The 56863-nt window shown below is 67.1% G+C and carries 48 protein-coding genes (2 of these 48 only partly in view); 20 read left to right on the plus strand and 28 right to left on the minus strand.

The window, feature by feature from the left end:
* From N4264_RS03115 to bioD, 5 genes are all read right to left on the minus strand, one after another.
* Positions 1 to 496, minus strand: the 5' portion of a protein-coding gene (locus tag N4264_RS03115) for an amidohydrolase family protein (RefSeq protein WP_261695616.1). Its footprint begins 2777 nt before the window's first position; 496 of the gene's 3273 nt are visible here — the first part of the coding sequence; the start codon lies at positions 494 to 496; its stop codon lies beyond the left edge, outside the window.
* A 158-nt stretch (positions 497 to 654) separates the two neighbouring features.
* Positions 655 to 1008 carry a hypothetical protein gene (locus N4264_RS03120; protein ID WP_261695617.1) on the minus strand — a complete coding sequence of 118 codons (354 nt, stop codon included), beginning with the start codon at positions 1006 to 1008 and terminating at the stop codon, positions 655 to 657.
* A gap of 191 nt (positions 1009 to 1199) precedes the next feature.
* Positions 1200 to 4310 (minus strand): efflux RND transporter permease subunit, encoded by a 3111-nt coding sequence (locus N4264_RS03125; protein ID WP_261695618.1) that lies wholly within the window; start codon positions 4308 to 4310, stop codon positions 1200 to 1202.
* Between the two features lie 9 nt (positions 4311 to 4319).
* Positions 4320 to 5489: an efflux RND transporter periplasmic adaptor subunit gene (locus N4264_RS03130; protein WP_261695619.1), complete on the minus strand. Its 1170-nt coding sequence runs from the start codon at positions 5487 to 5489 to the stop codon at positions 4320 to 4322.
* Between the two features lie 220 nt (positions 5490 to 5709).
* Positions 5710 to 6435, minus strand: coding sequence for a dethiobiotin synthase (gene bioD / locus N4264_RS03135; protein WP_261695620.1), 726 nt, complete (start codon positions 6433 to 6435; stop codon positions 5710 to 5712).
* 220 nt (positions 6436 to 6655) lie between these two features.
* Here bioD and N4264_RS03140 point away from each other — a divergent pair, with 220 nt between their 5' ends.
* Together N4264_RS03140 and N4264_RS03145 are read left to right on the plus strand one after the other, a co-directional pair.
* On the plus strand, positions 6656 to 7147 hold the full coding sequence (locus N4264_RS03140) for a free L-methionine (R)-S-oxide reductase MsrC (RefSeq protein ID WP_261695621.1): 492 nt from the start codon (positions 6656 to 6658) through the stop codon (positions 7145 to 7147).
* 37 nt (positions 7148 to 7184) lie between these two features.
* Complete coding sequence (locus N4264_RS03145; protein WP_261695622.1) at positions 7185 to 7613, plus strand: TfoX/Sxy family protein; 429 nt, start codon at positions 7185 to 7187, stop codon at positions 7611 to 7613.
* 71 nt (positions 7614 to 7684) lie between these two features.
* On the opposite strand, the gene N4264_RS03150 is transcribed toward N4264_RS03145, so the two are convergent.
* Both N4264_RS03150 and N4264_RS03155 read right to left on the minus strand, forming a co-directional pair.
* Positions 7685 to 9100, minus strand: coding sequence for a nicotinate phosphoribosyltransferase (locus tag N4264_RS03150; RefSeq protein WP_261695623.1), 1416 nt, complete (start codon positions 9098 to 9100; stop codon positions 7685 to 7687).
* An 81-nt stretch (positions 9101 to 9181) separates the two neighbouring features.
* Positions 9182 to 10216: a bifunctional nicotinamide-nucleotide adenylyltransferase/Nudix hydroxylase gene (locus N4264_RS03155; protein WP_425508306.1), complete on the minus strand. Its 1035-nt coding sequence runs from the start codon at positions 10214 to 10216 to the stop codon at positions 9182 to 9184.
* An 11-nt stretch (positions 10217 to 10227) separates the two neighbouring features.
* On the opposite strand from N4264_RS03155, the gene recC reads away from it, so the two are divergent.
* The 3 genes from recC to recD are packed head-to-tail and all read left to right on the plus strand — an operon-like array spanning position 10228 to position 19515.
* Positions 10228 to 13920 carry an exodeoxyribonuclease V subunit gamma gene (recC, locus tag N4264_RS03160; RefSeq protein WP_261695625.1) on the plus strand — a complete coding sequence of 1231 codons (3693 nt, stop codon included), beginning with the start codon at positions 10228 to 10230 and terminating at the stop codon, positions 13918 to 13920.
* Complete coding sequence (gene recB / locus N4264_RS03165; RefSeq protein ID WP_261695626.1) at positions 13917 to 17579, plus strand: exodeoxyribonuclease V subunit beta; 3663 nt, start codon at positions 13917 to 13919, stop codon at positions 17577 to 17579. Before recC ends, recB begins: the two co-directional genes overlap by 4 nt.
* Positions 17572 to 19515 (plus strand): exodeoxyribonuclease V subunit alpha, encoded by a 1944-nt coding sequence (gene recD / locus N4264_RS03170; protein WP_261695627.1) that lies wholly within the window; start codon positions 17572 to 17574, stop codon positions 19513 to 19515. Before recB ends, recD begins: the two co-directional genes overlap by 8 nt.
* Here recD and N4264_RS03175 read toward each other — a convergent pair whose 3' ends face one another.
* The 4 genes from N4264_RS03175 to N4264_RS03190 are packed head-to-tail and all read right to left on the minus strand — an operon-like array spanning position 19516 to position 24119.
* The gene (locus N4264_RS03175) at positions 19516 to 19698 is read right to left on the minus strand and encodes an XdhC family protein (protein ID WP_261695628.1); all 183 of its coding nucleotides are present in this window, start codon (positions 19696 to 19698) and stop codon (positions 19516 to 19518) included.
* Entirely contained in the window at positions 19695 to 20396 is a 702-nt protein-coding gene (locus N4264_RS03180) for an XdhC family protein (RefSeq protein WP_261695629.1), read from the minus strand. The genes N4264_RS03175 and N4264_RS03180 overlap by 4 nt, the downstream gene beginning before the upstream one ends.
* A gap of 13 nt (positions 20397 to 20409) precedes the next feature.
* Positions 20410 to 22758 (minus strand): xanthine dehydrogenase molybdopterin binding subunit, encoded by a 2349-nt coding sequence (xdhB, locus tag N4264_RS03185; RefSeq protein WP_261695630.1) that lies wholly within the window; start codon positions 22756 to 22758, stop codon positions 20410 to 20412.
* Positions 22755 to 24119, minus strand: a complete 1365-nt coding sequence (locus N4264_RS03190) for a xanthine dehydrogenase small subunit (protein ID WP_261695631.1) — start codon at positions 24117 to 24119, stop codon at positions 22755 to 22757. Before N4264_RS03190 ends, xdhB begins: the two co-directional genes overlap by 4 nt.
* Positions 24120 to 24268: 149 nt before the next feature.
* On the opposite strand from N4264_RS03190, the gene N4264_RS03195 reads away from it, so the two are divergent.
* The 4 genes from N4264_RS03195 to N4264_RS03210 all read left to right on the plus strand — a co-directional run bounded on the left by N4264_RS03195 (position 24269) and on the right by N4264_RS03210 (position 27455).
* On the plus strand, positions 24269 to 25330 hold the full coding sequence (locus tag N4264_RS03195; protein ID WP_261695632.1) for an adenosine deaminase: 1062 nt from the start codon (positions 24269 to 24271) through the stop codon (positions 25328 to 25330).
* Positions 25331 to 25413: 83 nt separating this feature from the next.
* On the plus strand, positions 25414 to 25767 hold the full coding sequence (gene uraH, locus N4264_RS03200; protein WP_261695633.1) for a hydroxyisourate hydrolase: 354 nt from the start codon (positions 25414 to 25416) through the stop codon (positions 25765 to 25767).
* 9 nt (positions 25768 to 25776) lie between these two features.
* Positions 25777 to 26997: a urate hydroxylase PuuD gene (locus N4264_RS03205; RefSeq protein WP_261695634.1), complete on the plus strand. Its 1221-nt coding sequence runs from the start codon at positions 25777 to 25779 to the stop codon at positions 26995 to 26997.
* Positions 26998 to 27131: 134 nt separating this feature from the next.
* Positions 27132 to 27455: an alpha-ketoglutarate-dependent dioxygenase AlkB gene (locus N4264_RS03210; RefSeq protein WP_261695635.1), complete on the plus strand. Its 324-nt coding sequence runs from the start codon at positions 27132 to 27134 to the stop codon at positions 27453 to 27455.
* A gap of 282 nt (positions 27456 to 27737) precedes the next feature.
* Here N4264_RS03210 and N4264_RS25760 read toward each other — a convergent pair whose 3' ends face one another.
* The 6 genes from N4264_RS25760 to N4264_RS03235 all read right to left on the minus strand — a co-directional run bounded on the left by N4264_RS25760 (position 27738) and on the right by N4264_RS03235 (position 33011).
* Positions 27738 to 27923, minus strand: a complete 186-nt coding sequence (locus tag N4264_RS25760) for a helix-turn-helix domain-containing protein (protein ID WP_425508307.1) — start codon at positions 27921 to 27923, stop codon at positions 27738 to 27740.
* A 46-nt stretch (positions 27924 to 27969) separates the two neighbouring features.
* On the minus strand, positions 27970 to 28500 hold the full coding sequence (locus N4264_RS03215) for an ureidoglycolate lyase (protein WP_261695636.1): 531 nt from the start codon (positions 28498 to 28500) through the stop codon (positions 27970 to 27972).
* Positions 28497 to 29510, minus strand: a complete 1014-nt coding sequence (gene alc, locus N4264_RS03220) for an allantoicase (RefSeq protein ID WP_261695637.1) — start codon at positions 29508 to 29510, stop codon at positions 28497 to 28499. The genes N4264_RS03215 and alc overlap by 4 nt, the downstream gene beginning before the upstream one ends.
* A gap of 17 nt (positions 29511 to 29527) precedes the next feature.
* A complete protein-coding gene (gene uraD / locus N4264_RS03225) occupies positions 29528 to 30034 on the minus strand; it encodes a 2-oxo-4-hydroxy-4-carboxy-5-ureidoimidazoline decarboxylase (protein ID WP_261695638.1) in 507 nt (168 codons plus the stop codon).
* Complete coding sequence (gene puuE, locus N4264_RS03230) at positions 30031 to 30972, minus strand: allantoinase PuuE (RefSeq protein WP_261695639.1); 942 nt, start codon at positions 30970 to 30972, stop codon at positions 30031 to 30033. Before puuE ends, uraD begins: the two co-directional genes overlap by 4 nt.
* 122 nt (positions 30973 to 31094) lie before the next feature.
* Positions 31095 to 33011 carry a vWA domain-containing protein gene (locus N4264_RS03235; protein WP_261695640.1) on the minus strand — a complete coding sequence of 639 codons (1917 nt, stop codon included), beginning with the start codon at positions 33009 to 33011 and terminating at the stop codon, positions 31095 to 31097.
* A 149-nt stretch (positions 33012 to 33160) separates the two neighbouring features.
* Between N4264_RS03235 and N4264_RS03240 the strand changes: the two genes are divergently transcribed.
* Complete coding sequence (locus N4264_RS03240) at positions 33161 to 33775, plus strand: DUF1579 domain-containing protein (protein ID WP_261695641.1); 615 nt, start codon at positions 33161 to 33163, stop codon at positions 33773 to 33775.
* Positions 33776 to 33849: 74 nt separating this feature from the next.
* On the opposite strand, the gene N4264_RS03245 is transcribed toward N4264_RS03240, so the two are convergent.
* The gene (locus tag N4264_RS03245; RefSeq protein ID WP_261695642.1) at positions 33850 to 34542 is read right to left on the minus strand and encodes an outer membrane beta-barrel protein; all 693 of its coding nucleotides are present in this window, start codon (positions 34540 to 34542) and stop codon (positions 33850 to 33852) included.
* A gap of 307 nt (positions 34543 to 34849) precedes the next feature.
* Here N4264_RS03245 and ygiD point away from each other — a divergent pair, with 307 nt between their 5' ends.
* Both ygiD and N4264_RS03255 read left to right on the plus strand, forming a co-directional pair.
* Entirely contained in the window at positions 34850 to 35626 is a 777-nt protein-coding gene (gene ygiD / locus N4264_RS03250) for a 4,5-DOPA-extradiol-dioxygenase (RefSeq protein ID WP_261697567.1), read from the plus strand.
* A gap of 54 nt (positions 35627 to 35680) precedes the next feature.
* Positions 35681 to 36901 carry a GNAT family N-acetyltransferase gene (locus N4264_RS03255; RefSeq protein ID WP_261695643.1) on the plus strand — a complete coding sequence of 407 codons (1221 nt, stop codon included), beginning with the start codon at positions 35681 to 35683 and terminating at the stop codon, positions 36899 to 36901.
* 110 nt (positions 36902 to 37011) lie between these two features.
* Here N4264_RS03255 and N4264_RS03260 read toward each other — a convergent pair whose 3' ends face one another.
* Positions 37012 to 38472: a DUF7452 domain-containing protein gene (locus tag N4264_RS03260; protein ID WP_261695644.1), complete on the minus strand. Its 1461-nt coding sequence runs from the start codon at positions 38470 to 38472 to the stop codon at positions 37012 to 37014.
* Positions 38469 to 38999, minus strand: a complete 531-nt coding sequence (locus tag N4264_RS03265; RefSeq protein WP_261695645.1) for a right-handed parallel beta-helix repeat-containing protein — start codon at positions 38997 to 38999, stop codon at positions 38469 to 38471. Before N4264_RS03265 ends, N4264_RS03260 begins: the two co-directional genes overlap by 4 nt.
* A gap of 198 nt (positions 39000 to 39197) precedes the next feature.
* Between N4264_RS03265 and N4264_RS03270 the strand changes: the two genes are divergently transcribed.
* A complete protein-coding gene (locus N4264_RS03270; protein WP_261695646.1) occupies positions 39198 to 39956 on the plus strand; it encodes a hypothetical protein in 759 nt (252 codons plus the stop codon).
* Positions 39957 to 39962: 6 nt separating this feature from the next.
* Here N4264_RS03270 and N4264_RS03275 read toward each other — a convergent pair whose 3' ends face one another.
* The 4 genes from N4264_RS03275 to N4264_RS03290 form a co-directional block, all read right to left on the minus strand.
* Positions 39963 to 42197 (minus strand): DNA helicase II, encoded by a 2235-nt coding sequence (locus tag N4264_RS03275; RefSeq protein ID WP_261695647.1) that lies wholly within the window; start codon positions 42195 to 42197, stop codon positions 39963 to 39965.
* A 53-nt stretch (positions 42198 to 42250) separates the two neighbouring features.
* Positions 42251 to 42835: a YqhA family protein gene (locus tag N4264_RS03280; protein WP_261695648.1), complete on the minus strand. Its 585-nt coding sequence runs from the start codon at positions 42833 to 42835 to the stop codon at positions 42251 to 42253.
* 111 nt (positions 42836 to 42946) lie between these two features.
* Positions 42947 to 43993 carry a saccharopine dehydrogenase family protein gene (locus tag N4264_RS03285; RefSeq protein WP_261695649.1) on the minus strand — a complete coding sequence of 349 codons (1047 nt, stop codon included), beginning with the start codon at positions 43991 to 43993 and terminating at the stop codon, positions 42947 to 42949.
* Entirely contained in the window at positions 43993 to 44799 is an 807-nt protein-coding gene (locus tag N4264_RS03290) for an SDR family NAD(P)-dependent oxidoreductase (protein WP_261695650.1), read from the minus strand. The genes N4264_RS03285 and N4264_RS03290 overlap by 1 nt, the downstream gene beginning before the upstream one ends.
* 139 nt (positions 44800 to 44938) lie before the next feature.
* Here N4264_RS03290 and N4264_RS03295 point away from each other — a divergent pair, with 139 nt between their 5' ends.
* Positions 44939 to 45700: a glucose 1-dehydrogenase gene (locus N4264_RS03295; protein WP_261695651.1), complete on the plus strand. Its 762-nt coding sequence runs from the start codon at positions 44939 to 44941 to the stop codon at positions 45698 to 45700.
* Between the two features lie 271 nt (positions 45701 to 45971).
* Here the strand turns inward: N4264_RS03295 and polA are convergent, their stop codons facing one another.
* Positions 45972 to 48713, minus strand: coding sequence for a DNA polymerase I (gene polA / locus N4264_RS03300; RefSeq protein ID WP_261695652.1), 2742 nt, complete (start codon positions 48711 to 48713; stop codon positions 45972 to 45974).
* A 219-nt stretch (positions 48714 to 48932) separates the two neighbouring features.
* On the opposite strand from polA, the gene N4264_RS03305 reads away from it, so the two are divergent.
* A complete protein-coding gene (locus N4264_RS03305) occupies positions 48933 to 49352 on the plus strand; it encodes a DUF2782 domain-containing protein (protein ID WP_261695653.1) in 420 nt (139 codons plus the stop codon).
* A 31-nt stretch (positions 49353 to 49383) separates the two neighbouring features.
* On the opposite strand, the gene hemF is transcribed toward N4264_RS03305, so the two are convergent.
* From hemF to N4264_RS03320, 3 genes are all read right to left on the minus strand, one after another.
* Positions 49384 to 50289 (minus strand): oxygen-dependent coproporphyrinogen oxidase, encoded by a 906-nt coding sequence (gene hemF, locus N4264_RS03310; RefSeq protein WP_261695654.1) that lies wholly within the window; start codon positions 50287 to 50289, stop codon positions 49384 to 49386.
* Positions 50290 to 50350: 61 nt separating this feature from the next.
* Positions 50351 to 50752, minus strand: a complete 402-nt coding sequence (locus tag N4264_RS03315) for an ApeA family protein (protein WP_261695655.1) — start codon at positions 50750 to 50752, stop codon at positions 50351 to 50353.
* Between the two features lie 102 nt (positions 50753 to 50854).
* The gene (locus N4264_RS03320; protein WP_261695656.1) at positions 50855 to 51565 is read right to left on the minus strand and encodes a YdcF family protein; all 711 of its coding nucleotides are present in this window, start codon (positions 51563 to 51565) and stop codon (positions 50855 to 50857) included.
* Positions 51566 to 51744: 179 nt separating this feature from the next.
* On the opposite strand from N4264_RS03320, the gene N4264_RS03325 reads away from it, so the two are divergent.
* The 5 genes from N4264_RS03325 to N4264_RS03345 form a co-directional block, all read left to right on the plus strand.
* Positions 51745 to 52947: a beta-ketoacyl-ACP synthase gene (locus N4264_RS03325; RefSeq protein ID WP_261695657.1), complete on the plus strand. Its 1203-nt coding sequence runs from the start codon at positions 51745 to 51747 to the stop codon at positions 52945 to 52947.
* Positions 52944 to 53747 carry a beta-ketoacyl synthase chain length factor gene (locus N4264_RS03330; RefSeq protein WP_261695658.1) on the plus strand — a complete coding sequence of 268 codons (804 nt, stop codon included), beginning with the start codon at positions 52944 to 52946 and terminating at the stop codon, positions 53745 to 53747. Before N4264_RS03325 ends, N4264_RS03330 begins: the two co-directional genes overlap by 4 nt.
* The gene (locus N4264_RS03335; RefSeq protein ID WP_261695659.1) at positions 53744 to 54490 is read left to right on the plus strand and encodes a glycosyltransferase family 2 protein; all 747 of its coding nucleotides are present in this window, start codon (positions 53744 to 53746) and stop codon (positions 54488 to 54490) included. The genes N4264_RS03330 and N4264_RS03335 overlap by 4 nt, the downstream gene beginning before the upstream one ends.
* A 107-nt stretch (positions 54491 to 54597) precedes the next feature.
* Positions 54598 to 55863 (plus strand): cation:proton antiporter, encoded by a 1266-nt coding sequence (locus N4264_RS03340; protein ID WP_261695660.1) that lies wholly within the window; start codon positions 54598 to 54600, stop codon positions 55861 to 55863.
* 32 nt (positions 55864 to 55895) lie between these two features.
* A protein-coding gene (locus tag N4264_RS03345) for an NAD(P)/FAD-dependent oxidoreductase (RefSeq protein ID WP_261695661.1) crosses the window boundary here: on the plus strand, positions 55896 to 56863 show its 5' portion. The gene runs 670 nt beyond the window's last position; the window shows 968 of its 1638 coding nt (coding positions 1-968); it begins with the start codon at positions 55896 to 55898; its stop codon lies beyond the right edge, outside the window.

Below are 56863 nucleotides of genomic sequence, written 5' to 3' on the forward strand. Positions count from 1 at the left end.
ACAGCTCACCGGCACCGAGCGAACGTTCGGAGCTGAAATGCTTGCGGCCGATCAGGTACTGGCCGTCGGGGGTCCAGACCGGATTGTTGAGGAGACGGAAGTTCTCCTTGGTCACCTGCTTGGCGTTGCTGCCGTCGGTGCGGATGCGCCACAGGTTGTTGCCGCCGGCGCGATCGGACGTGAAGGCGATCTCCTTGCCGTCGGGCGAGAAGCGCGGCTGCACATCCCAGGAGGCGCCGCTGGTGACGCGCTTGGCCGTGCCGCCTTCTATCGGCAGGAGATACAGGTCGCCCAGCAGCTGGAACACGATCTGGCGGCCGTCGGGACAGACGTCCAGATCCATCCAGGTACCTTCGTCGGTGGTGAACTTCACGGACTTGGTCGCGCCGTGCGGGGCGTTCACGTTCCACTCCGGCGCCTTCTTTTCCTTGTCGGCGGCCAGGGCGGGTACGGCGAGAATCAGGCCCAGCGCGAGGGCCAACGGACGGTGCGTCATGCGTGTCTCCCCATCGAAAATGCGGTCGATGCTAGGACACGGCGCGCGCCGCCGGCTTGGGCTGGAAGTCCCGGGTGGTTATGACTTTTCCGGCCGATTCCGCGGCGAGGGCCCGGCCACGGACGGTGGACGGGCGCCTGGCTGCGTCGGCGGCAGGATCAGGCGGGTTGCACGTCGTGCAGCTTCCACACCCGGCCGGCCAGGAGATTCATGCGGTGCTTCACCACGGCGTGGGGCAGGCTGGTCACCACTTCCATCTCGGTGTGGAGGTCAGACTGTTCTGCGCTGACATGGGCGGCGGGATCGCTGGCCCCCAGGGCCGGATCGACTGCATCCGGGTCGGGTTGCAAGGCCCGCCAGCGCTCCCAGAGCTGGGGTGCGCGCAGGGCGGCCTGCAGGGCGGCGGCGAAGCTATCGGGGCTGATGCCGTCGAAGGACAGCTCGGCGAACTCGCCGCGGGCCTGGGACAGATCGCCAATGCTCAGGAAGAAGCGTTGCGGGCGTGCAGCCATGGGAGACTCCGGTGTCCAGCCTGGCGATAGTCTAGCGCGCGCGAGTGGGGACGGCGTGACGACGGGCGGGTCGGACCTTGCTTCCCGCCCGGCGCGGCAGCGGCCAGCCGCGGCCCCGTCGACGGCCGTCGCCGTCGATGGGGTGGCATGCTATCAGGCAGATAGCGTCCGTCGCGCCGGTGGTGATGCCGTCACGCGTGTTGCGCCCCGATACCGGCGGCAGCGTCTTCTCCGGCGATGGCGCGGTGCGTACGCGCCAGCAGTGTGTACACCGCGGGCACGACGAACAGCGTCAGCAAGGTGCCGAAGCTCATGCCGCCGACGATGACCCAGCCGATCTGGTGGCGGGCTTCGGCACCCGCGCCCGAGGCAATTGCCAGGGGCAGCGCGCCGAGCACCATTGCACCGGTGGTCATCAGAATGGGGCGCAGGCGCAATCGGGCCGCCTCAAACGCCGCGTCTCGCTTGCTTCGTCCGTGCGCCTGCAACTGGTTGGCAAATTCCACAATCATGATGCCGTGCTTGGCGATCAGGCCGATCAGCGTGATCAGGCCGATCTGGGTGTAGATGTTCCACGATCCGGCCATGTCAGTGAGGCCCCACTTTGCAAACATGTTCACCAGGACCAGGCAGCACAATCCACCGAAGGCCGCCAGCGGCACCGAGATCAGGATGATGATGGGGTCGATCCAGCTTTCGAACTGGGCGGCAAGCACGAGGTAGATGAAGGCGAGCGCCAGCAGCAGCATCACCACGAAGGCGCTGGACGACTCGCGGAATTCGCGCGACTGGCCGGAGAAGTCGTACTGCGAATCCGGCGCCACGCGCTTGACGGCGTCGGCCAGCCAGTCCAGTGCTTCACCCATGCTGTAGCCGGGCGCCAGGCCCGCGCTGATGGTGGCCGAGCGCAGGCGGTTGAAGTGGTTGAGCTCCTTGGCGGCCACTGACTCCTGGGCCTGCACCAGGTTGGCCATCTGCACCATGCCGCCATTGGCGCCGCGCACGTAGATGGCGGAAAGCTGGTCGGGTACGCGGCGGCCTTCGTTGTCGACCTGGACGATCACGTCATATTGCTCCGAGCCGCGCTTGAAACGCGTCACCTGCCGGCCACCGAGCAGGCTTTCGAGCGTGCGGCCCACGTCCTCGACCTTCGCACCGACGGCGGCCACCTTGTCGCGGTCCATATCCACGCGCAGCTGTGGCTTGTTGAGCTTGAGGTCGGAATCAGCGTTGGTCAGGCTGGGATTCTTGCGGATCTCGGCCAGCAGTGAGTTACTGATCTTGTCGAGGTCCTCCCAGCTGCCAGTGGTCTGCACGACGAAGGACACGGGCTGGCCGAAGTCATCCGCACCCAGCGCCGGTGGCAGCACCGGAAACGCCATGATGCCGGTGATGCCCATGAACTGCGGGAACAGCATGCCCTGGAGCGCGGCTGCGTTCATGGGGCGCTGGGACCAGTCCACCAGGCCGACGAAGCCGATGGTCTGGGTCACCGAGGGGAAGCCGACGATCTGGAAGTAGCGGTCGACGCCGGGCGATTTGGCAAACGCCGCTTCCATCTGCTTGGCGTAGGAGTCGGTGTAATCGGGCGTGGCGCCCTCGGGCGCCATGCCGAAACCGATCACGAAGCCCTGGTCTTCCTGGGGCGACAGCTCGCTCGGCAGCGCCTTGAAGGCGAACAGGCTGACGAGACCTGCCAGCACGATGCCGGCGAAGCCATAGACCACCAGCCGATGGCGCATGCTCCAGCCCAGCGTGCGTTCGTAGCCACTCTGCACGCCGCGCAATACGCGCTCGCCCAGCTGAAACGCCTTGCCGTGGGACGTGGTGTGCCGCAGCAGGCGCGAACACATCATCGGCGACAGGGTAAGGGCGGTGAAGCCGGAGACGAGCACCGCGCCAGCCAGGGTGAGGGCGAACTCGATGAACAGGCGGCCGGTGCGGCCGGTGGAGAACGCCAATGGCACGTAGACGGCAGCGAGCGTCAGGGTCATGGCGACGATGGCGAAGCCGATCTCCTTGGAGCCGCGCAGGGCGGCTTCCATGGGCGGCATGCCTTCCTCGATATGCCGGTAGATGTTCTCCAGCATCACGATGGCGTCGTCCACGACCAGGCCGATGGCCAGCACGATCGCCAGCAGGGTGAGAGTGTTGATCGAGAACCCGAACGCATACATCAGCGCGAACGCGCCGACCAGCGAGACCGGAATCGTGACGATCGGGATCAGCGTCGCGCGGACCGAACGCAGGAACAGGAAGATCACCAGCACGACGAGCAGGATGGCCTCGCCGATCGTCCAGTAGACCTCGCTGATCGAGTGCTCGATGAAGATCGTCGAGTCGTGGGCGATCTCGACGGTGAGGCCTTCGGGCAGCGTGCGCTGGATCTCCGGCAGCAACTTGTGCAGGCCCGCGGAAATGGCGAGCGGATTGGCCGTGGCCTGCTTGACCACGCCCAGGGGCACCGCATTGCGACCGTTGAAACGGGCGCGGAAACGCGCCTGGTCCGCGCCCTGTTCGACCCGGGCGACATCACGGATGCGAACGGCGTAGCCATCGGCACCTGTGCGCAGCACGACCGCGCCGAATTCCTCGGGTGTCTTCAGGTCGGTTTCCGATAGCACGGTGAATTCACGCTGGGTGCTTTCGATGCGGCCGGCGGGAATCTCCACGTTTTGTGCGCGCAGCGCGTCTTCGACGTCGGCGGGTGTCAAGGAATAGGCGGCCAGGCGAGCCGGATCGAGCCACACGCGCATCGCGAACTTGTTGCCATAGACCTGGGCCTGTGCCACGCCGGCGATGTTCTGCACGCGGTCCTTGACGAGGCGCTCGGCGTAGTCGGCGATTTCCAGTTCCGAATGGCGATCGGACGAGAACGCCAGGTAGATGATCGGTTGGGCGTCCGCTTCCTGCTTCTGCACGACCGGCTCACGCACTTCGCGTGGCAGGAAGTCGCGAGCCAGGGCGACGCGGTCGCGCACGTCGGAAGCGGCGGCGTCGGGATCGCGGTCGAGGCGGAAGCGCACGGTGATCTGCGAGGATTCCTCGCGCGACACCGAGCGGATGTAGTCGATGCCTTCAATGCCCGACAACTGCTCTTCGATCGGCGTGGTCACCTGCGACTCGATCACCTGGGCGCTCGCGCCCGGGTAGGTCGTCGCGACGTTGACCACGGGCGTGTCGACCTTCGGGATCAGGCGCACGGCCAGGCGTTCGTAGCAGATCAGGCCGACCAGCAGGATCACCAGGTTCACCACCGTGGCGAAGACCGGGCGGCGGATGGAGATGTCGGAGAGAATCATGGGTTCTCCTCAACGCGCCGGCGTACCGGCACTGCCACCCGGCGACTGGGCGGCGGCCGCTGCCGGCGCGGTCTGCGCCTGGGCCTGTACCGGTGCGCCGGGATGGATCTTCATCTGACCGGCGCTGATCACCATGTCCTGGGCAGTCACGCCTTTGACGATCTCGACGAAACCCGGCTTGCGCAGGCCGGTCGTCACTTCGACCAGTTCTGCCTTGCCGTCCTTGATGATGTATACGAATTGCTTTCCGCCCTGCGGCCACAGGGACTGCTCGGGGACGAGCAGGGCATTCTGCCGATTGCCGACTTCCAGCGTGACGCGCCCGAACTGGCCCGGATGCAATGCGCCGTCGGTGTTCGCAACACGGGCGCGCAAGGTGACCGAGCGCGTGGCAAGGTCGACCTGGGGGGCGACCGCGTAGACCGTACCCTCGAAGCGGCGGGCGCCGCCCGCATCGACCTGGATAGTGATCTTCTGGCCCGGCTGAAACCGGCCCAGGTATACCTCGGGCAGGCTGAAATCGAGTTTGAGCGAATCGGTGGCAACCAGGTCCACCAGCGCGTCGCCGGCCTTGACGTACTCGCCCGGGCTGACCAGGCGCAGTCCGACCGTGCCGGAAAACGGCGCGCGGATCTCGGTCTTGTCCAGGCGGGTGCGGCTGGACGCGAGCTTCGCCTCATCCACCTTCGCCTGAGCCCGCTTGTTGTCGACATCGGCCGGCGCCATCAGCTTGCGCCCGGCCATTTCGGTCGCACGCTTGAGCTCGCGTTCGCTGTTGGAGGCCATGGCCTGTGCCTCGGCCATGTCGGCGCGAGCCAGACTACCGTCGAGACGGAACAGCGGCTGGCCCTTGCTGACCTTCTGGCCCTCGTCGAACAGGATCGATTCCACCAGTCCCGCCACCTCCGGCCGCAAGGTCACGGCCTCATCCGCACGCAGCGTACCGACGGCACTGAGCGACTCGGCGACCGACTCGACCTTGGGCGGCGCTGCCTCCACTGCCGTGGGCGGCATGCCACCCGGCGGGCCCTGGGTAAACGCGGGCAGCGATACCGCGATGCCGGCGGCAAGCAGTCCGGCTCGAAACAGGTGGGCGCGGGCGGGAGGGGGGTACGCGTCATAGGGGCTCCATCGGGCGTAGCTGGCGTGGCGGAGGTCGCGCGTCGACAGGCTGGCCAAGTTTTCCAGTAGTAACGGGGATTCTAGCGCCGCGGACGTGCCATTAGTCGTGCGCCGGCGGCACCGCCACGGCAGTGCACGATGGGTGTAAAAACAGCGACGTTGGTCGAATGGCGGCTTGCCGGCAGGCGTCATGTGCCGGTGGCATCGATAAGGATAGAAATCCCAGTCTGCGGTTTTTTTGTCAGTTGTCGGCGCTCGGGCGTGCCGATCCGGCAATTCAACGGCCGGCAATTTCCCGCGCCATCCAGTGACGCGCGATGGGGGCCAGGGCATCGGCAACGGATGCGGCCGGGCCGTGTCCAACCGTGCCCAGCAGCGGTGCGGGCAACCGTTGTTGCAGAGTATCCAAGTTCTCTTCTGCAAAAGGCATCGTCGCGTCGACGCGGTTGGCGATCCAGCCGACCAGCTCGCAGCCATCCGCGACGATGGCGCGCGCGGTCAGCAGGGCGTGGTTGAGGCAACCCAGGCGCAGGCCGACGACGAGCACGACCGGCAGGCCCAGCCGCAGGGGGATGTGCGCCTGCATGAGGCTGTCGGACAGCGGCACGCACCAGCCGCCCACGCCCTCCACGACGATGTGGTCGGCCTGGACCGACAACGCCCGGTACGCCGCTTCGATCGGATCGAGCGTCAGGGTGACCGCCGCCTGCCGTGCCGCCAGGTGCGGTGCAATCGCCTCGCGCAGGGCGAAGGGATTGACATGCTCATAGGCGGGCATGGGCCGGCTGGCCTGTCGCAGGGCCAGTGCGTCGTCGTTGACCAGCCGACCGGCGTCATCGGTGCAACCGCTGGCGACCGGCTTCATGCCAGCGGCGTGCGCACCGCAGGCCACAAGGGCGGCCACCAGTCCGGCGCTGACATGCGTCTTGCCGATGCCCGTGTCGGTACCGGTGACGAACAGGCCCTGGGCGGAAAGGCCGGTCGGAATGGGGCGGGCTGGCATGCGTTGGCGTGGGGATCCGGGCGGCAAGAGGCCGATTATGACGCGGACGGGTCTGCCCCGACATTCCACGGGGAACTGGCGCGCACGCCGGGCCAGCAGATGCCGCCTTCGGTCGGATTCCCGCAGCGGGGCCTGGCCTTCAAGGCACACAGCGACACATACACCCGGAGTTCGTAGCCCGCTGTCGTTTACACTAGCTGTTCGTCCGAGGGAAACCACCATGTTTGACGCTGCGCCGATCACGGCGACCACCAAGGCGGAGCTCTACCTCGCCCTGGCCGAACAGATGCAGGGCCTGCTCCACGGCGAACACGACCGTGTCGCCAATGCGGCCAACTTCTCAGCGCTCGTGTTCAACAGCCTGCCCGGCCTGAACTGGAGCGGTTTTTACTTCTTCGATGGCCAGGAACTGGTCGTCGGCCCGTTCCAGGGCAAGCCTGCCTGCGTCCGCATCCCCCTGGGCAAGGGTGTCTGCGGTACGGCCGCGGCAACGCGGCAGACCCAGGTGGTACCCGATGTGCATGCCTTTCCGGGGCATATCGCCTGCGATGCGGCATCACGCTCGGAAATTGTCGTCCCGCTGTATCGCGGCGAGCGTCTGGTCGGCGTGTGGGACGTCGACAGTCCCTTGCCGGAGCGTTTCGACGAAGAAGACCGCATCGGCATGGAACGGCTGTGCGACGTCTTCCTGGCATCCCTCGCGGACGCCTGAGCCGTCCTGTCTTTCGATAGCGATTTACCGGAGCACCATGGCCAGTACTGACAAGATCCGTAACGTTGGTCCGAAATCCGCCGCCTGGTTGCGCCAGGTCGGTGTGCGCACGCTCGAGGACCTGCGTCGTGTCGGCCCGATCGAAGCCTTCATGAAAGTGAAGCGCGCCGGTTTCCGTCCCAGTCTCAACCTGCTCTATGCCATGCAGGGTGCGCTGGATGATTGCCACTGGGCGGACTTGCCCGAAGCCACCAAGCAGGGCCTGGTGACGGCGGCCGAAGCCGCCGAGACGGCAAACCCGATCAAGAACCGCTGGGACAAGGCTGCCGCGCGTTCGGCGCAGCGCGACGGATCGGGCGTCGAGAGCGGCGGCGAAGACAGCCCGGCGCGCGAGGAAAGCGACGGTTTTGGTGACGGCGACAGCGGCGTGCGCGAGATCACCGGAACCTCCCGCGACTTTGATTGATCCGGACCGGTGCGGGTCGTGGTGACACGCACCGGTCCGTCCGGTCGCTCAGCCGGGGCGCCGGTGTGGTTTCAGGCGTTGCTGCGCTCGCGCACCTGCGCGAAGGTCCAGTCCTGTACGAGCGCGCCGTCCTCCCAGACGGTGACCATGGCGTGTTCCCAGCCCGGCTCGGGCAGGTAATCCTCCACGCGCGCCAGCGCGTCGGGCACCGCAACGGTGCGGTAGCTGCCAAATTCCCGGTGGTGCAGCAGCACCAGTCGGCCCCGCTTGGACAACTTGCCCGGATCGGTCACGGGCGCCTTGAACACATCCAGCCAGGCGCCGTCGATACGCGCGGCCGAACACTTCAGCGCGAACTTCTGCGTGTCGCGGTTGATGCCCTGGAGCAGGGCGCCGCCCATGCCGAAGGCGACGTTCTCGGCGCTGTAGCCGGCCTTGGTGATGCGCTCGAGGATCGCGCGGATGCTGTTGGGATTGATGCCGTCGCCCTGGATCAGCCGCACGTGCTGCAGTACGCGGTACCCCTTGGCGTTGACGGTATGGCCGAAGGCTTCATCCAGCAGCCCCAGGCACTGGTGAACGACATCGACCGGCTCGCCCGAATCGGGCCGCACCACCACGGTGGCGCCGCTGCGGATGACTTCCTCGCGCAGGGTGGTGCCCCAGTGTTCGCGGATCGCCTTGAAGATGTCGTAGCTGTCTGACACGACCGCCACCAGTCCGCCGGGCTTGGCGAACTGGCGCAGCATGTTGCGGTAGGCATCGACCTCGCGTTCCCGGCCCCAGCTGGTGATGGTCGAATGTTCGGCGGCCGGAATCGAATAGCCGGCCATGGCTTCGCCATAGTAGGCGCGCGCCGTCAGCACGCCCGATACCGTATCCGTACCCATGAAGTTGACCAGGTGCGCTGCGCCGCCAAGTCCCGCGGATTCGGCGCTGGATACGCCACGTGCGCCGAAATCGTGCAGCTTGAAGGCGATCTGGCCGGCCGGATCATCGCTGGAAAGATCCAGATACTGGCGGATCAGCTGCTTGAGGTGCCAGCTCTGCGTGGCCACCGTCACTGGGTACCACAAGCGTAGCAGCAGCGTTTCCAGGTAGCTGGGCAGCCAGCAGCACTGCGCGTCGGTCGACTCGATCGTCACCAGGGCGTGGTGGGTGGGGACGACGGTGCCTTCCGGCACTGCGCGAATGCGCAGCGGCAGGCGCCCGTTGAACCGATCGACGATGTGGCGCCAGCCGCTCTCGTTGAAGGGCTCGCCGTGGGCGGCGTAGAAATCGCGCGCCTCGTCGACCATTGCGTGGGTAATCGGGGTTGCCAGGTATTCCTTGAGGATGGCCTGCAGTCCGAAGAACACGGTGCGCTCGTACAGTCCGCCGCGCGATTCGACGTAAAAGTAGGTCGCGTCGGTGCCCGGCGGGTACTGCAGCCAGTGGCTGGCCTTGTAGCTGTCGGTGTTGAGGATGAGGTTCTGGAGGTGGCGCATACGGAAACTCCTTCCGCAGAGGGGGCAGAGCCGGTCTATCCGGATCCGGCGCGGCAATGCGGCCGCGCGTCGCGGGGTTCCTCAGGCGACGCCGAGGAAGTGTTGCACGATATGGTAGTGGTCTTCGAAGAACTGCTCTTCGAGCGCCAGTGCCTCGGCAATGGGCATCCATCCGGCCTTGTCCGCATCGTCGCTGCCGCGTACCGGCGGCAGGTCGCCCGAGGCGAACTCGAAGTGGAAGGCGTGGGTGATGGTGCGGCCGCGGGTGGAGCGATCCGGGTGATCGAACACGCGCTGCGCCTTGAGCGATCCCTTGAGCACCGGCGCCGGAATCTTCAGCCGCGTTTCCTCGCGCAGTTCGCGCAGCGCGGCGTCGATCAGGTGTTCGTCCTGGCCCAGGAAGCCGCCGGGCAAGGCCCACAGGCCCTTGCCGGGTTCGGCACCGCGGCGCACCAGCAGGAGATGGCCCGAATACACCACGACCGCGTCCACGGTGACGAAGGTCGGCGGATAGGGGGCCGAATCCCAGGCCTTGCGATAGTTCTTGAGGAAAGTGAACTCGCGCGACAACTGGGCATAGCCGGGTGTACGCCGGAAGGCCTCGAGCATGGCGGCGACCGGCGGCGGCACATTGGCCTTGATCAGCAGCTGCCCGCCCTCGTCGGCGCTGAAGAGATGGTCGCGGATCTCGGTGGCTGACAGAACCTCGCAATGCTGAACATTGCACAATTCCCATTGTGGGAACTCGCGCAGGTAATAGCTGGAGGCGTCTTTGTCGCGGCCGACCAGGCCGACACGGGCGTCGGCCGCACCGCCGTCGTCGGCGATGGCCGCGGCGACCTGGCGCTGCACGAGGCTGATCCAGGCGGTTTCGTTGTACAGGTGATCCGAGAGCGGGCGAATCAGCAGGCGGTCCGCCTCGGCGCCGACGGCGGCGCGGATCATGACTTCGCGTTCGTTGGCGTTCCAGGGATTGCGTGTGGAGCGTGGCTTGCCGGCGGATCCGACGAGGATGATGACCTTGGCGGCCAGCCCCAGGGCATGCCGGACGACCGCGTGATGGCCGTTGTGGAACGGCTCGAACCGGCCGATGAAAACCAGGTAGTCAAAGCGCATGAGCACCCCTCATGGCAGGAAGAAAGCGGCGGGTCTATCCCATCGCCGGACTTATGCTACGAATGAGCATAAGTCTTGGCAAGTGCGCACGTGCCGATTCGCCAGGGACGTCACGATTTCTTGCGATCGGGCCTTCTGGCCGATGCCGCGTGGGCCCGGCGCCAAAAGCCCTATCATTCGGCGCCGGCCGTTTCGGCCCCCGGAAGCTGTGCCGTCCAGGAGAGACGATGACCGAACCCAGCGACGCAATCCTGCCTGGCCTGATGGTGCTTCACGGCAACCGGCTGGAGGATCTGCGCGATGTGCTGTCGCTGTGGTTGCGGCGCGAACCGTTGCGTCCGCTGGAGAACGAAGTCGTGCTCGTGCAGAGCAATGGCATCGCGCAGTGGTTCAAGGCCGCGCTGGCGCGCGATGTCACCGACGGCGGCATGGGTATTGCCGCCGCCATTGACGTGCAGCTGCCGGGGCGCTTCGTGTGGAGCGCGTACCGTGCCGTGCTCGGTGCCGGTCTCCCGGAACACTCCGAATTCGACAAGGAACGGCTGGTCTGGCGCCTGCTGCGCCTGATCGGCGCCCACCTGCACAAGCCGGTGTACGAGACGCTGCGACGCTACCTGGCGGACGATACGGATCTGACCAAGCGCTACCAGCTGGCCGGGCGGATTGCCGACCTGTTCGACCAGTACCAGGTCTACCGGGCGGACTGGCTGGTCGACTGGGGGGCCGGCCACGACCTGCTGCGCGATGATCGCGGCCGCCCGCAGAAGATCCCGGAGCTGCAACGCTGGCAACCGGCGCTGTGGCGCAGCGTGCTGGCGGATGTCGGTGGCAAGGCGGCGACCCTGCACCGCGGGGCGCTGCACCAGCGTTTTGTCGACGCGGTACAGTCGCTGCCCGAACGCCCGGCTGCGCTGCCGCGGCGCGTGACCGTGTTCGGGATCTCGTCCCTGCCGCAGCAGGTGCTCGCGACGCTCGCGGCACTGGCGCGCTTCACCCAGGTGCTGGTCGTTGTCGCCAATCCGTGCCGCTACTACTGGGCCGACATCGTCGACCAGCGCGAATGGGTGGCCGGGGAACGCCGCCGGCAGGTGATCAAGCCGGGCAGGCCCGCAACGCTCGATCCGTCCCAGCTGCATCTCCACTCCCACAGCCTGCTGGCGGCGTGGGGCAAGCACGGCCGTGACTACCTGCGCCTGCTCGACCGCCTCGATACGCCGGAACACTACCGCGAGCGGTTCTCGGCCTGGGGGCAGAAAATCGATCTTTTCGGCGATACGCCGGGGCGCACCGTGCTGGAGCAGGTGCAGCAGGGGATCCTGGACCTGACGCCGTCGCCGACCGTTGCTACTGACAAGACAGCAATTCTCCGCGGCGACGATTCGATCACTTTCCACGTGGCCCACAGCGCGCAGCGCGAAGTGGAGATCCTCCACGATGCGCTGCTGGCGCGCATGCAGGCGGCGGCCGACGCCGGCACACCCCTGCATCCCCGCGACATCATGGTGATGGTGCCGGACATCGCCACCTACGCATCCGCCATTCGCGCGGTGTTTGGCCGTCATGCCGCATCGGATCCGCGCCATATTCCGTTTACCGTCGCGGACCAGCAGTCGCGCGGCAGCTCGCCAGCCCTGATCGCGCTGGAAAGGCTGCTGTCACTGCCGGATCTGCGCCTGGGGGCGACCGAACTGTGCGACCTGCTCGACGTGCCCGCCCTGCGCCGGCGGTTCGGGCTGGACGATGAAGCCCTGCCGACGTTGCGGCGCTGGATTCACGAAGCCGGCATCCGCTGGGGCCTGGACGCCACGCAGCGCGAGTCGCTCGGACTGCCGGCCCGCGGCGAAAACACCTGGCAGTTTGGTCTGCGCCGGATGCTGCTGGGCTATGCCGTGGGCGACGCGGACATCGGACTGGCGATCGATCCCTACGCGGAGATCGGCGGGCTCCAGGCCCCCCTCGTCGGCATCCTGGCCGACCTCGTCAACACCCTGCGCCACTACTGGCAGCTCCTGCGGCGCGAGGCGACGCCCGCCGAATGGGCGGTGAGCCTGCACGGCCTGCTCAGGGACTTTTTCGATCCCCGGGAGGATGAGGAACTGCTGGAACTGGAACGTCTGCAGGACAGCCTCGACGCCTGGCAGGAGGCCACGGCCGCGGCGGCGCTGGAGCAGGCCTTGCCGCTGGCGGTGGTGCGCGAAAGCTGGCTGTCGGCGCTGGATGAGCGCGGCCTTTCGCAGCGCTTCCTCGGCGGGGGCGTGGTTTTTGCCACCCTGATGCCGATGCGCGCGATCCCGTTCCGCGTGATCGCGCTCCTGGGCATGAACGACGGCGACTATCCGCGCCAGCGGCAGCCATCGGACTTCGACCTGATGGGCGATGCCCGCCTCTATCGTCCGGGCGACCGCTCCCGGCGCGAGGACGACCGCTATCTGTTTCTCGAAGCGCTGCTGTCCTCGCGCGAGGCGCTGCACCTGTCCTGGGTGGGGCGCAGCGTGCGCGACAACAGCGAGCGACCGCCCTCGGTGCTGGTCGGTCAGCTGCGCGATCACCTGGTATCGGGCTGGTACTGCGACGGCCACGCGCCGGACGCGTCTGACGCGGGCGCGCAGGTGCTGGCGGCACTGACCGTCGAACATCCGCTGCAGCCGTTCAGCGTGCGCTATTTCGACGGTAGCGACAGCCGCCTGTTCACCTATGCCGCCGAATGGCGCCAGGCGCACAGCGCCACCCAACACCCCGCCGGCGACCTTTTGCCCGAGTGGGTGCCGGAGGCATCGCTGACGCTGACGACGTTGGGCGCCTTCCTGCGCCGCCCGGTACGGCAGTTCTTCCAGCAGCGCCTGAAGGTGTACTTCGAAACCCCCGTCGATATTGCCGACGACAACGAGCCCTTCGCGCTCGATGCGCTGGACGACCACCGCCTTGCCGCGCATCTGGTCGGCGCGGCCCTGCAGGCGCCGGACGAAGCCAGCGGCGATGCCGCTATCCGGCGCGAGTCGGACCGCCTGCGCGCCAACGGCATCCTGCCGCTCGCGGCGTTCGGAGAGCTGGCGCTGGCGGTGCCGTTACAGCGTGCCGGCGGGGTGCACGCGCGTTTTCGCGCAGCCCTGGCGCGCTGGCCGGTGCCGCAGCCGCGCCGGGAACTCACGATTCCATGCGGCGACCTCCTGATCGAAGACTGGGTGTCCGACCTGCGTTCCGACGTGACGGGTGAAACGGTCCGCGTGGTCTGCCTGATAGCAGACCTGTGCGACCGCAGCCGGCAGCCGCGATATGCCAACCTGGCGCAGGCCTGGACGACCCACCTCGTGGCGCACGCTGCAGGCCTTGCCTTCACCTCGCAGCTGGTGGCGCCGGATCGTTCGGCGTGCCTGGAGCCGCTGCCGCAGGCCGTGGCGCAGGCGTTGCTGAATGATCTGCTGGCAGCGATGCGCCTTGGCATGCGCGCGCCCCTGCCGCTGGCCTGCAAGACGGCGTTCGCCTGGCTCGCCGCTGCGGCCAAGGGCGAGGGCGATGCCGCAGTAGCCGCCGCACTGCGCTACAACCGCAGCAGCTACGACGGATCACGCGGGGAATGCGAAGAAGACCCGTACCTGGCGCGCAGCTTTCCCGAGTTCGAGGCTCTGCTGCGGCAGGGGTTTGAAGCCTGGCTGGGGATCTACCGGCCCCTGTTTGAACGGCTGCAATGGGCGGAAGTCGCATGAGCGTGCCGCAACCGCTGGATCCGATGACGTTTCCCCTGCGCGGCGTCCGCCTTATCGAGGCCAGCGCGGGCACCGGCAAGACCTGGACCATCGCCGCGCTCTATCTGCGTCTGGTGCTTGGCCACGGCTGCGACGGGCCGCTGCTGCCGCCGCAGATCCTGGTTGTCACGTTCACCCGTGCGGCGACGGCGGAGTTGCGCGAGCGCATTCGCGCCCGCCTGGTGGAAGCGGCGGCCGTGTTCCGGAGCGGCGCGGCCGTCGAACCCTTCCTGCAGGCATTGCTGGCGACCCAGTCCGACGCCGCCGCCCGCGCGACGGCGGCCGCGCGGCTGGAACTGGCCGCGCAGTGGATGGACGAGGCGGCGATCTACACGATCGACGCCTGGAGCCAGCGCATGTTGTCGCAGTTTGCAATCGGCAGCGGCAGCCCGTTCGACTTCGATCTGGTCGAGGACGAGTCGGAACTGATTGTCGAGGCGACGCGCGACTACTGGCGCAGCGAGGCGTACGCGCTGGATACGCACCAGGCGGCCTGGCTGGTCGGCACGGTGGAAACGCCCGATGCGCTGGCGGGCTTGCTCCGGAACGCGCTGGGCCGCCGTACCGACAACGCGCAGCTGACCGGCATCGACCCTTCGATCCCGCTTGGGGGCTCCTTGCGCGAAGTGATGACGGCGATGGCCGGCTCGCTGCACCGCCACAAGCGCGAATGCGCCGCACAGGTCGAGGCGTTGCAGGCGTTCCTCGATGGGCTGGTGGCCGCCCAGCGGATCAATGGTGCGCGGCTCAAGCCCTCGCGCTACACCGAATGGCTGTCGCGGCTGCGGGCCTGGGCGGAGGACGCCGCGCCGGTAGCGCCTGCCTTGACCGAGTCGGCCTGGGAACGGCTCACGGTCGACGGTATCCGCAACGCGCTCAAGGACGACGGTCCCGTCGAATGGCCAGCGGCGCTGGCGGCGGTCGGGACGTTGCGCACGGCCGTGGCGCAATGCCTTGACCTTCAGGGCGTGCTGGTGGCGCATGCCGTCGATCGTGTCCGCGAACGCATCATCGCGGCCAAGCGGCGGCGGGCGACGCTGGGCTTTGACGACGTGAAACGCCGTCTGGAACTGGCGGTCAGCCGCGATATCACCGGGCGACTGGCGGTGGCCATTGCCGCGCAGTATCCGGTCGCGCTGGTCGATGAATTCCAGGATACCGATGCGGTGCAATGGCGCCTGTTCCATGGCATCTACGGCAACCATCCGTCGGCCGCGCTGCTGCTGATCGGTGATCCGAAGCAGGCGATCTACAGCTTCCGCGGCGCGGACATCCACACCTACCTGGCGGCCCGCGAAAGCGCCGAGCAACCGCGCTACACCTTGAGTACCAACTTCCGCTCGACGGCGCCCCTGGTCGGTGCGGTGAACCGCCTGTTCGAACACGGCATGCAGTGGCCGGACGGTCCGTTCGCCTTTGGCGCGGCCGGGCACGGCCTGCCATTTCATCCGGTTGACGCGGCCGGTCGCGCCAGCGCACTGGTGATCGACGGCAATCCGGTACCGGCCATGCACCTGTGGCTGCATGCGCCCGATGACGCGCCGGGGAAGGCACGTTACATGGACGTCATGGCCGCGGCGACGACGGCAGAGGTTGCCCGCCTGCTGTCCCTGGCGGCCGCCGGGCGCTGCGGTTTCGCAGCGCCCGCGGCATTCGCGCCGCTGCGGCCGGCGGATATCGCTATCCTGGTCCGCGACGTCGGCGAGGCACGCGTGATGCGTGCCGCCCTGGACCGGGCCGGCCTGCGCAGCGTCTACCTGTCCGATCGCGACAGCGTGTACGACACCGCGGAAGCGGCCGACGTGCTGACCTGGCTGGGTGCCTGCGCAGAGCCAGGCGAGGAGCGCCGGCTGCGTTCCGCGCTGGCCACCGCCACGCTGGACCTGCCCTGGTCGCAGCTGGATGCACTCAACCACGACGAAGCGGCCTGGGAACAGCAGCTGGAACGTTTTCGGCGCTACCAGCAGGTGTGGCGCAGCGCCGGCGTGCTCGCCATGTTGACCGCATTGCTGCATGAATTCGATGTCCCCGCGCGCTGCCTGGCGCGCGCCGGTGGCGAACGGGCGCTGACCAATGTGCTGCATCTGGCCGAACTGCTGCAGGAAGCCTCCGTCACGCTCGATGGCGAGGGGGCACTGGTTCGTCATCTGCGCGAGACCATCGCAGGTGATGTGGCCGGTGACGCCGCGCTGCTGCGGCTGGAAAGCGATGCGGGCCTGCTCAAGCTCGTCACCGTGCACAAGTCCAAGGGACTGGAATACCCCCTGGTGTTTCTGCCGTTCGCGTGCAATTTCCGCGAGGTCGGCGCGTCGGGCCCGCGCCGCACCGTGTGGTACGCCTGGCACGGAGCGGATGGGCGCTTGCACCTGGATGTGTCGCTGGACGAGGTGTCGCGGCGTCGTGCCGACCGTGAACGTCTCCAGGAAGAACTGCGCCTGCTCTACGTCGCTGTGACGCGCGCCAGTTTCGCCTGCTGGATCGGCGTTGCGGCGCTTCGCATGGGCAATGCCAAGGTCTCGCAACTGCACAAATCCGCCGTGGGATACCTGCTCAAGGGCGGTGAGGCGATTGCAGCTGGCGAGCTCGCCAGCCTGCTGGCGCGTCTTGCGGAAGGGCAGTCCGGCATGGTCGTCGGCGAGCCGCCGGGCAGTGATGGCACGCGGCCGCAGGTGCCGGCACCGGTCACGCTGGCGTTGGCCCGGCCGTACCGGGGAGCGCCGCCGCCGCGGTGGTGGATCGCCAGCTACAGCGCACTGCGCCTGGCCGGAAGCGACAGCGCGCACACGCCGGGCGAACCGGAAACCGCCGGCCAGGCCGTGCTGGCCGAGCGTGTGCACGACCTGGTACCGCTCGCTGAGGCCATTTCAGAGCAACTCGCGCCGCTTGCTGCGTTTCCGCGCGGGGCGGCGCCCGGTACTTTCCTGCATGGCCTGCTCGAGTGGTCGGCGCAACAGGGATTTGCCCAAAGCCTGTCGGACACCGCACTGCTGACCCAGACCATTGCGCGCCGCTGCCAGCGGCGTGGTCTGGCGCCCTGGATCGGTGCGCTGTCGCGGTGGATGCAGTACTTCCTGACCGTTCCACTGGCCTGCGCCGAGGGTACGGTCAGTCTGGCTGCATTGCCGATGACGCACTACCAGGCGGAACTGGAATTCTGGTTCGAGGCGGCGCAGGTGGACGTGGCCCGGTTGGACCGGCTGGTCACGCAGGCGACGCTGGACGCGCAGGCACGCCCGCCGCTCGAACCGGATCGCCTCAATGGCCTGCTCAAGGGTTTCATCGACTTGGTGTTCTGCCATGCCGGCCGATACTACGTCGTCGACTACAAGTCCAACTGGCTCGGCCCCGATGCGGCTGCCTACGACGCCGCGACGCTGCGCCAGGCGATCCTGGTCAATCGCTACGATATGCAGTACTGCCTCTACATCCTCGCACTGCATCGCCAGCTGCGGGCGCGCCTGCCGGACTACGACTACGACCGTCACGTGGGTGGTGCGATGTACCTGTTCCTGCGCGGTGTCGATACGGCCGGTCATGGCGTGCACCGGGAACGCCCCCCGCGGGCGTTGATCGAGCACATGGACCGGCTCTTCGCCGGCGCGGGAGCGGCTGATGCGTGAGACCCTGTGGCGCGCGATGGATACCGCCGTGGCGGAAGGGGCGCTGCGTCCCCTGGACCGCGCGTTCGCGCGTTTCGTCGTGGAAATCGACCCTGGCTGCGACGATGCGGTCGTCGCGGCGGCCGCGCTGTGCAGCCAGCGCCTGGGTGAGGGCCACACCTGTCTGTTCCTGCCTGCGCTCGAAGCACCGGCGACGCCGGACGACGCGCTGGCCTATGTACTGCCGGCGCTGCCCGCGGGAATGACGACGCGCCACTGGCAGGAACGCCTGCTCGCCTCCCCGGCAGTGGCGTCTGCGCAGGCCGACGGACGCGCCCTGCTGGTGCTCGATGGAGAACGGCTCTACCTGAAGCGCTACTGGGACCATGAATGCCAGGTGGCGGCCGCGATCGGCGTGCGCACCGGCCGCTGGTTGCCCATGCCACAGACCGCGCAGGATGAGTTGCAGCGCCTTTACCCGGCTGCCGCCATCGCAACGGTGAACTGGCAGAAGGTCGCCTGCGCCATCGCGGCGCAAAGCGCGTTCTGTGTCATCACCGGCGGCCCGGGTACCGGCAAGACGACCACCGTGGTGCGCCTGATCGCCCTGCTGCAGACGGCAGCACTGGCAGGCGCCGGGCAGCGCCTGCGAATCCGTCTGGCAGCACCGACTGGCAAGGCCGCCGCGCGGCTGAAAGAATCGATTGCAGCCCAGGTCGAGGTGTTGCCGATCTCACCGGAGGTCCGCCAGGCGATTCCGGCGGATGTCTCCACCGTACACCGCCTGCTGGGCAGCCGCCCCGACCAACGCCGGCCGCGGCACCACCGTGGCAATCCGCTGCATGTCGATGTGCTGATCGTCGACGAGGCGTCGATGGTCGACCTGGAAACCATGGCGGCCCTGCTCGATGCGCTGCCGCCGGACGCCCGGCTCATCCTGCTGGGTGACAAGGACCAGCTGGCATCCGTGGAAGCCGGCGCGGTGCTGGGTGATCTGTGCCGGAACGCGGCAGCCGGCCGCTACTGGCCCGATACGATCGCCGCGGTGGAACGGGTCGCGGGAGAACCCATCGACGCGTTCGCCGGTGCGGGAACCGCGTTGGACCAGCACGTGGTGATGCTGCGCGAAAGCCACCGTTTCGGCGAGCACAGCGAAATTGGCCGGCTCGCCGCCGCGGTCAATCGCGGCGACGCGGCCGCCGCAACGGAGGTACTGCGTGCGCCGGCAGCGGCCGCTGCCGTGCGCTGGCTCGCCGGGCGGGGCGATGCGGATGCCGCGATCATCCGCTACGCGGTCGATGGCGGTGCCGGTGACGATGGCTTTGGCCACTACCTGCGTGTTCTGCAGGAGCGCAGGCCCGGGGCGGATGCGGCGACCGCGGCCTATGCGCAGTGGGCCGAAGAGGTTCTGGCGGCGCGCAGCGCATTCCAGATTGTCTGTGCCGTGCGTCACGGCGAGGCTGGCGTTGCGGGCCTGAACGCGCGTATCGCGGCCGCACTGCAGGCGGCCGGGCATATTCCGGTTGATCGCGGCTGGTACGAGGGGCGCCCGGTGATGCTCACGCGCAATGATTACGCCCTGGGGCTCATGAACGGTGATCTGGGCGTCACGCTGCGGGTGACCGATCCGGCCGGTCGCGCGGCGCTGCGTGTGGCGTTCGCCACCACCAGCGCCGAGGGTGAACGGCGCATCCGTTTCGTGCCGCCCAGCCGCCTGGAGGCCGTGGAGACGGTGTACGCGATGACGGTACACAAGTCGCAAGGTTCGGAATTCCACCATGTGGCGCTGGTGCTTCCCGGGCAGCACAGCCCCGTGGTGACGCGTGAACTGGTCTATACGGCGGTAACGCGTGCGCGCCGCCGTTTCAGCCTGATTGCCGGTGAAGACGCGCTGGTCCAGGCGATCGGGCGACAGGTGGAACGCACGTCCGGGCTGGCCGGACGCTTCGGCGCCTGATCAGGTATCTGTCTCTTTCCGCCGACGTTCCGCCACCAGCTGCGCGAGGATGCTGACCGCGATCTCATGCGGCGTTTGCGCCTGGATAGGCAGGCCGACCGGTGCGTGGAGCTGTGCGAAAGCAGCAGCGCGTTCGCCGAGCGCCTCCAGCACGGCGCCGACCCGTTTGCGGCTGCCCATCATGCCAACGAATGCGGGGGCTTCGACGCAAGCACCTCCAGTGTTGCCACGTCGGTGGGAAAGTCGCGGTTGAGCAGCACCGCGTACACCGGGCGCGTCGTGTCGAGCGCCGTGGCCAGTTGCACGTAGTCGCCGCTCAACACGTGCGCGTCGCGGAAGTCGCCGTCGGCGAAGCACGCATCGCGCGGATCGAATATCCAGATGTCGAAGTCGAGGTGGCGCGCCATCTCGTACAGCGCGACACCGCAGTGCCCGCCGCCGGCGATGAGCAGGCGTTCGTCCGGCCGGGTGCGGCTGGTGGCGCCGGCGTGCCCGATGTCGGTCTCGCCGAGGGTGACTGTATTGCCGGCGCGCAATTGCCGGAAGATGGTTTCGGCACGCTCCCGATCGGTCGGCCCCGACCAGCGACGCAAGGCCAGCTGCATGCTGCCACCGCAGACGCCTGCGGCATCGGGGCGGCCGGAGAGATCGATCTCGACCGGCGCCCGGTCGCCGTTATCGGCCAGCAGTCGCCGGGCCGCTGCGATGACACGCGCTTCCGCCTCGCCGCCGCCGATGCTGAAGGACTGGCTCGCGGCCGTGACCAGCATGCGGCTGCCGCCTTTGCGGGGAGTTGCTCCGCGCGTCTGCAGCACTGTCGCCACGACGACGGGCCCGTGGGCCAGCCATTCACCGAGCCGGCCGAAAAGTCGTTCGTCCAATCCGTGCTCCCGCCTACGATCCGGATGCGGCGCCAGCCGGCACGGGCGCTTCCGGGGAGGAGTGGGCGGGGTCTGGCGTGCGCACCGCTGCGATCGCATCCGCCACTGCTTCGGGTGTCGCCGGCGAGGCCAGCGGCACGGCGCGTGCGTCGCCGAAGGCAGCGACTGCGTCGCGCAGCGCTTCGCGCACACTGATCGCCAGCATCAGCGGCGGTTCGCCGACGCCCTTGCTGCCGAAAATCACCTGGGTGGTCGGTGTGCGGGAGCGCTTGAACAGGGTGACGTGGAACTCCCGCGGCACCTCGCCGATCGTGGGGATCTTGTACGTGCTGGGCGCGTCGGTCAGCAGCTTTCCGGCCGCGCTCCAGCGCAGTTCCTCGCATGTCAGCCAACCCATGCCCTGGACGAAGCCGCCTTCAATCTGGCCGCGGTCGATCGTTTCCGCCAGCGAATCGCCGACATCGTGCAGCAGATCGACTTGCCGCAGCGTGTATACACCCGTAAAACCGCAGACTTCCACTTCGCTGACAGCGGCGCCGAAGGCGTAGTAGTAGAACGGATGGCCGTGGCCGCGCTTGGGGTCCCAGTGGATCACCGGGGTGCGGTAGTAGCCGGTGGCGGACAGGCTGACGCGCGCGGAGTAGGCGGCGCGCGTCACCTCGCTGAACGGTACCGCGACGCTGGCGTCCGACTGGCGGCGTGCGTGATCTTCGGAGAAGACGACGTCGTCGGGCGTTGTGCCAAGCATGGTCGCGGCGACAGGCGCCAGGCGTTCGAGCAGGGTTTCGCAGGCCGCCTTGACGGCCTGGCCGTTAAGGTCCGACCCGCTGCTGGCGGCCGTCGCGGAGGTGTTGGGCACCTTGTCCGTGCTGGTCACCATGATCTGGATCGTGTCGACGCGAACGCCCAGCGCGCGACTGGCGACGGCCAGCATCTTGGTGTGCAGGCCCTGACCCATCTCGGTGCCGCCGTGATTGAGCTGCACGCTGCCGTCGGCGTAAATGTGGACCAGCGCGCCGGCCTGGTTGTATTCGGTCTTGTTGAACGAGATGCCGAACTTGACCGGCGTGATCGCCAGGCCACGCCGGACATGCGCATGGCTGCGGTTGAATTCGTCGATCTGCCGGCGGCGCTGGTCGAAGTGGCTGTCGCGGCGCAACTGCGCCCACAGCTGCGGCAGGTGGTTGTCCACGACCGGCTGCCCGTAGGGCGTGTCATTGCGCGCGGGTGTTTCGTCCGGCCGGTAGAGATTGCGCTCGCGCACCGTTTCCGGCGGTAGCTGGCGGTAACGCGCCACACGGTCGAGGATCTCCTCGCCCACCAGCATGCCCTGGGGGCCGCCGAAGCCGCGGAACGCCGTGTTGGAGGCCAGGTGCGTCCGGGCGATCAGGCCGGTGATATGGACGTGCGGTGTGTAATAGGCATTATCCACATGTACCATGGCGCGCATCAGTACCGGCGGCGACAGGTCGGCGCTCCAGCCACCGTTGGCGTACAGGGTGACGATCAGCGCCTTGAGCAGCCCGTCGTCATCAAACCCCACCTCGTAGCGGGCCAGGAAGGGATGGCGCTTTCCGGTCAGCTGCATGTCGGCGCTGCGGCCGAGCTTGATGCGCACGGGTTTGCCCGTGCGGAACGCCGCAAGGGCCGCGACGGCCGCATAGGGATTGGCCTGGGTTTCCTTGCCGCCGAATCCGCCGCCCATGCGCAGGCTCTTGCACACCACGCGGTTTGACGGCAATCCCAGCACGCGCGCGACGATGATCTGTGTCTCGGTCGGATGCTGGGTGGAGGAGGTCACCTGCACCAGTCCCTCCGAGTCGACGTGGGCCCAGCTCGCCTGTGTTTCCAGGTAGAAATGGTCCTGCCCGCCGATGTGCAGCTCACCGCTCAGACGATGCGGTGCCAGGTCCATGGCCGCGGCGGCATCGCCGCGGGCGACCACGGCGGGTGGCAGGTGGAAGGACGACTGCGCGATGGCCGTCTCGATATCCAGGACGGGCGGGAGCGGCTCGTACTCCACTTTCACCGCCCGCGCTGCCTGTTGAGCGATGCGCTCACTGGTGGCCACCACCCAGGCCACGGCCTGGCCATGGAACAGCACCACATCGCGCGGAATCAGCGGCTCGTCATGGAGGATCGGGCCGGTGTCGTTCTCGCCGGGGATGTCCGCGGCGGTCAGCACGCGGATGACGCCCGGCAGGGCGAGTGCGGCGGTTGCGTCCATCGCGACAATTCGCGCATGGGCATGTGGCGCCTGCACGGGATACAGGCTCAGCAAGCCGGTCGGTTCGTGCTGTTCATCGGTGTACACCGCGCGGCCGGTCACGTGGCCCACGGCGCTTTCGTGGCGCAGGTTCATCGGCAGTGCTCCTGCACGAATTTCGCGAACAGGCTGCCGCACAGCCGACGACGGTACGCGGCGCTGGAACGATGATCATCCAGCGGGGTGAACACCGACTCCAGTCGGCGGCAGGCTTCGGCAACGGTGTCAGTGTCGAGCGTTCTGCCGAGCAGGAACTCCTCCACCGCGGTGGCGCGCATGGGAGTTGCCGCGACGCCGCCGTAAGCCAGCCGCGCGTGGGCGATGATGTCCTGGTCGAAATCCAGCGCGAATACAGCGGCGACGATGCTGATGTCGTCGGTCTGGCGCTTGGCCACCTTGTACGCGGCAGATAGTCCGCTGCGGCGCGGCAGGGTTACCGCGACGATCAATTCGCCATCGGCGCGGCGCGTCTTGCGGTAGCCGGTGAAGAAGTCGCTGACGGGAAGCGTGCGGGCGCCTTCCGGCCCGGCACAATGCACCTGGGCGTCGAGCGCGAGCAGCACCGGCAGCAGGTCGCCGATCGGTGATGCGGTACCGAGGTTGCCACCGAGCGTGGCGCGATTGCGCACCTGGCGCGCGGCAAACCAGTACAGCATCTGGTCGAGCGCGGGAAACAGGCCGGCCAGTTGTGTCTCGATCGTCGTCAGTGGCACGCCGGCGCCGATGAGAACATGGCCTGCCTGGATGTCGATATGGCGGAGCGCGGCAATGCGGTCGAGCGCGATGAAGGACGGCGCGACCGGTTGCCCGTGGCTGAGTGCCACGCCCAGGTCCGTGGCGCCGGCGATCCATGCAGCCTGCGGGTTGTCGCGCTTGAGCGCGATGGCCTGGTCGACCGAGACCGGCAGGTGGAACGCAGGGATCGGGTCGGATGCACCGCCGACGTCGGCGTGCAGTGCCCGGCAGAATGCGTCATCCGGCCGACTGTCGCCGGCCAGCTCGTCGGTCGCAGCGCGGATCGGCCGGTAGCCGGTGCAGCGGCACAGATTGCCTTCGGTGGTGATATCCGTCAGCTCGCCGTTGTAGTAGCCGGCGAACAGGCTCATCACGATGCCCGGCGTGCAATAGCCGCACTGGGAGCCGGCGCAGCGGACCATCGCCGCCTGCACCGGGTGCAAGGTGTCGCCGTCGGCCAGGGACTCCACGGTGACGACGCGGCGACCCGGTACCGAGCCCATCGGGAGGAGGCAACTGTTGACCGCCCGGTACGTGGCGCCGCCGTCCTCGGCGGATTCGACGATGGCGACCGTGCAGGCGCCGCAATCACCGTCCGCGCAGCCTTCCTTGGTTCCGGTGAGATGGGCCCGGCGCAGCCAGCGCAGCAGGGATTCGGTCGGATCGGTATCTGCCAGCGGAATGTCGCGGCCGTTGAGGTGGAAAAACGGGCGGTTTGTCATCGGCAAAGAGTAGCGCAGCGCCGCACCCGAAGACACCGGCGCGGATGTCTGTCGCGCCGCCGCCATGACGCACTGCGCCAAAACACCCGCCTAGGCGGCGGCCACGGCTTGGTGCAGACTCCGGCGAAGCCAACCGCCGTGCCGCGCCCATGTCCGAAGCCGTCCAACACACCGAGCTGATGCTGTCCGACCGTCTTGCCGATTTCCTGCGCGGCATGCCCAAGGCGGAGTTGCACATTCATATCGAGGGTTCGCTCGAGCCCGAGCTGATATTCCAGATGGCGCAGCGCAATGGCGTCAGCCTGCCCTATGCCAGTGTCGAGGCATTGCGCGCGGCGTACGCTTTTACCAATTTGCAGAGTTTTCTCGATATCTACTATGCCGGCGCCAGCGTGCTGCTGACGGAGGTCGACTTCTTCGACATGGCCTGGGCGTACTTTCTGCGCGCGCGCGCCGACAACGTCATTCACGCCGAATTGTTCTTCGACCCGCAGACGCACACGATGCGCGGTGTGCCGTTTGCCGTCGTGATCAATGGCCTGCACCGGGCCGTCGAGCGGGCGCGCCAGGAGCTGGGCATCCGTGCTTCATTGATCCTGTGCTTCCTGCGCCACCTGAGCGAGGACGAAGCCCTCGCCACGCTGGAGGAGGCCAAGCCCTATATTGGCCGCTTCATCGGCGTGGGGCTGGATTCGGGCGAACTGGGTAACCCGCCGGAGAAGTTCGCGCGCGTCTTCGCCGAGGCGCGCCGCCTGGGGCTGCGCATCGTGGCACACGCGGGCGAGGAGGGGCCGCCTGCCTACATCTGGGGCGCGCTGGACGTGCTCGGCGCGGAGCGGATCGACCATGGCGTGCAGGCGTTGAAAGACCCGGCGCTGGTCGAACGGCTCGTGCGCGAGCACATTCCACTGACGGTATGCCCGCTATCGAACATAAAGCTCTGCGTATTTCCGACGCTGGCCCAGCACAACCTGCGCGAGCTGCTCGACCGCGGACTCGTGGCCACGATCAACTCGGACGATCCGGCCTATTTCGGCGGCTATATCAACCAGAACTACCTGGAGACCTTCCAGGCCCTCCAGCTCAACCTGGGACATGCGCGGCGGCTCGCCGAGAACAGTTTCGTGGCCAGCTTCGCCAGTGCGGAGGAGAAATGCCGCGACCTGGAACGACTGGTCGCCTACTTCGACCAGACCTTCGCCCCGGCCTGAGCCGGCTGGCCCGGGCCGGGCAGGCGTGACAGCGGCGGCTGCAGGCGTCACTATCGGCATTCCCTTCATCGCGTCGCTGATTCATGGGCAGACTCACCACGCACGTGCTGGATACCGCGCAGGGCAAGCCTGGCGCAGGCATCCGGATTGATCTCTACCGCCTCGACGCCGGCCAGCGCCGGCCGCTGGCGCAGCGCACCACCAATGTCGACGGCCGCTGCGACGAACCGCTGCTGGCGGGCGCCGCGCTGCTGCCGGGTACCTATGAGCTCGATTTCCACCTGGGTGCGTATTTCAAAGGCGCAGGTATCGCGCTGGCCGATCCACCCTTCATCGACGTGGTGACGTTGCGCTTCGGAATGGCGGACGCCGACAGCCACTATCACGTGCCGCTCCTGGCGTCACCGTACAGCTACAGCACGTATCGGGGCAGCTGAGGTGCGGTCATGAGTGCCTATCTGGTCGAGGCCGTTGGCCTGTTGCTGCGCTGGCTGCACGTGGTGGCTGCGATCGCGTGGATTGGCGAATCGTTCTATTTCGTGGCGCTCGATCGCGGCCTCACGCCGCCGAAGGTCGGTGGCGGCGGCGTGTCGGGAGAGTCCTGGTCGGTTCATGGCGGTGGCTTCTACCACAAGCAGAAGTACCTGGTGGCGCCCGCGGTGATGCCGGAGGAACTGCACTGGTCAAAATGGAAATCCTATACGACGTGGATTTCGGGATTCTGCCTGTTTGCGATGCTGTACCTGGCATCGCCCGGCCTTTATCTGATCGATCCGGCCGTCGCCGCCTGGACCCCGGCGCAGGCCGTGATGCTGGCGATCGCCTTTCTGCCGGGATCATGGCTGGTCTACGACCTGCTGTGCCGTCTTGTCGGCTTCCGGGACGCATTGCTCGGCGCGCTCGTGGGCGTTTACGTAGTCGCGCTGACGTATGCCGCGACGCAGTGCTTTTCCGGCCGTGCGGCATTCTTGATCGTCGGCGCCAGCATGGCGACGATCATGTCGGCGAATGTGTTCTTCGTGATCATTCCGGGCCAGAAGCGCATGGTCGCGGCGCTGGCGCGCGGCGAGGCACCCGATCCGCTTCCCGGGCGACGCGGCAAGCAGCGTTCCGTGCACAACACGTATTTCACGCTACCGGTCGTGTTCGCGATGTTGAGCATCCACTATGCGACGGCCTATGCGCATCCGCAGAGCTGGCTGGTGCTGGTGCTGTTCATGGCGGCAGGTGCGGTCATTCGCCAGTTCTTCGTGGTGTGGCACAGCCGCGAACGTGCCTGGTGGCTGCTCGCGGTGGCGGCCGCCGTGCTGTTGGCCGTGTTCGGGATGATGGCGCCGCGTGAGCCGGCGGCGGCCAAAGCGCCTGCGGTTCCCGTGCCGGCAACGCCGGCGGTACCGGCGCCAGCTGCCACACCCGCGGTGGCGACGCCGGAAGCCGTGCAGGCGATCCTCGGCAAGCACTGCATCCAGTGTCACTCGGCCAAACCCTCGATGATTGCCAGCGCCCCCAAGGGCCTGCAGTTCGACCAGCCGGACGACCTGCGCAAGCATGCTGAGCTCATACGCCGACAGGTCGTGGCCTTGAAGGTGATGCCGCCCGGCAATTTCACGGGAATGACGGACCAGGAGCGGTCGGTCGTCGAGGCGTGGCTGGCGTCGCGGCCGTGATGCAGGACCCGTCGAGGGGCCGCCGGCTGTCGTCTTTGACCCGGCGTTCCATGCGGATCCTGCCGCGCTGATGGCCCGGGTCGAGCGCGCCGTGCACTGGGACGAGCGCATGCGCGCCCGCCGGACCGCCAGTCTTGGCGTCCCTTATAACTATTCACAGATGCACTATCCCGCCTGTCCGATTCCGGCGGAACTGGACACGCCATGCGCGCAGCTTCCATTCCGACGACGTGACCTTGCTGGTCGGTGCCAGCGGCATCAGCATCCTCTCGCTGGGCGGCGCCCGCCCGATCGTGTTCCGGCACAAGACAGACCGCTCGCGTGAGCACGTTTTCGTACTCACCGCCGGGTCATTGCTGCACATGTCGCAGGCGATTCAGGCCGAATGGCTCCACGCCATCCCGAAAGTTCCCGATGCGGCCCCGCGCATCAGCCTGACGTTGCGGGCGATGCGGTGATGAGCCCTTGCGAATACCCTCCGCTCACGTGAGAAACTTTTCAACCGCCGCCATTCCGATGTCTGCGGGGCGACGGAATGCGGTTCGGACGCGATTGCTCTCGCGGTCAGGAACGCCGAGTGATTCAAATGTCTCCCGCCACACGCGCGTGCAGCGAGCGATGCGGTCAATGATCTGCGCGGCTGCGGGAGGCATTAATCCGAACCGCCCTGCACCGGCAAGTGCATTGTCCAGGCGCGCTGCGCGTCCCTGAGGCTGAGAGGTGCAGCACTCTGTCTGACGTCATGCCCAAACCGCAGGTCGCGCAGGCTCGATTCGATGAGGTGTCGGCGTGCTCAACCGGGCGCCCTCAGCCAGCTCGGCTTGGGACCAGCCGCGCGCCAGCCGGGCCTGCCTGACGAGGGTGGCCAGGTGATTTGTCGCTGCCTTTACCGCCGGCGAGGCGAAGTCGGATTCTCTGCGCCGCATACATCATACTTTTTGATAGACGGCCTATCCTGTCATTCATGACGCATTACGCCGCTGGTGGCAAAAGCAGTTCTCCGGCACCCGGCAGCATCCAGCGGTGCCTCAACGCCACCTCTTCGCAGTTGTCCCCCGGCCCGCCACGGTCGATGACCAGGAAGTCCGAGACTTGCTCCAGCGCGATCAAGGGGTGGTGCCAGGTGCCGCGGTGGTAGTTGACGCCCTGGCCGTTCTGCGACAGGAAGGCCCTGGGGCGAGTGTGGGGATCGGCGGTCACGACGACGATGAACGGAGTACGGGACAGCGGCACGAAGGCCTGGCTGCCCAGGGGGTGGCGTTCGACGCATCGCAGTGGCATCGGCAGCGTGCGTGGCTCGGCGCGGAAGATACTGATCAGGGGGTGGCCGTCCCCGGTGCCGGTGTCGACGCGAGCCAGGTCATGAAAGCGCTGCGCGGTACCGTCGTTGACGGCGTACACCTGGCGCGCCGATGCCGGTTCGATCACATCGCCGAACGCGGCGAAGGCGGCGGCCGTGAGCGGTTCGAGCGCCAGGACATCATCGGGTCGGGGGTTGCTCACGGGGCCGGGATCCCGCGCAGGCGCAGGCGCGACACGCCGCCATCGGGGAAGATGTTGAAGCGCACGTGCGTCACGGCGTCGTGCGGGAGGATCTGGGAATCGTAGAAGTGCTGCCGATCCATCTCCAGCTTCTGTTCCGGTAGCAGCACCGGCCAGAACATGGACTGCGTCACCAGCGACTCCGGCGTGCCGCCGGGCACGCGCGTGGCCTGCAGGGAGCAGCGATCCGGGTAGTTGCCCTTGAAGTGGCAGGTGTCGACTTCGACGGCGCGGATCAATCCGGGTCGGGCCAGCGCGACGATGCACCAGTCGTTGCCGGGTTCGCGACGTCGTCGCGTCTCCCAGCCGTCGCCCATGTTCACGCCGCGGCCCGGCAGGAGCAGGCTGGTGGCCAGGCCGAAGTGCTGGTTGTTGGTGGCGACGATCGTGCCGCCGTTCAGGGCACTGGCAAGGTCGATGAGTCCGTCGGCATCGACGGCTGTCGCGTCGAACTGCGGCGTGCCGTAGAGGCGCAACCGCGCCAGCCCGCCGTCCGGAAACAGATTGACCCGGACATGCGTACAGACCGCATCGCCACCGAGCGGAAAATAGTGATGCCGATTACCGCCGAGGTTGACCGGGGGCAGGACGCTGAACCACGGCGTCTGTTCCGTCGGCTCGCCGCCAGGTACGCAGCAGCCCTCGATGCTGGCGGCGGGCGGAAAATTGCCGGTGAAATGGCTGGTGTCCAGATCCGCGCCGTGCAGTCGTCCCGGGCGGGCCAGGCGCACGATGCACCAGTCGTGGCCGCTGGTGCGCTTGCGGCGGCTCTCCCAGCCGTCCATCCACTTGCCGTTGGTGTCGTACTTGCCGGGAACAAAGATCGCCGGCTCGGGATTGAGCATGCGCTCCTTCGCGGCGAAGAAGTCGTCGCTGGCCACCAGCGCCTCGGCGCCCAGGCGGGCGTCAGCGAGGTTGACGTGGCGGCGGGTGAACTCGGGTGCTTCGGGATCGATAGCGGGAAGTGCCATTGGCGGTCGTCACACAGTCAGGGTTGTACAAGGTCGGCCAGACGCAGCTGGGCGATGCGGTCGATCTGTTCCAGTGCCTCGGTCAGCTCGTCCTCCGGCTCGCGCGCCAGCCGGCGCTGCATCTGTTCGATCACGCTCTGGCGGGTATGGCCACGGACGGCAAGGATGAAGGGAAAACCGAACTTCGCCTGGTAGGCGTCGTTGAGATGGGTGATCTGCGCGTACTCCTCTGGCGTGCACAGATCCAGGCCGGCGCCGCGTTGTTCGGCGCTGGAGGACGGGGTCAGCTCGCCGCGAATGGCGGCCTTGCCGGCCAACTGCGGATGCGCGCGGATCAGCGTCAGCCGGGCCGCGTCGCTGGCCAGCGCGACGCAGCGCGCCATGGCCTGCTGCAGGGCCTCGCACGAGGCGAACGGCCGCTGCAGGCTCACTTGCCGCGCGACCCAGGGCGAATGCTCGTAGACGCCGCCCAGGTAGACGGTGAATGTGTCGGCGTCGAGGCGGTTGATGTCGTCCAGTGTCATCGTGCGGTCTCCGGCGCGTAGGGATGCTGTGCCTTCCAGTGCCGCGCGATGTCGATGCGACGACAGATCCAGACCCGGTCATGGCGCGCAATGTGATCGAGAAAGCGTTGCAGGGCGATGAACCGGCCCGGGCGCCCGAGCAGGCGGCAGTGCATGCCCACCGACATCATCCGCGGCATCTCCGCCCCTTCCGCGTAGAGGACGTCAAAGGTGTCACGCAGGTAGTCGAAAAAGTGCTGCGCGGTGTTGAAGCCCTGCGGCGTGGCGAAGCGCATGTCGTTGGCATCGAGGGTATAGGGCACGACCAGGTGTGCCTTCGTGGTGCCGTCGGAAAGTGCCACGTCGGTCCAGAACGGCAGGTCATCGCCGTAGTAGTCGGCGTCGTACTCGAAGCCGCCGTGTTCCACCACCAGGCGTCGCGTCGCGGGACTGTCCCGCCCCGTGTACCAGCCCAGCGGGGCATCACCGGTCAATTCGCGATGGATGGCAACCGCGCGGCGCAGATGGTCGGCTTCCTCCTGCGGCGACAGGTTCTGATAGTGAATCCAGCGCCATCCGTGCGAAGCGATTTCGTGGCCGAGGGCCTGGCAGGCATGCACGACTTCCGGATGCCGCTGCATTGCCATCGCGACACCGAACACCGTGAGGGGCAGCCCGCGTTTCTCGAATTCGCGCAGGATGCGCCACACGCCCACGCGCGAGCCGTACTCGTAGATCGACTCCATGCTCATGTGGCGCGCCGGATAACTGGCGGCACCGACGATTTCCGAGAGGAACTGCTCGCTGCCGGCGTCGCCGTGCAACACGCAGTTCTCGCCGCCTTCCTCGTAGTTGAGGACGAACTGCACCGCAATGCGGGCGCGGCCGGGCCAGTTGGCCTGGGGCGGTATGCGGCCGTAGCCGACCAGGTCGCGGGGATATCGGGAGCTTGCTGCCATGCCGCGCTGTGTCCATGAGACCAGCGCCAAGTGTTGCGACGGAAACGCATTTTGCGCAAGCCGGGGACACCAACGAACGGGGCCCGCCGGAGCGGGCCCCATGGCGTTACCCGGCAAGCGGCCTAGCGGCTGATAGCAACGGCGGGACTGGCCTGGGTCGGCTGCAGCGACCGCGCCGCCTGGACCAGCTCGACGAATTCGGCGCGATAGCCAAAGCGGTCGGTGCCGCGCACGCTGTCGGCCAGGCGCGCAACGGCGTCGAGATTGAACTGACCCAGGTGCGTGCCGCCGCGCAGCGAATCGGCGAAGGCGGCCACGGCCGCCGCGAAACGCAGGCGCTCGCTCGCGTTCTCTGCCATATCCGATCGTTTCACCGCCCGGCTGATCAGCTGGCTGCTGTCGGCATCCGGCTGCTTGTAGCGCAGCTTGACGAAGGCGAGTTCGTCGGACTTCGAGCCCTCCGCCTTGGCATCCGGTGCGGCGTAGCGCAAGGCATCAATCTGCGTATCAGCGTCGCCGACCAGGGTCAGTTCGTACAGGGCCGTCACGTCGTGACCGGCGCCGATCTCGCCGGCGTCGATCTTGTCGTTGTTGAAATCCTCACGGCGCAGCTGGCGGTTTTCGTAGCCGATGAGGCGATACTCGGCCACCAGGCGCGGGTTGAATTCCACCTGGATCTTCACGTCCTTGGCGATGGTCATCAGCGTCGAACCCACTTCTTCCACGAGCACCTTGCGCGCCTCCATCAGATTGTCGATGTAGGCGTGGTTGCCGTTGCCGATGTCGGCCAGCTGCTCGGAGAGTTCGTCGTTATAGTTGCCGCGGCCAAAACCCAGCGTGGTCAGCGCCACGCCGGACTTGCGCTCGTTGGTCACGAGGGTCTTGAGCGCTTCCAGGTCCGTGGTGCCGACGTTGAAGTCTCCATCCGTCGCGAGCACGACGCGATTGATGCCATTCTTGATAAATACCTGCTTGGCGGTTGTATACGCCAGCTGGATACCTTGTCCGCCGTTGGTGGAACCGCCCGCCGACAGGCTGTCGAGCGCCGCGATGATGCGGGCATGCTGGTCGCCCCGCGTGGGCGGAAGCACCAGGCCCGCGCTGCCGGCATACACCACTATCGAGACGCGATCCTGCGCGCGCAGGTTCGGCACCATCTGCTTGAAGGCTTCGCGCAGGAGCGGCAGCTTGTCGGCATCGTTCATCGAACCGGAGGTATCGATGAGGAAGACGAGGTTGGACGCCGGCATCGACGCGGCCGGAAGCTCATAGCCTTTGATGCCCACCAGCATGAGCTTGCGGTTGGCGTTCCACGGCGCCGCGGCCAGCTCGGTGGTCACGCTGAAGGGCGTTTCGCGGGTGGCGGGTGGTGCGTAGGCATAGTCGAAATAGTTGATGAACTCCTCGGCGCGGACCGCGTCGGCCGGCGGCAACTGGCCGGCGCGCAGCATGCGGCGGACGTTCGTATAGCTGCCGGTATCCACATCGATGGAGAAGGTTGAAACTGGCGTCTCGGCGGTGCGCAGGACCGGATTGTCGGCGTGGTCCTGGTATTTCTCGGTGTTGGCAATCTGCGCGTCACGCGGGGCTTCGGACGTGGCGATGCGGCCGCCGGCCATGCCGGCAACGATGCCGGGAGCGGGGGCAATGGATGCGGGCTTGGCCAGCACGCGTTTTGGTTCGGCCGGCGGCGGGGGCGCGGCGGCCACGCTTTCTTCGGTGACGACCGGCGCGGGTACGGTCACCGCGGCCGCCGTGGACAAGGCATCGGCGTCATCCTTGGCGCGGCGCTGCGGTTCAGCCCGCTGCTCGCCGGCCGTGGCGCCGCGGGTGGCGTCGTTTGCGGCGATGTCGCCGCGCAATTCCTTGCCCACGATTTCCGCCTTCTTGAGCTTGGCCGCAGACTGCTTTTCATCGGCCAGTTCCCGGTCGGAAGCCCGGTTCTTGTCGGACGAGGCGTTGGTTCGCTGTTCGGCGCAACCGGCCAGGAATACGGTCATGGCAGTGGCGATGGCGAGGGATAGGGCGGTACTACGCATGGCCGTGAGCTCCGTGTCGGTCGAGGGTGGCGAATGCAACGCGGTAGCCGGGGCGGCGGGGTTTGAGCCGGTGTTATCGAATCCTTGACTTGCCCTGTTGCCGACAGGAGTAGCATTGCCCGGCCCCTGGAGGGCTCAAGGAGACGCCAATGACCAAGACGATCGTGCTCGCAGGAAGTCTGGTACTCACGCTGGCAGGAATGGCTATCGCGGCCGAGGAGAAAAAAGCGGCGGCCGCACCGCCGGAGATGTCGCCCGAGCAGAAGGCCATGATGGAGGCCTACGAGAAAATGGGCGCGGTGCGCGAAGAACACAAGCAACTGGCGTATTTCGCCGGCAACTGGGATGCAAAGGCGACTTTCTGGATGGATCCGAAAGCCGATCCCGTGACCGACAGCGCGAAGGCAACGGTGGAGCCGCGCTTTGACGGGCGCTACCTGCACATGGTGTACAAGGGTAATTATCAGGGACAGCCGTTCACCGGTGAAGGTCTCATCGGTTTCGACAACCTGAAGAACAAGCATTACGTGACCTGGATCGACTCGATGTCGACCGGTATCTGGGTGGGGTCGGGGACCTACGATGCGGCCAGGAAGACCTACACCTACCACGGTGAGATGCCCGATCCGATGAAGCCATCGACCGTGGTGAAAATGCGCCAGGTATCACGCATCGTCGACGACAAGCACTACGTGTTTGAATCGTACGAGACGCATGACGGCAAGGAAGCCAAGACCATGCAGATCGAGTACTCACGCCTCTGAACGCAGTGGACGGGATGCTGCGCGATCCCGTCCGGGGAACGTCTGGCCCTGGGCCAGACGTTCCTGCCGATCGTTTACTGGCCGAAGCGATAGGCCACGTTGAGCGACAGCACGTCGATCTGCTCGAAACGGCCATTGCCGGTCTCGGTCAGCTCGAACTGGTTGCCGATGTCCAGGTAGCGATCCCAGTCCAGACGCAGGTCCCATGACGGCGTGACGCGCCAGTTCAGGCCCAGGCCGTAGAAAGCTTCGGTGCTGCTGTCATCGGGGGCGCGGAAGCTGCGCGGACGGCCCAGCGGATCGAGGCCGGATTCGCGGTAATCCGTTTCCGCATTGAAGAGGCCCGCACGGACGATGCCGGAGAACCGGTCGGTGAATTCCCAGTCGCCGAACAGGGCGAGACTGACGCCCTTGATCTCGTAGGTGCCATCGTAAGTGGCGGTACCGCCGGTGACATTGCTGGCGCGCACGCTGTAGAAACTGGTCACCTCGCCCAGGTCGTTCCAGGCCAGTTCGACGCCCAGCCAGGGCAGGAAGCGATAGCCGGCGAAGGCTTTCCAGGTTTGATCCTCGTCATCGACCAGGTTCGCGGCCTGGTAGGCGAGCGTCGGATGGTTGCGGTACGCGCCGTAGACCTGGCCGGCGAGCGTGTCGTCATAGCTGGCCTGGCCCAGTCCGCCACCGACATAGAAGCCCGGGTCGTTCGCCTGTGCTGCGCCCGCTGCGAGCGTCGTGGCAAGAATCAGCAAGAGTCGGGGTGTATTCATGATGTTCTCCATTTGTGACTTTCGCGACACGGTCGCGCCATCCGGCCGGTCGTGGCGGCGCGAAATGTAGCAGGTCGGCCCGCCCGAGCGGGTCGTCTCGCCGGCGGGCCGGGGAGGTCCACTTTTCTGGTCGAAATAGCCGACCAGTGGCGCGAAAGGGCGGGGTCGGCGGCACCCCGCCGGGGTAGGGGGGCGAACGTCGGGCCCGCTTCTTGCTGTCGTGCGGTGGCCCGGTGCGGTTTACCATTGCCGGGCGCGCCGTTCCCTCACAGGCAGGTTGATGGGCATGAGTTCGCCGACGCAGACAATGCCGGTACTTTTCATCGGACACGGATCGCCGATGAACGCCATCACGGACAACTACTGGAGCCGCGCGCTGCGCGAGCTGGGGCGGCAGCTGCCAGTGCCGCGCGCGATCCTGGTGGTTTCGGCGCACTGGTACGAATCGGGCAGCTTCGTCACCGCGCAGGCCGCGCCGGAAACCCTGCGCGACTTCGGCGGATTCCCGCCGGCCCTGTACGAAATGCGCTATCCGGCGCCGGGCGACCCGGCGCTGGCACGGCAGGTAGTCGCCCTGACCGGTGGCCGTGTCGATGCCACCACCGAGTGGGGCCTGGACCACGGCAGCTGGAGCGTGTTGTGCCATCTGTTTCCCGAGGCGGCCGTGCCGGTGGTCCAGTTGAGCCTGGATATGCGCCTGGCCCCACGCGACCACGTCGAACTGGGCCGGCAGTTGTCACCCTTGCGCGACGACGGGGTGTTGATCCTTGCCAGCGGCAACCTGGTCCACAACCTGGCGCACGCGCTCCGGGCGCACCGCAATGGCGACATCTGTACGCCTGACTGGGCGCAGCGCTTCGATACCGCGGCAGCTGCGGCCCTGCAGAACGGTGACCAGGACTTCCTGCTCTGCGCCCTGGGCAGCGTCGACGGACGCCAGGCCCACCCGACGCCGGACCATTTCCTGCCGTTGCTCTACGCGGTCGGTGCCGCGCGGGCCGACGACGCGCTTGATTTCCCGGTCACCGGCTTCGACATGGGATCCATCTCGATGCGTTCGGTGCGGTTCGCGCGCGCCGCCTGATCCGGACGCCGGTCGAGGCGGGCCGTACAATGGCGCGTCCTTCCGGAGCACGCCATGCCCAAGCCCTTCCAGAACGCGGTTGACCAGATCAAGGCGGCCATCGACCGGCACGAGCGCCGCGCGCGGCCCAGTGGACTGGATTGCGCGCTGGCCGACCGCATCGACTTCCTCAATCCGGCGCATTGGGACGCACTGGCGCAAAGCGCATCGTTTTTCATGTCCCGCGACTACCGCCGCCTGCTGGAAACCCACAGCCCGGCTGGCATGCAGCAGCGCTACGCCCTGGTCTACAGCCAGGGCCGACCGATCGTCGCCGTCGCCGCGCAGATCCTGGAGATCGGGGGCGACCAGCTGGCCAACTTGCCGGACTCCAAGGTGCGCAGGAAGGCGCTGGAGCAGATCCGCACGCGGCTGCTGGTCTGCGGCAGCCTGGTTTCCAGTGGGTTTCACGGCATCGCATTCGCTGCCGGCGAGCCTGATGAATTGCTCTGGCACGGTGTCGCCGAAGCCCTGTACCGCATCCGGCGGGCCGACCGGCTCCACGGCCAGGTCGACTACGTGATGATCAAGGACCTGGACGAAGCCCGCACCGGCGCGGCGACCAGCCTGCGCGACTTCAGCTACCGGCCGATGCAGACAGAGCCGGAAATGGCCATGCCGATCCGTCCGGGCTGGAAGCGGTTCGAGGACTACCTGGCAGACCTGAACTCGAACTACCGCAGCAAGGCGCGGAAGGTCATCAAGCAGGTCGAAGAGGCGGGCTACCGGGTCGAGCGAAACGCCGATGCGGCCGCGCACGATGCGCGCATCCATGCGCTGTACACCGAAGTGGAGAGCCGCGCCAGTACGCGCCTTTCCGCGCTACCGCAGGGCTATTTCGGCGCCCTGTCGCAGTGCGCCGGGCCGCAGCGCTTCCGCTGTACGCTGATTCGCAACGACAGCGAGATCGTCGGCTTCATGAGTACCGTCAAGGACGGTGATCGCGCGCTGGGTTACTACGTGGGTTTCGATTATGGCGTGAACGCCAACGTGCCGTTGTACCTGCGTCTGCTGCAGACGCTGATCGAAGACGCGATTGAACTGGGCTGCTCCGAACTGAGCTTCGGGCGCACGGCGGCGGAACCCAAAGCCTCGCTGGGCGCCGTGGCGCATGCCAGTCATGTGTGGCTGCGGCATCGCGTGCCGGCGGTCAACGCGCTCGTGCGCGGGATTTTCGGCCGCGTGCAGCCCGGCGAAGCGCCGGAGCGGCGGCCCTTCAAGGCCGCCAAGGAGTAAAAAAACCCTTCCCGTTTGGCGCGGGAAGGGCCGAGGGCGTCGCCTCTCCAGGTGCCGGGCGCGTCACTCGCGACTGCGACCGGCGCACGGCGCCCTCTTGAACGGTGGCGTCAGGCGCCGAAATCGTCGTGGAATACGTGATCGCGGCGACACAGCGCGCCCGCGGCTTCATCGACCAGCAGGTTGAATTCCGCGCCCGTGGGGATGGCACTGCCGTCGAGGTTGCGGATGATCCACCGCGCGGACTGCTGGTCGAAGTCGACGCCGACTGGCTTGGCATTGCTCCAGTTCGCTGCGGGCGTGACATAGATCCGTGCGCACGGATCGCCGTCGGTCAGCGGGTGGCTGATCGGGAAGGCTGGGCCGGCCAGCGAATCGTCACGCACCAGGTTGTCAGCGGCGATGCTCGGATCCTGCGAGTAGATGTGGAACTGTTGGTTCTGCGGAATAGGGAAATAGTCTAGTGTGTAGATCTGAGGCATCAGGATGCCCGATCCAAAGCCCGCGACATGCGGCAGCTGGCCGCTGATGCCGGCGCGATGGGACAACAGCAGCAGGTAGCCGAACAGATCTGCGTCGTGGATGTCGACATCCGAGCTGTACGACGCTTCGCCACCGGCATTCAGATGCAACGATCGACCGCGGCCGGCAGCCGGAACGAAGACATGATAGGCGGAGCCGGCGGCCAGCGAACCGCCGCCTTCGTTGACGACGCGGAAAGTGCCACCGGAGAAGTCCACGCCGGCGACGACCGGGTCGGCATTCGCCCGGAAGGTATCCGGAGCGAGGCTGGGCGTGAGCAGGGGTGTCTGGTCGGCCTGTTGGAGCAGCGGATCGCTCATCGCGCTGGCGTTGCCGGTCGTGTTGAAGGCACGTACGCGATGGATGAGCGAGGCGTCGCCGAATTCAAAGGCGCCGATATCCGGATCGGTATCCGCGTCGCGGTGCTTGAAGCGGCGCAGGCCGTCGGCATCGATCTGCGGCAACGCTTCTTCCTGGTACAGGCTGCGCAGCACGATGTCGTCACCGGCGCCGATGGCGGGTGATCCGGGAGACAGTCGCAGGTCGTGGGTGCCGTCGGCGAATAGCGGGTTCAGCGTGAGCGTGTCGGGCCCGAGCGGCGGCGTCGATCCACCGTTGCCGAAGTACAGGTTGTGGTTTTCGTTCACCTGGGCGTCCTGGATATGGAAGCCACGCTGCGCGTTGTACGCGACGATATTGTTGAAGAAATCGGCATCGAAGCGCCCGTTGAAGGAGACGCCATTGCCGAATCCCACGGCTGTATTGTTCAGGACCTTCGCCGACATTGATCCCTGGCCAAACTGCGTCACGGCGATGCCCTGCTCGTACTGCGCCGGCGCAGTGCGTTGCACTGCGTTCGAGACGACGATGGCCTTGGCGGTGAGGGCGGGGTTCATCGCGTTCACGCTGATGCCCGTGGCCAGACGTCCGCGCACGTGGTTGCCATAGATGCGGACGTAGCTGTCGCCGGTGCGCATGCCTACGATCACGCCGTCGACGCTGGTGCTGCCGTCGACGTAGATGCGGTTGTCGTGAATATCGCCCGTCATGCGGCCCTGGTTGAGGGGGAGACTGAAACAGCGTTCGCGCTGATGTCGCCCCCCATGCGGACGAGGTTCTCGCCGATGTCGTAGCGGACGAACGCCTCGCCCATGCTGGACACCGTGATGGCCGGATCGACGCCGGACGCGGTGTGCACCACCAGTCGCCGCAGTACCACCGTCGCATCGGCACCCGCATAGGCGCGGACGCTGCCGCCCAGCAGGGTAAAGCCCGAGATCTCAATATGGCCGGACGAGAGCTGGTAGTAGCCGACGCCAATGGTGCGGCCTGCCGCCAGTACCGGACGATAACCGTCAACCGCTATCAGGTGGAGGGATTTGTCGATGTGGAGCGATTCGTCAATGATGGCATTCGTGCGCACATGCACGATGCCGCCGCTGGGTGCCGCATTGATGCAGGCCTGCAGCGTGGTATCGCACGGCGCCGTACCGGGCCAGCTTTGCGCCAGCGCCAGTGGGCTGGCGAGCGAGGCGCACAGTGCCAGCAACGGGGTCAGGTTCTTGTTCTTTTTCACGAGGGATGTTCCAGGGGGTTTGCTCCGTAGACGGGCCAGCTGGCGTGGAAGCGACATGGCGCAGCACCTGCTACGCAAGTGGTCCAGCTCGTACGGCAAGGTGTGCCGGTTGAGCGCTGGCCACGCTTGCCGCCACAATGGCGCCGATTGCGCCTGGACGGGGAAGCCGGGCCCTGTCGCGACCATTGCGGTGAGACGATGAAAGCGAGTTGGAAGACGAGGCTGCTGGCAATGCTGGCAATGGTTGCCGGCGTACCGGCGATGGCCACCACCTGGTCGTCGCTCACGGTCGAGGATCCTATCCGCCCCGGTGCGACGTGCGAGGTCTCCGAGCCGGCCAGCTATGGTTCCTATGTCTACCAGTGGCCGTCGAAGTACGACCAGGTGTTCTGGCCGCAAATCGACGAAACGGGCATCTGGTTCTGCGCGAAATCGGGGTTTGCCGCGCTGATCGGCGATTTTGAAACACTCACCGAATCCGAGCGGATGCGTGTGGGCGTGCACCTGGCCAAGGTCTACGATCCTGCATTGCACCTGGGCCCGGCGCAGAAGCTGGCCCTGCTCGAAGGCATCTATGGCATGCGCGAGATGGACGCAAAGAAGCAGATTCAGCTGCAGCGCGTGCTGGCAGTGCACTACGAGCGCGACGGCGACTACACCCGGGCCACGACGCTGCGACGACAGGCGCTCGGACTGATCCGCCAGGAACTGGCCCAGGGGATGCTCGATACGCAGCGACGGCTCGAGTACCTCTTTGTTGCCGCGAACTATGAGCGCGAGTTCGGCAAGGCCGCACAGGCCGATGCGGATTTGTCCGCGCTTTCCCGCGCCCTGGACGCGGTCAAGAGCGAGGAGCCCACCGTGGTCGACTACGCCGCCTATCTGCGTGAACTCGTTCCCGCGTCGCGGCGCATCCTGCCGGGTGGCCAGCTGGCGCCGGCAGAAAGCGAGCCGTGACCGACGCTAGAGGGTCTGCAGGTTGGCGTAGGCCAGCACTAGCCACTTCGTACCTGCGCCTTCGAAATTGACCTGCACGCGGGTGTGATCTCCGGCGCCTTCGTAGTCGATCACCACGCCGCTGCCGAAACTGGCGTGGGCGACGCGCTGGCCGAGCTTCAGGCTGGGGGCTTCCTCGATGCGAGCATGGAAGCGTCCCGTGTAGGCCGGGCGCTGTGACTGCACGCGCGGCCGCACTTCATGCAGCAGCTCCGGCGGGATCTCATTGAGAAAGCGCGACGGACGCGCATACGACTCGACACCGTGCAGGCGCCGCGATTCGGCATAGGTGAGGGTCAGCTGCTCGCGCGCGCGCGTCACGCCCACGTAGGCCAGGCGGCGTTCCTCTTCCAGGCGGCCGGGTTCGTCCAGTGATTTCTGGCTGGGGAAAAGGCCATCTTCCATGCCGACCAGGAAGACCACGGGAAACTCCAGTCCCTTGGCGGTATGGAGCGTCATCAGCTGGACGCAATCCTGGCCCGGTTCTCCCTGGCCTTCACCGGCCTCCAGCGCGGCATGCGAGAGGAAGGCCGCCAGTTCACCCAGGCCGGCTTCTTCGTCATCGGGCGTGAGCTGGAAGCGGCTGGCGACGTTGACCAGCTCGTCGAGGTTCTCCACCCGTGCCTCGGCGCTGCCGCGGGAATCCTTTTCGTAGTAGTCGCGAAGGCCGGTCTTGATGATGGTGTGTTCCATCTGCTCGGCCAGGGTCAAGCCGCTGTCGGCGTCGCCGGTCAGTGCGGCGCCCGCGAGCAGGTCACCACCGCCGGGCGGGGCAAAGGCAATGCGGCATTCGCTGGCCAGGCTCTGGATCAGGTCGATGAAGGCGCGCAGCGCATTCTTGCTGCGCGCGGTGAGCTCGGTTCCACCGAGCACCGACACGCTCGCTTCCCACAGCGATGCGCCCTGGCGCCGTGCGGTCTGGCGGACGAGATCGAGGCTGCGTTCGCCGATGCCGCGCGGCGGCGTGTTCACGCTGCGCTCGAACGCGGCGTCGTCGTGCCGATTTGCAATCAGGCGCAGATAGGCGAGCGCGTCCTTGATCTCGGCGCGGTCGAAGAAGCGCTGGCCGCCATAGACACGGTACAGCAGGCGGTGCTGGTTGAACTGTTCTTCGAAATTGCGCGACTGCGCGTTGGAGCGGTACAGGATGGCCACATCGCTTGCGCGGCCGTCGCCGGCGATGTATTCGCGGATGCGTTCGACCACGTAACGCGCTTCGTCCTGCTCGTTGTAGGCGGCATAGAGCTGGATCGCGTTGCCGCTGTCGCCCGAAGTCCACAGCTGCTTGCCCAGGCGGCTGGGATTGTTGGCGATGATCGCGTTGGCGGCCTTGAGAATGGTCGCGGTGGAGCGATAGTTCTGTTCCAGCCGTACCGTCTTCGCGCTGGGGTAGTCGCGCAGGAATTGCTGCACATTTTCCACTTTGGCGCCGCGCCAGCCATAGATGGCCTGGTCGTCGTCGCCGACGACGAACACCTTGGCCGTCTGGCCGGCGAGCACGCGCACCCAGGCGTACTGCAGGCTGTTGGTGTCCTGGAACTCGTCGATCAGGAGGTGTCGCCAGCGTTCCTGGTAGTGCGCCAGCAGCGAGGCATCATTGAGCCACAGCTCGTGCGAGCGCAGCAGCAGCTCGGCGAAATCGACCAGCCCGGCGCGCTGGCACTGCGCCTCGTAGGTGCTGTAGATCTCCAGCAGGGTGCGGGTGACCGGATTGTCACCGTGCTCGATCGCATCAGGACGCTTGCCTTCGTCCTTGTTGTTGTTGATGAACCAGGTGGCCTGCCGCGCGGGCCAGCGGGATTCATCCAGGTCCAGCGACTGGATGATGCGTTTGACCAGGCGCTGCTGGTCGTCCGCATCGAGAATCTGGAAGGTTTCCGGCAGGCGCGCCTCGCGCCAGTGGCGGCGCAGGAGCCGATGGGCGATGCCGTGGAAAGTGCCGATGGAAAGGCCGCGCGTGCCGTGCGCGATCAGCTGTTCGCAGCGTCCGCGCATCTCGCCGGCCGCCTTGTTGGTGAAGGTGACGGCCAGAATCGAATAGGGCGATACGCGTTCGACTTCGAGCAGCCAGGCGATGCGGTGGATCAGCACGCGCGTCTTGCCCGAGCCGGCGCCGGCCAGCACGAGGTAATGGCCGGCTGCGGCACTGACGGCTTCGCGCTGGGCGGGATTGAGGTGATCGATCAGATGGGAAACGTCCATCCGCCGATTTTATCCGGCTCCGGCACGGTAGGAGATACCGTGCCGGGCAGAACTCAGTAGTGTTCGCGTGCCTTGGCCGCGGCCGGCGGCGACATGATGCGGTCGATCAGGGCAATCGCCACGGCCGAGGCCACGAAGGTCATGTGCAGGATGGTCTGCCACATGATGGTATGGGCCGACAGGGTGTCCGCCTTGATGAAGGTCACCAGCAGGTGGATCGAGGAAATGCCGATGATGGCCGTGGCCAGCTTGACTTTCAGCACGGCGGCATTCACGTGCGACAGCCATTCGGGCTGGTCCGGATGGCCTTCCAGGCGGAGCCGCGAGACGAAGGTCTCGTAGCCACCGACGATCACCATGACCAGGAGGTTCGAAATCATGACGACGTCGATCAGGCCCAGCACGGTGAGCATGATCGCGATCTCGGCCGACGGTACGCCCGCGGTGGCGCCGGCGGCGGTCGCGGCAGGGGCATGTGGCAGCAGGGTGCTGTGGATGAGGTGCCAGAGTTCGCGCAGGAACTGCACGACGTACACGGCCTGCGCGACGATCAGGCCGAGGTACAGCGGCAGCTGCAGCCAGCGCGAGGAGAAGATCAGGGCGGGCAGCGGCCCGAGGTTGCGTTTGTGCGATTCCATGGTCTGTTCGGGGGCAGAAGGGATCCGGACAGTCTAGCAGCGTGGCGCTGCGGGTTCATGGCGGCCTCCGCCTGGGAGGCGATGTAACTGCCCAGCCGGGTGACTTCTGTCCTAGAGCATGCGGCGGACGCCCGGCAGCTTGAGGATGTAATCGTGGCCCATCAGCTGCGATGGCGTGTAGTAGCCGCCCGGATGCTTGTTTGCGAGTACTTCGCGCACGATGCCGATCGCGGCGGATGCGGTCAGGTCATAGCCGTTGGGCGTGACGATCGCGAACTTGGCGTCGTGCCCCTTGTCGTCGTGGACTTCGCCCCAGACATAGCAGTGCGTGCTGCGACGTTTGTCGGCGTCCGGACCCGGCGTCTTCTTGTCAATCCGGCGCTTCATCAACGCCTGTACTGGCCGCAGCGCCAGCAGCGGCCGCAGCCGTTGCATGCTGCGCAGGCGCGCAACCGCTGCGGGCGGCACGACCATGTAAGTCTCGATGTTCGGGATGCCGGTGGATACGTGCGCGGTATACAGGTCGCCCCACGGAATCGTCACCGCCGTGCGGACCTGCCCGTCGTGGGCAAATTCGCGCGTCTTCCATCCCAGCGGGACGTCGACCAGCTGGCCATTGACGCGGGCGCGTCCACCGCGTGCCAGGCCTTCCACGCTGGTCTTGGCGGTGCCGGGACTCGGACCGCCGCCCGCTTCGAAGCCCAGTACCAGATGAGTAGCACCGGGCAGGCGCGACTTGAGCAGTGCCGCGACACAGTCGGTGGGAACGACATCGAAGCCGGTGCCCGGCATCACGATGAGGTTCTGATGCCTGGCGCGCGAATGCGCCTGGTGGCACATGGCGAAGACGTCGATCTCGCCGGTGATGTCCAGGTAGTGGGCGTTCATCGCCAGGCATGCCTCCAGCATCGGCTGGGCAGTCTGGCTGAAGGGCCCGGCGCAGTGGAGCACCAGCGGCACGTCGTCGAGCGCGCGCACGATGTCGGTGACCTTGCGCAGGTCGAACACCCGGCGGGTGAGGCCGAATTCCGCCGCGATCGCATCCAGCGCTTCCCGGTTGCGGCCGGCGAGGATCGGCTTGAGGCCGTGGCGTACGGCCTCATTGACGATCAGTCGCCCGGTGTATCCGTTGGCTCCGTAGATCAGGAAGTTTCGCATCACTTGTCCATGGCGGCGCGCTGGGCGGTGATCAATTTACGGAAGTAGAAATCGGGAAAAAAGCGCCGTATGCGCCAGCGCAGCCGCTCGGCCGCGGTCGGAATGAGGAGGTACCGGCCCGCTGCCACCCCGTCGAAAACGAAGGCGGCGATGTCGTCAGCCGATTCGGTGGCACGGGTCATCAGGCGATCGGCAATCGCCCGCGTCTTCTCCGGTCCACGGAAGTTTTCCAGGAGATTGGTGCGAAAGAACGACGGACACACCACGCTCACGCGCACGCCCGATTTGCACAGGGCCATTTCCGCGCGCAGCGAATCGGACAACGCGACGACGCCGGCCTTGGCCACCGAGTAGGAGGCCAGCCCGGCGGCACCGGCGAGGCCGGCAAAGGACGCCGTATTGACGATGTGACCGCGGCCGCGCGCCAGGAAGATGGGCAGGAAGGCGCGACAGCCGCGCACGACGGAGAGGAGGTTGATCTCCAGCATCCAGCGCCAGTCGTCCAGCGGCGTGTCGGCCACATCGCCGGCTGAAGAGACGCCGGCATTGTTGATCAGCAGGTCCAGGTCGCCCCAGCGGGCCACCACGTCGTCGCGCAACGCTTCCACCGACGTGTCGCTGCCGACGTCGACCTGGAACGCGTCGCCGCGCGCGCCCAGCGCCTGGATCTCTTCGCAAACGGCATCGGCGCGGTCGGCGCGGATATCTGCCACGCCCACCTGCCAGCCGGCGCGGGCGTAGCGCAGGGCCAGGGCCCTGCCCAGGCCGCTGCCGGCGCCGGTGATCAACACTCGGTTATTGCGCATGCGTGGTCCTGTCGGATCCGATGAGAGCCACAGCGCCCGGCCATCCCCGCGAGCTTCCGGCATTCCCGTGGCAGGCCTGCCGGCCGGATGCGCTACGCTCGGATTCTGTCCCCGAACCGACGACCTGTCGAGGTGTTGCATGACCCCGGATCTGATCAACCTGCAGGGCAAGACCGCGCTGGTCACCGGCGCCAGCCGCGGCATCGGCGCGGCCACGGCGACGTTGCTGGCGGCGCACGGCGCGGAGGTGATCGTATCCAGCCGGCGCCAGGACGCCTGCGAGGCGGTTGTCGCGGCAATCCAGGAGAGCGGTGGCAAGGCGCGCGCGCTGGCGGCCCATATTGGCGAGATTGCCTCGATCGATGCCCTCTTCGCGGCGCTGGACGCTGAGAGTTGCGTACCGGACATCCTGGTCAACAACGCGGCGGCCAATCCGTACTTCGGCAGCATGCTCGAGATGCCGCTGGGGGCCTACGACAAGACGGTCGAAGTGAACATCCGCGGCTATTTCTACACCACCCAGCAGGCCGCCCGGCGCATGCGCGGGCGCGGCGGCGCGATCGTCAATGTCGCGTCGGTCAATGGCCGGCGTGCGGCGCCGGGGCAGGGCGTCTATTCCTTCTCGAAGGCGGCCATCATCAGCATGACCGAGGCCTGGGCGCGGGAACTGGCCGGCGACGGCATCCGCGTCAACGCCGTGCTGCCCGGACTCACCGATACCAAGTTCGCCAGCGCGCTGACCCAGAACGAGGCGATCCTGAAACCGCTGCTGCGGACGATTCCCCTGGGGCGCATGGCCCAGCCGGAGGAGATCGCGCCGGCCATCGCGTTCCTGTGTTCGTCGGCAGCGAGCTATCTGACCGGCGCTTCGATCGCCGTGGATGGCGGCTATCTGGCCTGACCTGGGGATTTTCCCGTCGCCCAAAAAGAAGGGCCCCGCCAGCTAGGGGGAGCCGGCGGGGCCTGGGGTGCGGGAGGGGCCTGGGGATGGGGCCCTTTCCCGGGTTCATTCAGGGAGGGGAATGAACCAGGTGCCGTTGCGTGCACCTGGTGACTAGGACGGAATCCCGCGGAAAAGGTTCGCAGCCGGGGAAGGCGGGATTCAGAGTTCGTTCAGAACGGCGAATTCTCTTTTCTATCAATTGCTTGCCGCGGATCTGGTGGTGTGGGCCTCAGTGCGCCTCGTCCCAGTTGGTGCCGACACCGATATCGACGACCAGCGGCACCGCCAGTTCCGCCGCGCCCGACATGCGTTCGCGGATACCGACGGTGACCGGTTCGAGAGCATCCTCGCGCACCTCGAATACCAGTTCGTCGTGGACCTGCAGCAGCATGCGCGCGTCGTCCCGGTCGCCCAGCCAGGCGTCGACCGCGATCATCGCGCGCTTGATGATGTCGGCGGCCGTGCCCTGCATCGGCGCGTTGATTGCCGCGCGTTCGGCACCGGCGCGCAGGTTCTGGTTGCGCGAGCGGATATCGTCCAGGTAGAGCCGGCGGCCGAATACCGTCTCGACGTAGCCGTCGCGATGGGCCTGTTCGCGGATGCCGTCCATGTAGCTGCGCACGCCGGGATAGCGCGAGAAGTAGCGGGCGATGTATTCATTCGCCTCGTTGCGGGCGATATCCAGCTGGCGCGCCAGGCCGAACGCGCCCATGCCGTACATCAGTCCGAAGTTGATCGCCTTCGCGGCCCGGCGCTGATTGGCATCGACCTGCTCCGGTGGCAGGCCAAACACCTCCGCGGCGGTCGCGCGGTGCACGTCCAGGCCACTGGTGAAGGCGCCGAGCAGTCCCTGGTCCCCCGACAGGTGGGCCATGATGCGCAGCTCGATCTGGGAATAGTCCGCCGCCACCACCTTGTAGCCGGGCGGTGCGACGAAGGCCTGGCGGATGCGCCGGCCTTCCTCGGTGCGGATGGGAATGTTCTGCAGGTTCGGATCGGACGAGGACAGGCGCCCGGTTGCGGCAATGGCCTGGTGGTAGCTGGTGTGCACGCGCCCGGTGTGCGGGTTGACCATTTCCGCCAGCTTGTCCGTGTAGGTCGAGCGCAGCTTGGCCAGGCCGCGGTATTCCAGGATCAGGCGCGGCAGCTCGTGCTGGTCGGCAATGGCATCCAGCGCTTCTTCATTGGTCGACGGCTGTCCGGTCGGTGTCTTCACGACGACCGGCAGTTTCAGTTCCTCAAACAGGATGGCGCAGAGCTGCTTGGGCGAATCCAGGCTGAAGGTTCGCCCGGCGATCTCGAAGGCGCGCTGGGTGAGCTCATGCATGCGTTTGGCCAGTTCGTGGCTCTGCACGCGCAGCGCCTGCGTGTCGATCAGCACGCCCCGCTGTTCCATGCGGGCGAGCACCGGCACCAGGGGCATCTCGATCGTCTCGAACACCTGGCGCAAAGCCGGTTCGTCCGCGAGTTTCTTCCACAGCACACTGTGCAGGCGCAGCGTGATGTCGGCGTCTTCGGCGGCGTAGCAGGTGGCCTGTTCCAGGTCCACCTGACCAAACGGAATCTGCTTGGCGCCCTTGCCCGCAACGGCTTCGTAGGGAATCGTCGTATAGCCCAGGTAGCGGCGGGCGAGCGAATCCATGTCGTGCCGGGTGGCGGTGGAATGGAACACGTAGGACTCGAGCATCGAGTCATAGGCAATGCCGCGCACCGTGATGCCCTGGCGCGAAAGCACGTTCACGTCGTACTTCGCGTGCTGGCCCAGCTTGGGACGGGCCGGATCTTCCAGGATAGGCTTGAGCGCGGCCAGCACCTGGGCGCGATCGAGCTGCGCCGGTGCGCCGGGATAGTCGTGGGCGAGCGGGATGTAGCAGCCCTTGCCGGGCTCCACCGCCAGCGAGATCCCGACGATCTCGGCGCGCAGCGGGTCAAGCGACGTGGTTTCGGTGTCGAAGGCGATCAGCGGAGCCTGGCGCAGCCGTTCCAGCCAGGTATCCAGCGCCGCGGCGTCGCGGACGCACTCGTACTCGCCCTTGGCGGCCAGGGCCGGATCGAGGTCTGTCGCTTCGACGGCGCGGTTGCGATACTGCGGCGCCACCTTGATGACGGACGCCGAGTCGGTGACGGCGCCGCCGTCGAGTTCCTTGAGCGCCGCATTGAATTCATAGCGGCGATAGAGATCGCGCAGTGCATCGACGTCGCGATCGCGCAGGATGAGGTCCTTCGGGCCCAGCTCCAGCGCGACGTCGAGCTTGATCGTGGCGAGCTGGCGCGACAGCGGCAGGTGGGCCAGCGCGCTGCGCAGGTTTTCGCCGATCTTGCCGCCGATCTTCGCGGCGTTGGCCATGACGTTGTCCAGCGTGCCGTACTCGCCCAGCCACTTGGCGGCGGTCTTGGGTCCGCATTTCTCCACGCCGGGAATGTTGTCGACCGTATCGCCCATCAAGGCGAGGAGATCGACGATCTGGTCCGGCCGTACCCCGAACTTCTCGAATACGCCGTTGCTGTCGAGCGTCGCGTTGGTCATCGTGTTGCTGAGCGTCACGTGCGGTCCGACCAGCTGCGCCATGTCCTTGTCGCCGGTGGAGACGATGACGTCGATGCCCAGCGCCGCGGCCTGGTGGGCCAGCGTACCGATGACATCGTCGGCTTCGACACCCGGCACGCGCAGCATGGGAAAACCCAGCGCCCGCACGATGTCGCACATGGGTTCGACCTGGGCGCGCAACTCGTCGGGCATCGGCGGACGGTTGGCCTTGTATTCCGGATACAGCGCGTCGCGGAACGTCGGCCCCGACGCATCCGAGACGAACGCCGCGTAGTCGGGTCGCGCCTTGAGCGTGGAACGCAGCATGTTGACGATACCGAACAGGGCCCCGGTCGGCTCGCCCGCGGCATTGGTCAGCGGCGGTAGCGCATGAAACGCGCGGTAGAGATAACTCGATCCATCGATCAATACGAGCGTGGGCATGGGGGCTACTCCTGTCGGCCTGCGAGCTTGGCGCATGCCGCCACGCCTTTCAATCGCACGCCGGGCGCCAATGGTCGTACGGCGCGTGGTCGAAGGACGCGGCCTGCGCGGCGCCGGGGGCAGGACGGTTCAGTTCTCTTTGGCTATGCTGGACCCGACGCACCCGGCCCCGGACAGGCGGTGCGGCCTCATCCCAAGGAAACCTCGCAGGAGCACGCCATGAGCCCGAAAGTGATCGTCCTTGCCCTGGGTCTTGCCGGTGTCGCCGTTGGCGCATCGGCGGCCGAGCCGCCCGCCAAGGCGGACGCGTCGGCGCTACCCGCCGCGTTGCCGCCGCCATCGCTGGAAGACCCCGGCGTCAAAACCGCCCCGGAGCCGGCCGCGACCGCCGACACCCCGGCCGCGGGCGCCGCCCGCAACAAACGCGGCGAAGCGGCGCCGGATGTGTCGATCCGCCAGGAAGGCGATGACACGATCGAGGAATATCGTACGTCCGGGCGCGTGACGATGATCCGCATCTCGCGCAAGGGCGGCGTGCAGCAGACCTTCATCGACACCGACGGCGACGGTCGTCTTGAAGGCAATCCGAAGGAAGGGCCGGTCGCACCGGTCTACTACAAACTGTACGAGTGGAATTAGGAGCGACTGTGAGCGGGCGCCACGCGCCCGCTCACAGCCAGTCGCGCGGAACGAGGTACTCGGCAAGGCGCGCTTCGGCGCTGCCGGGCTCGGGTTCGTACATGTATTCAAAGCGTACGCGCGGCGGAAGGCTCATGAGGATCGATTCCGTGCGGCCGCCCGACTGAAGCCCGAACAGGGTGCCGCGGTCCCACACCAGGTTGAATTCGACGTAGCGGCCGCGCCGGTACAGCTGGAACTCGCGTTCGCGTTCGCCATAGGCGTGGTCGCGGCGGCGCTCGACAATGGGCAGGTAGGCATCGAGGAAGCCATTGCCGACGGCGCGGGTAAGGTCGAAACACCGGTCGAAACCGCCGTCGTTCAGGTCGTCGAAGAACAGCCCGCCGACGCCGCGCGTCTCCTGCCGGTGCTTGAGAAAGAAGTACTCGTCGCACCAGCGCTTGTAGCGCGGATAGACTGCCTCGCCAAAGGGGGCGCAGGCGTCGTGCGCGACCTGGTGCCAATGGCGCACGTCCTCGTCGAAGGGATAGAACGGCGTCAGGTCGAATCCGCCACCGAACCACCACACCGGGTCCGCATCCGGCTTGTGCGCCTCGAAGTAGCGCACGTTCATGTGCGTGGTTGGCACATACGGGTTGTGCGGGTGAATCACCAGCGATACGCCCAGCGCCGTCCAGCTGCGGCCGACCAGCTCCGGCCGGTGCGCCGTGGCCGATGCGGGCATTCGGTCGCCGTGCACTTTGGAGAATCCGACGCCGGCCTGCTCGAAGGTCGCGCCGTGTTTCATCACGCGCGAGCGGCCGCCGCCGCCTTCGGCGCGAACCCAGGTGTCTTCGCGGAACCGGGCGGTACCGTCGGTGTCTTCCAGTGCGCGGCAGATGCGGTCTTGCAGGTCGCGCAGGAAGGTTTCCATGCGCGTGATCGGTGCGGAATTCATGCGGTGTGCCGGGTTTTCGGGGGAGAGGCCGGCGGCGCGGTCGCCGCCGGCGCGGCGCTCGTCAGCTGCTGAGCAGGACGAGGTTGCCGTTGATGTCCGTCACAAGGTTCTGGATCCAGCCCAGGTAGTTCTTGTGGATGTACCTGGTTCCGCCCTTTTCCTCGTACTTGAGGTTTTCCGAGCCCAGGTAGGTGATGTGGATCTGGCGCTTGTCCCAGGTGATGTCGATGCGGGCGACATGGTCGCGCAGGTGCAGGGTGGCCTTGATGTCGCCGGCCTTCTCTTCGGCGACCGACCAGCCGCGGGCGACCAGGGCCTGCTTGACCGCCTTGCTCACCTGGGTGTCGGTGATGCCGGCGGGAATGGCGATGGGGTCGGGATTGACCAGCGGTGCCTGGCGCGCCGCCATCAGCAGGACCAGGATCGGCAGAAGCAAGAAAAGCCAAAAGCGATTACGCTGCATTGTAGACTCCATGTTGTCGGTGGGCGATCACCGGCCCGGGCCGCATGGTAGAGACGACGCCCGCCGCGGGCAATCGCACGGCAAGGCGCAGCGGCAGCGTTGCTAGCTCACCCGGTCGAGCATGCGCCGGTGGCCGATCAGGCGCGCATAGCGCGTACCGACCTCCAGCCACAGGCAGTAGCCCGATTCCATCGCAAGCCGCCCCAGGTCCCGCAGGCGCGGCCGCCACGGGGCTTCGGCGCCGATCATCTCCACGTCAAAGCCCAGCGACAGCGCCAGCAACCGGCACCGCTCCAGGTGGTAGCGGCTGGAAACCAGGGCGACCGGCTGCCCGGCGTCGGCCCCCAGCAGGATGCGGGCGTGGCGCAGGTTCTCCAGCGTATCGATCGAGGCGTCCTCGCACTCGATCTGGCAGTGGCGCGGCAGGCCCATCTGCTGCAGTGTCGCCAGGCCTGCCTGCGCCTCGGTCGGGCCCTCGTCGACCGTGCCGCCCAGCAGGAGCACGCGGCGGCGGGGATCGGCCTGGACCAGCGCATGGGCGCGGCACAGGCGCTGGACGTAGTCGGCGTCCGGCCCGGCGTTCACCAGCCGCTTGCCGAAGACCAGAATGACCTGGGCCCGCACCGGCGCCGTGGCGGCCGATCGCGCCGTGCGCCAGGCGCGCAGCCCGTACAGCAGCAACAGCAGGCCGCCCGTCGCGGCGCACGCCAGTGCGGCGGCCAGCAGCGAATGCCACACGTCGGGGTTGCCCAGGTGTTTCCAGCGGCTGGGGCGGGCCGGCGCGGCCGCGTCGGTCTGGGGATCGTCAATCATGGATGTCGTGTATGGTACGCGCCCCGCCGGGGAGGGGCCGGCGGCCCGCTGCCGGAGTGCGACGCGTGCCGCGAAAGCCCTGCGGCGCCGGCGACGCTTCCTGCGCAGAGCGCGTTGTATATTCCCCGCCGCTCGGTGAAGCAAGCCGTGATCTTCCACCCTCGACAGGTTCCCATCGCTTGCCCCAACGAATCCCTGCTCTCGCCATCACTGCCTATACCGCCACCTCGGCCGTCGGACACGGTACCAGCGCGCTGGCCCAGGCCCTCAAGGATCGCCGCAGCGGCCTGACACCCAATGATTTCACCACCACGGCGCTGGCTTGCTGGATCGGCCGCGTCGAAGGCGTGGAGGCGGTGGCGATACCACCGCAATGGGCGCACTGGGACTGCCGAAACAATCGCCTGGCCTGGCTGGGACTGCACCAGGACGGCCTGCGCGACGCCTGCACCGACCTGCTGCGCCGGCACGGAGCGCGCCGCGTCGCGCTGGTGCTCGGCACCTCGACCGCGAGCATTGGCGCGACCGAAGCGGGTTATCGCACGCTCGATGCGCAGGGCGCTTTTGCGCCGGCCTTCCGGGATCCGATGCTGCATACGCCCCATTCCCTGGCGGCCTTCGTACAGGCGGTGCTGGGTACCCGGGGACCGGTCGCAACGGTGGCGACCGCGTGCTCGTCGAGCGCGAAGGTGTTCGCGCAGGCCGAGCGCCTGATCCGCCTGGGATGGGCGGACGCCGCCATCGTGGGGGGCGTCGATACGCTCTGCGACAGCGTGTTGTTCGGCTTTAATGCGTTGCAGCTCGTGTCGCCGGACCCGTGCCGGCCGTTCGATGCGGCTCGCAGCGGCATTTCGATCGGCGAGGCTGCCGGGTTTGCGATCCTGGAGCGTGCCGACGCGGCACCGTCCGCGCCGCGGCTGATCGGCTGGGGGGAATCGAGCGATGCGCACCACATGTCCTCGCCGCACCCGGAAGGCCTTGGTGCGCGCCTGGCCATTACCGATGCGCTGGCGCGGGCCGGCCTGGGGACCGAACAAGTGGATTATGTGAATATGCACGGGACGGCCACGCCTGCCAACGACGCGGTCGAAGCGGCAGTGGTCGCGGCCATGTTCCCCGCCACCACGCGCGCCAGCTCGACCAAGGGATGGACGGGTCACGCGCTGGGCGCCGCGGGTATTGTCGAAGCGGTTGCCACGCTCACGGCGATGCGCGAGGGGTTCGTGCCGGGCAGTCTCCATTGCACGCATCCGGATCGGGCCTGCGGCCCGCAGCTGGCCCTGGGTAATGAGACGCGCGACATCCAGGTGGCACTGTCCAATTCATTTGGTTTTGGCGGTAACAACGCGGCGCTGCTGTTTGGCCAGGGAGATCCCGCATGAGCCTGGCCTGTCACCTGCGCGTGAGTGGCGTCGGCCTGTGTGGGCCAGGATTACCCGGTTGGCCGGCCAGTATCGACGCACTGCGGGGCGCGGCCGAGCCGGACGAGCGGATCCTTCAGCGGCCGGCGCCGCCCCTGCTTCCCGCCGCGGAACGCCGGCGGGCGCCCGACAGCGTGCTCTACGCGGCGCAGGCGGCGTCGGAAGCCTGCGCCATGGCGGGCGCCGATCCGGCGCTGCTGCCGTGCATTTTCGGCTCCAGCCAGGGCGATATCGCCATCACGGACTACATGTGCGCCACGCTGGCGAGCGCGCCGCTCGAGCTGTCGCCGACCAAGTTCCACAATTCCGTTCACAACGCCGCCGTCGGCTACTGGAGCATCGCGACCGGATGCCGCGCGCCGTCGACCGCGCTGAGCGCCTGGAGCGACACTTTCGGCGCTGCCCTGCTCGAGGCCGCGTGCCAGGCGGTGGACAACGAAGACGCCGTGTTGCTGGCTGTGTACGACACGCCCTCGGCCGGGCCGATGAAGCCGGTCATTCCCTATGACATCGGATTTGCGATGGCGCTGGTGCTCACGCCGGACCGGCCCGGCGCCGATGGCACCCGGCTGGTGCTGGAGCGCTGCCAGGATGAGGCACACGCCACCGTGCCCGCTACGGACTGGGCACGGCGCTACCAGCAACGCAGTGGCGCGGCGGCCAGCCTTCCGTTCCTCGAGGCGTTGGCCGGGCACGCCAACAGGCGGGTGGTCGTCGGTGCCGGGCCGGGACTGTCCCTGGCCGTGGAGGTATCCCCATGAGCCTGCGCATCGGCGCCGTGATTCCGGCGCTGAACGAAGAGCGTGCTATCCGTGCGGTAGTGGAAGGTGCATTGCGCCACGCCGCGCCGGTCATCGTGATCGACGATGGTTCCACCGATGGCACCATCGCCGCCCTGGAGGGCTTGCCGATCGAGCTGATCCGTCACGACCGCCCCGGTGGCAAGGGCAATGCCCTGCGCGCGGGATTCCGGCGCGCACTGGAACTTCCCGTCGATGGCGTGGTGACGCTCGATGGCGACGGCCAGCATTCACCCGAGGACATTCCGCGTCTGGCCGCCGCGGCGGCGCAGTTGCCGGGCCATATCGTGGTCGGTGCGCGCCTGATCGGGCGCGAACGCCAGCCGCGCATCCGCCGCATTGCCAATGACATCGCCGACTGGGGCATCGCCTGGGCCGTCGGCCAGCGCCTCCTCGACAGCCAGAGCGGCCAGCGCTGGTACCCGCGCGATGTGATGCGCCTGGCGGTTGACGTGGTGCCGGAAGGCTTCGTGTTCGAGGCGGATATCCTCATTGAAGCGGCCCGCCGGCTGGGAACCCGGGTAGCCGCCATCCCGATCGAATCGCGCTATGCGGGCGAATTCCGCCGCAGCCACTTCAAGCCGCTGCGCGACTTCTGCCGCATCACCAGCCACGTGGTGGGCCGTGTGGTCGAGGCGGGTTCCGTGGTCCGCAGCTACCGGCGCGCGCGCGTCACGCCGATCCACCTGCTTGATTCGGAATAGGCTCCGGCTGGCTACCCGATACCGGCGTTAGCTGGTAGGTTTGGTGTTCGCGGTCGCGATGCCGCTACTGCAAGACGTCTTTCGACTTTCCTGGCCGAGATCCGTCGATGTCCCATAGTCCATTGCTGCTGCAGCTCATCGTCATCCTGGGCACGGCACGCGTGCTGGCACTGCTGCTGCGCTATCTCGGCCAACCCGCGGTGATCGGCGAGATGCTTGCCGGCATCATGCTCGGCCCCATCGTGTTCGGCGCCCTGGCCCAGGAGCTCCATGCCGCGCTTTTTGCCAGGGAAAGCCTGGGCGCACTGACGGGCTTGAGCCAGCTGGGGCTGGTCATCTTCATGTTCGTCGTCGGTGCGGAGATGCGCATGCCCACCGGGGTGCGCACGCAGATGATTGCGGCGACGCGCGTTGGCGTGCTGACGGTCGTTCTGCCGATGCTGCTGGGACTTGCCATTTCGCCCATGCTGCATCCGAGGTTTGCGCCCGACGGGGTGAGCTATTGGCCCTTCGCGCTGTTCATGGCCGCGTCGATGGCCATCACGGCGTTCCCGGTGATGGCGCGCATCCTCAAGGACACGCACATGACCCATACGCCGGTCGGCCAGCTGTCGCTGGCCTCGGCGGCCGTCACCGACGTGCTCGCATGGGTGATCCTGGCCCTCGTCGTAGCGCTCATTTCCCTCGATCACGGCTGGGTCGGCTTCGGCCGCACCGTCATCGGCCTGGTCGTGGTGGTCGGCCTGGCCTTCGGCGTGGTCCGCCCGCTCATCTCGCGCGTCCTGCAGCGCCACGCCAGCGACGGCAAGCCCGACGGCATGGTGCTCGCCCTGCTGCTGGTCATCACGTTTGTCTTTGCAGCGGTGACGCAGTGGTTGCAGCTGCATGCCGTGTTCGGGGCATTTCTGTTCGGTGCCTGCCTGCCGCGCGATGATCGCCTTCTGCACACCCTGGTCGAACGGCTCGAGTACATGGCGATCGTGGTCCTGATGCCGGTGTTCTTCGCACTGGCCGGGTTGAACACGACTCCGGATGCCTTTGGCGGCACCGGCTTCGGTGCGCTCGGCCTGATCCTGGGTGCGGCGATCATCGGCAAGATCGTGGGCGGGCTGGCGGGTGCGCGCTGGAGCGGCATGGATTGGCACTCATCCATGGCCGTGGGCTCGATGATGAATGCGCGCGGCCTGATGGAACTGATCGTGATGAAGATCGGCCTGGATGTCGGTGTGATCGGCAAGGAGATCTTCACCATGTTGATGGTGATGGCCATCCTCACCACGGTGATGTCCACGCCACTGCTGATGGCTTTCATGCGAGGGCGCCATCCGGGAAAGCACGCGGCCGGCGCCGCCCTGGGTGAGAGCCGGCAGTAAGCAATCAACCCGCAATCCAGACGAGGGCGCAGATGGATACCGTGCAGCGCGATGTCGTGATACTGGGTGGAGGACTGGCGGGGCTGTGCCTGGCACTGCAGCTGCGGCAGCGATTTTCCGACTTGTCGATCGAGATCATCGAGCGGCGGCGCCATCCGTTGCCGCTGGCGGCGCACAAGGTCGGCGAGTCCACGGTCGAAATCGGCGCGCACTACTTCGGCGAAGTGCTGGGCTTGCGCGGGCACCTGGATTCGGCGCACATCCGCAAGTTCGGATTCCGGTTCTTCTTCAGCGAAGGCCGGGAAGACCTGCCCGCACTGACGGAACTGGGCGTGCGCCGGGTGCTGCCCACGCCCAGTTTCCAGATTGACCGAGGCATCCTGGAAAATCACCTCGGCGAGCGCGTCCGCGCCGCCGGAATGGCGTTTCACGACGGTGCCGTCGTGCGCACCGTGGACCTGGCCACTGGCAACGAGGAACACCGCATCGGCTTCGAGCACGAGGGAACGATGCACCACCGGCGTGCGCGCTGGGTGATCGACGCCAGTGGCCGTGCCGGCCTGCTCAAGCGCAAGCTCGGGCTCGCGCAGGCCAACGGGCACGATGCCAATGCGGTGTGGTTCCGCATCGACGACAAGCTCGAGATCGACGCGTGGTGCAACGACGAGCGTTGGCGCACCGAATGCCAGCCGCCGGAGCGCTGGCGTTCCACCAATCACCTGTGCGGGCCCGGCTACTGGGTGTGGCTGATTCCGCTGGGGTCCGGCGCCCACTCGGTCGGTATCGTGTGCGATGCGGCGATGCATCCCCTGCACACCATGAACACCTTCGAGCGCGCGATGGATTGGCTTAGGCGCTTCCAGCCGCTGGTCTGGCGTGAATGCGACAAGCGCAGCGACAAACTGATGGATTTCCTGTTCCTGCGCGGCTTCTCCTACGGCTGCCGGCAAGTCTTTTCCGGCGACCGCTGGGCGCTCACCGGCGAGGCGGGTGTCTTCCT

Source organism: Tahibacter amnicola (genome assembly GCF_025398735.1).
Lineage (GTDB): Bacteria > Pseudomonadota > Gammaproteobacteria > Xanthomonadales > Rhodanobacteraceae > Tahibacter > Tahibacter amnicola.

What these genes read in the sequence shown, in the direction of transcription:
- uraD (WP_261695638.1), bottom strand. Translation starts at nt 30,034, where the DNA reads ATGACACTGGACGACATCAACCGCCTCGACGCCGACACATTCACCGTC.
- N4264_RS03125 (WP_261695618.1), bottom strand. Translation starts at nt 4,310, where the DNA reads ATGATTCTCTCCGACATCTCCATCCGCCGCCCGGTCTTCGCCACGGTG.
- N4264_RS03295 (WP_261695651.1), top strand. Translation starts at nt 44,939, where the DNA reads ATGACCCCGGATCTGATCAACCTGCAGGGCAAGACCGCGCTGGTCACC.
- N4264_RS03285 (WP_261695649.1), bottom strand. Translation starts at nt 43,993, where the DNA reads ATGCGAAACTTCCTGATCTACGGAGCCAACGGATACACCGGGCGACTG.
- N4264_RS03120 (WP_261695617.1), bottom strand. Translation starts at nt 1,008, where the DNA reads ATGGCTGCACGCCCGCAACGCTTCTTCCTGAGCATTGGCGATCTGTCC.
- N4264_RS03340 (WP_261695660.1), top strand. Translation starts at nt 54,598, where the DNA reads ATGTCCCATAGTCCATTGCTGCTGCAGCTCATCGTCATCCTGGGCACG.
- N4264_RS03140 (WP_261695621.1), top strand. Translation starts at nt 6,656, where the DNA reads ATGTTTGACGCTGCGCCGATCACGGCGACCACCAAGGCGGAGCTCTAC.
- N4264_RS03335 (WP_261695659.1), top strand. Translation starts at nt 53,744, where the DNA reads ATGAGCCTGCGCATCGGCGCCGTGATTCCGGCGCTGAACGAAGAGCGT.
- N4264_RS03280 (WP_261695648.1), bottom strand. Translation starts at nt 42,835, where the DNA reads ATGGAATCGCACAAACGCAACCTCGGGCCGCTGCCCGCCCTGATCTTC.
- N4264_RS03235 (WP_261695640.1), bottom strand. Translation starts at nt 33,011, where the DNA reads ATGCGTAGTACCGCCCTATCCCTCGCCATCGCCACTGCCATGACCGTA.
- uraH (WP_261695633.1), top strand. Translation starts at nt 25,414, where the DNA reads ATGGGCAGACTCACCACGCACGTGCTGGATACCGCGCAGGGCAAGCCT.
- N4264_RS03240 (WP_261695641.1), top strand. Translation starts at nt 33,161, where the DNA reads ATGACCAAGACGATCGTGCTCGCAGGAAGTCTGGTACTCACGCTGGCA.
- N4264_RS03245 (WP_261695642.1), bottom strand. Translation starts at nt 34,542, where the DNA reads ATGAATACACCCCGACTCTTGCTGATTCTTGCCACGACGCTCGCAGCG.
- ygiD (WP_261697567.1), top strand. Translation starts at nt 34,850, where the DNA reads ATGCCGGTACTTTTCATCGGACACGGATCGCCGATGAACGCCATCACG.
- N4264_RS03195 (WP_261695632.1), top strand. Translation starts at nt 24,269, where the DNA reads ATGTCCGAAGCCGTCCAACACACCGAGCTGATGCTGTCCGACCGTCTT.
- N4264_RS03150 (WP_261695623.1), bottom strand. Translation starts at nt 9,100, where the DNA reads ATGCGCCACCTCCAGAACCTCATCCTCAACACCGACAGCTACAAGGCC.
- N4264_RS03270 (WP_261695646.1), top strand. Translation starts at nt 39,198, where the DNA reads ATGAAAGCGAGTTGGAAGACGAGGCTGCTGGCAATGCTGGCAATGGTT.
- xdhB (WP_261695630.1), bottom strand. Translation starts at nt 22,758, where the DNA reads ATGAACCTGCGCCACGAAAGCGCCGTGGGCCACGTGACCGGCCGCGCG.
- bioD (WP_261695620.1), bottom strand. Translation starts at nt 6,435, where the DNA reads ATGCCAGCCCGCCCCATTCCGACCGGCCTTTCCGCCCAGGGCCTGTTC.
- N4264_RS03305 (WP_261695653.1), top strand. Translation starts at nt 48,933, where the DNA reads ATGAGCCCGAAAGTGATCGTCCTTGCCCTGGGTCTTGCCGGTGTCGCC.
- N4264_RS03255 (WP_261695643.1), top strand. Translation starts at nt 35,681, where the DNA reads ATGCCCAAGCCCTTCCAGAACGCGGTTGACCAGATCAAGGCGGCCATC.
- N4264_RS03260 (WP_261695644.1), bottom strand. Translation starts at nt 38,472, where the DNA reads ATGACGGGCGATATTCACGACAACCGCATCTACGTCGACGGCAGCACC.
- N4264_RS03155 (WP_425508306.1), bottom strand. Translation starts at nt 10,216, where the DNA reads ATGCGCTTTGACTACCTGGTTTTCATCGGCCGGTTCGAGCCGTTCCAC.
- recD (WP_261695627.1), top strand. Translation starts at nt 17,572, where the DNA reads ATGCGTGAGACCCTGTGGCGCGCGATGGATACCGCCGTGGCGGAAGGG.
- recB (WP_261695626.1), top strand. Translation starts at nt 13,917, where the DNA reads ATGAGCGTGCCGCAACCGCTGGATCCGATGACGTTTCCCCTGCGCGGC.
- N4264_RS03205 (WP_261695634.1), top strand. Translation starts at nt 25,777, where the DNA reads ATGAGTGCCTATCTGGTCGAGGCCGTTGGCCTGTTGCTGCGCTGGCTG.
- alc (WP_261695637.1), bottom strand. Translation starts at nt 29,510, where the DNA reads ATGGCACTTCCCGCTATCGATCCCGAAGCACCCGAGTTCACCCGCCGC.
- N4264_RS03330 (WP_261695658.1), top strand. Translation starts at nt 52,944, where the DNA reads ATGAGCCTGGCCTGTCACCTGCGCGTGAGTGGCGTCGGCCTGTGTGGG.
- hemF (WP_261695654.1), bottom strand. Translation starts at nt 50,289, where the DNA reads ATGAATTCCGCACCGATCACGCGCATGGAAACCTTCCTGCGCGACCTG.
- recC (WP_261695625.1), top strand. Translation starts at nt 10,228, where the DNA reads ATGGCAGGAAGAAAGCGGCGGGTCTATCCCATCGCCGGACTTATGCTA.
- N4264_RS03145 (WP_261695622.1), top strand. Translation starts at nt 7,185, where the DNA reads ATGGCCAGTACTGACAAGATCCGTAACGTTGGTCCGAAATCCGCCGCC.
- N4264_RS03190 (WP_261695631.1), bottom strand. Translation starts at nt 24,119, where the DNA reads ATGACAAACCGCCCGTTTTTCCACCTCAACGGCCGCGACATTCCGCTG.
- N4264_RS03175 (WP_261695628.1), bottom strand. Translation starts at nt 19,698, where the DNA reads ATGATGGGCAGCCGCAAACGGGTCGGCGCCGTGCTGGAGGCGCTCGGC.
- N4264_RS03290 (WP_261695650.1), bottom strand. Translation starts at nt 44,799, where the DNA reads ATGCGCAATAACCGAGTGTTGATCACCGGCGCCGGCAGCGGCCTGGGC.
- N4264_RS03315 (WP_261695655.1), bottom strand. Translation starts at nt 50,752, where the DNA reads ATGCAGCGTAATCGCTTTTGGCTTTTCTTGCTTCTGCCGATCCTGGTC.
- puuE (WP_261695639.1), bottom strand. Translation starts at nt 30,972, where the DNA reads ATGGCAGCAAGCTCCCGATATCCCCGCGACCTGGTCGGCTACGGCCGC.
- N4264_RS25760 (WP_425508307.1), bottom strand. Translation starts at nt 27,923, where the DNA reads ATGCGGCGCAGAGAATCCGACTTCGCCTCGCCGGCGGTAAAGGCAGCG.
- N4264_RS03275 (WP_261695647.1), bottom strand. Translation starts at nt 42,197, where the DNA reads ATGGACGTTTCCCATCTGATCGATCACCTCAATCCCGCCCAGCGCGAA.
- polA (WP_261695652.1), bottom strand. Translation starts at nt 48,713, where the DNA reads ATGCCCACGCTCGTATTGATCGATGGATCGAGTTATCTCTACCGCGCG.
- N4264_RS03320 (WP_261695656.1), bottom strand. Translation starts at nt 51,565, where the DNA reads ATGATTGACGATCCCCAGACCGACGCGGCCGCGCCGGCCCGCCCCAGC.